This is a genomic window from Deinococcus fonticola, from assembly GCF_004634215.1.
GTDB classification, from domain to species: Bacteria; Deinococcota; Deinococci; order Deinococcales; family Deinococcaceae; genus Deinococcus; species Deinococcus fonticola.
Genome location: NZ_SMMH01000005.1, coordinates 54,263 through 111,112, shown reverse-complemented (window position 1 = coordinate 111,112; position 56,850 = coordinate 54,263). Strand labels below are relative to the sequence as shown.

Genomic DNA, 56,850 nt, shown 5'->3' with positions numbered 1-56,850 from the left:
AGCAGCCTCGGGAAAGGCGTGGCAAGCGCGTCCCTGGGCGCCCTGCTGCGGGCGCGGGGCTACCGCGTGACTGCCGTAAAAATTGACCCCTACATCAACATCGACGCGGGCACCATGCGCCCCTACGAGCACGGCGAGTGTTTCGTCACGGCGTCCGGCGCGGAAACTGACCTGGACATCGGGAATTACGAGCGCTTCCTTGACCTGGACGTTCCGGCGGGCAGCAACATTACCACCGGGCAGGTGTACCAGGAGGTGATCCGCAAGGAACGCGCCGGGGATTACCTCTCGCAGACGGTGCAGGTCATTCCGCACGTGACCGACGAGATCAAACGCCGCATTCGCGCTGCCGGCGAGAAGGCGGGCGCCGAAATCGTGCTGATCGAGGTGGGGGGCACGGTGGGTGACATCGAGTCGCTGCCGTTCCTGGAAGCGATCCGGCAGTTCAGGTTCGACGAGGGCGACGAGAACGTGCTGTTCCTGCACCTGACGCTGGTGCCGTACCTGGGCACCAGCCATGAGTTCAAGACCAAACCCACCCAGCACAGCGTGGCGGCGCTGCGCTCTTACGGCATCAGCCCGGACATCGTGATGGTGCGCAGCAAGGAAAAGCTGCCGCCCGAAATCACGCGCAAGATCGCGCAGTTCACGAGTGTGCGCGAAAACCGCGTGTTCTCCAGTTACGACGTGTCGCACGTGTACGAGGTTCCCCTGGCACTGGAGGAACAGGGCCTGGGCAAGGCCGTGGAAGACCTGCTGGGCCTGGAGCGCACCATGCCCAATCTGGGCGTATGGACGCACGCCGTGAAAACCATGAAGCAACCGGCCAACGAGGTCACCATCGCCATTGCCGGGAAGTACACCGCCATGCCCGACGCCTACCTGTCCATGATGGAGTCGCTCACGCACGCCGGCATCGCCAACGACGCGAAAGTCAACATCAAGTGGATCAACGCCGAGGAACTGGCCGAGGCGGGCGCAGGTGAACTGGAAAAGCAACTCGGAGACGCCGACGGCATTCTGGTGCCGGGGGGCTTCGGGATTCGCGGCATCGAGGGGAAAATCAAGGCCGCCGAGTACGCCCGCACGCACGACGTGCCTTACCTGGGCATCTGCCTGGGCATGCAGGTGGCCGTGATCGAGTACGCCCGCAACGTCGCCGGACTGCCCGAGGCGAACAGCGCCGAATTCGACCAGTACGCGCCCGACAAGGTCATCGACCTGATGCCTGAACAGCTGGAAGTCGAGGGCATGGGCGGCACCATGCGCCTGGGCGACTGGCCCATGCAGCTCAACGCCGGCACGAAAATTGCCGAGCTGTACGGCGTTCCGCAGGGCGGCACGGTCACAGAGCGCCACCGCCACCGTTACGAGGTCAATCCCGCGTACACCGACCGGCTCAAGACCGCGGGGCTGACCATCAGCGGCGTGACGCCCGGCGTGCAGGGACGCGGCGCGGGCCTGGTCGAGAGTATCGAGATTGCCAACCACCCGTACTTCGTGGCCCTGCAAGCCCACCCCGAATTCAAGAGCCGCCCGATGCGCCCCAGCCCCCCCTTCGCCGGCTTCGTGAAGGCCGCACTGAAAGGCCAGCGGGTTTAAGTGGTGAGCAGGAGGCCAGGCCAGGGCGCTGGGCGGAAACAAGGCGCTTTGAACAAGATGGTCTCTTATGCTCCCGCTGAAGCTTACTGGGCGCTGGCGGCTGCCCAACACTTCCCCCGCAACCTTTCCCTGTGAGGTCGGTTTATGAATCATTCTCTCTTCAAACGTTCCTCGCTGCTGTGCCTTGTCGTCCTGTTTTCCGCGTGTCGGCAGAGTCCTGAACCCAGCATAGAAGGCCCCTGGTCTGGCACGTTGACCAAGGACAACCAGACGATTGAGACACTGAAGGGCAATATGGAATACGTGTCTGACAGCGGCCTCGCCTTTGGACACCTGACTGGTCTTGGAGAGGTGTTCAGTGTAGTTGCCTCAACATCGAATGGGCCTGCCAACACGGGCAACCTCACCGCAACGACCCAAACCAGGAGCCTGAACTGCACCAGTGATCTGAGTATGAGTAGCTCGTCGTACACGGGCACTTGCACCCTGACCAAGAATGGCCAGACCACCAGTGGCTATACGCTCGCCCTGAGGCGTATCTACTGAACTCGCCTTTTAAGGCTGGAAGCAGTAGCCCCTCGGTGAGGGGACGGGCCTCTCCCTGACTTGAGCCGTGGTCAAAGGCGAGTATTAAATTTCGTCTCCAGAAGCAAATATTTTATCGAAAACAGCATTCACCTGGTTTTTCAGGTTCTCCAGGTCACCGTCATTCTCCAGCGTGATGGTGGCCTTCTTGCGTTTCTCGTGGGCGGGCATCTGGCGGGCGTCGCGGGCCAGGATTTCCTCGCGTGAAAGGCCACTGCGCTGCATGACGCGCTGAAGGCGGGTGTCCAGCGGGGCATCTACCAGCAGCACCGCGTCGAAGTTTTTCTCCTGGCCCGTCTCGAACAGCAGGGGAATATCCTGCACGATCCATGCCGCGCCCTGGGCCACCGCCTGGGCTTCCAAGGCCGCCATTCTTGCCCGCACGCGCGGGTGGGTGATCGCGTTCAGGATTCGCGTGCGCTCCGGATCACTGAACGCCGCGGCCGCCAGGGCCGCCCTGTTCAGCACGCCGCCCTGCACCGTGCCGGGAAAGGCCGCCCCGATCTGCTCAAGCGTCTGCGGTTCCTGCGTGACCAGCCGCGCCTGTTCGTCGGCGTCCAGCACGGTCAGGCCGCGCTCCCGCAGCAGCGCCGTCACCGTGCTTTTGCCCGCACCGATGCTGCCGGTCAGGCCCAGACGTTTGATGTGTTTATCCCCTGAAGCGGCCATGATTCCGTATGAAAGCACACCGCCAGGCTCTGACAGGGCTTGACATCTTTGGCCTGGTGAGTTAAGATCACCGTTCTGGCTTTCAGGAGCCGTGCCGTGCAATCCACGATGTACAACAAGCACTTGAGGGAGACATCCACCTCTGGGAGTTAAAAAACGGATGTGCGAGCAGTGACGCCGCCTAAAGCGGCCTGACTGAACCATGCGAGGAAGCCTGACACTGGGCTTCCTCTTTTATATAGGTTTTTTACAGGCTCGCCGCCACTTTCCGGAACAGTTCTGGCACAGGCGGGTGGGCCTGACCGTTGACCCAGCCGAAACGCAGGTCGCGCACGGTTCCCGTGTCGCCGACGCCCATGCCATCGGGGAAAAGTGGCGTAAGGTTCTGAATGTCCTTCACGTCCAGAGCGCCGGGCAGCACCTTGAGGGCCTCGGTGACCCCCTGTTCGTGGCCGAAATGAAGGAGGTTCACCACGCCGTCCACCTCCCAGGCGAACCGGGCAGAGGTCGGGGGCAAGTCCCGCAGTGAGCCGGGTGCGGATACGTGACGGACGCTCAGGCCGGGGCGCAGGCGCAGCGTGACCTCCAGCGCTTCACCCAGCACGCCGAAACTTCCCACGAAAGGCCGCGTCAGGTCGTAGCCCTGCACGTTTTTGACCGTGCGCCCGCCCGCCTTCACGATCCGGCCTGATGGGGCGCGGAACGTCACGCCCAGCACTTCCGCCCCGAAAAAGAAATTCTGCCCGAAGCCTCCACGCGCCACGAGGCCACCCACCCCACCCGGCAACGCCAATGGCGGAAAAGGCGGAAACAACCCCGCCGGCAAAGCCTGGTACACCTCCAGCAGCGACGTGTCCCCAGAAACGAGAATGGTCTGGTCACCCGGCGACAGGTCAAGGATGGGCATGCGGGCCTCCTGGCTGCTCCGGCAGAATTTTTCCCGGATTCAGGCGTCCGGCGGGGTCGAGGGCCTTTTTCACGTTCCACAGGGCCTGGAGGGTCACCGGATCGACAGCGTCGGTCATGAAGTCGCGTTTCATGGTGCCGATGCCGTGTTCGCCGCTCAGGACGCCGCCGTGCCGGATGGCGACGAGGGCTATTTTGTGCGCGAGGTCGTGAACGGCCCCTTCGTCCTCGATGCGCGGGTCGAACATGATGTTCGGGTGCAGGTTCCCGTCGCCGATGTGTCCGAACTGCACCAGGTGAAGGCCGCTGGCGTCTCCCAGCGCGCGAATTTCCCGCACGACCTGCGGCAGGGCGCTGCGCGGCACCACAATGTCCTCGTTCATGCGTTGCGGGCGAATGCGCCCCAGGGCGGGGGAAATGCTGCGCCGCGCCTGCCACAGCGCGTCGGCCTCGGCGGGGTCGGCGGCCAGTTTCACCACGCCCCCAGCACCCTGGCAGGCCTGCGCCACCAGTTCCAGTTCGGCGTCCACGGTCCTCAGGTCGTTCCCGTCGGTGTCCACCAGCACCACCGCTTCGGCTTCGCGGGGCAGGCCGAGGTGCAGGTAATCCTCGATGGCGTTCGTGCAGGCCCGGTCCATGAATTCCAGTTTGGCCGGCACCGCCCCGGCGGCAATGGCAGCGCTCACGGCCTCGGCCGCCTGCCCGACCTCAGCGAAGTGCGCCATCAGGGTGCGCGTGAATTTCGGCGGGGGAATCAGGCGCAGCGTCGCCTCTGTCATCAGGCCCAGTGTGCCTTCCGAACCGATCAGGAGTCCGGCCAGATCGAAGGCCTCGCGGGTCACGCGGTGAACGTCCCCGCCCTCGTCCACGAATTCCAGCGCCTTCACGTAATCGCCGGTCACGCCGTACTTGAAGCACATGGGGCCGCCCGCGTTCTCGCCCAGGTTGCCGCCGATGGTGCTGGTGCGGAAACTGGCCGGATCCGGCGGGTAAAAGAGGCCGTGCGGTCGGGCCGCCTCCGTGACCTTCAACGTCACCACGCCCGGTTGCGCCACTGCCTCGCGCCGCTCCGGGAACACCTCCAGGCGCGTCATGCGCGTAAACGAGATCACCAGGGATTCCTGCAAGGGCGTGACCCCGCCACTCAGGCCGCTCGCCGCGCCGCGCCCGACGATCGGGATACCAGCCGCCCGCGCCACTTTCACCGCCGCCACCACGTCCGCCGTACTTTCCGGCAACACCACGCACAGCGGCGTTACGCCGAACTGAATAGCGTCGTAGCGGTAATTCAGGCGCTCGGAGAGCTGATGAAGCACCTTCTTTGACCCCAGCTGCCGGGTCAGCTCGGCGGCCAGGGGGTTATCCGGCGTGCCTTCCGAACGCGGCTTGCGGGCGCGGGAATTCGTGGTCAAGCCCTGTTTCTCGACGGCTGTTTTCTCGCTTGCCATTTTCTCGGGGGTCATCTTCTTACCTGCCATTACAGTTCCCCCCGGTACGCCAGATCCAGCACCTCGATGGTGTGCATCACCGGCACCTGGCTGCCCTGGCGCCGCACGTGGCTCTGAATCTGCGTGTGGCAGCCGATGTTGCCGCTGGCGATCAGGTCGGGCTGCGTGCCCAGGATGTTGCCGGCCTTGCGCTGCCCCAGTTGCGCGGCCAGTTCGGGTTGTTCCAGGTTGTAGGTGCCGGCCGATCCGCAGCACAGGTCACCTTCAGGAATCTCGACGAGTCGCACGCCGGGAATGGCTTTCAGCAGGGCGCGCGGGGCCGCCTTGACCTTTTGCGCGTGCGCGAGGTGGCAGGCGTCGTGGTACGCGACGTTCAGGGGCTTTCGGGCCGGCATGAAGGGCTGAAGTTCGCCGCCCAGCAGCAGTTCGTTCAGGTACTCGCTGATATCGCGCACTTTCGCGGCAAATTTTTTCGCCTGTTCCTCGTCGGGGAGGCCGTGCAGCACCACCGGGTATTCCTTGAGGCCCGCGCCGCAGCCGGCCGCGTTGCTGATAATCGCGTCGTACTCGTCGGGGTCGAAGGCCTGCAGGTTGGCCCGCACCAGCTTCAGGGCTTCGTCCCGCGCGCCGGTGTGCAGGGCGGCGGCCCCGCAACAGCCCTGACCCTCGGGCAGGACGACCTCGATCCCGTTGCGACTCAGGACGCGCAGGGTAGCGGCGTTGAAGTTCGGCGCGAGGGCCTGCTGGGCGCACCCGGCCAGAAAAGCGACCCGACCTCTGCGCTGGCCTCTGGCGGGCGTCACGGGCGGGCTGGGCTGCATGGCGGGAACATGCTCGGGCAGCAGGTCGAGCGGGGCTTTTAAAGCGGCGGGCAGGGCGGGCGCCAGCGGCTTGGCGTACTGGCCGACTCGCGCGGCCACGCTGAACAGTTTCGGGGCGGGCAGGGCCCGGAGAATGGCGTAGCGTTTGGCCCTGTCGAGGGGACTGCGCCGCCGCTGCGGTTCGCTCCAGCCCCGGAAAGCGGTGATGAGTTCGCCGTACGGAACGCCGCTGGGGCAGGCACTCACGCAGCCCTGGCAACCCAGGCAGCGGTCCAGGTGCGGCGCGGCGTCTTGCAGGTCAAGCTGGCCCTCCAGCACTTCCTTCATCAGCACGATGCGCCCGCGTGGGCTGTCCATCTCGTCGCCCAGCAGCGCATAGGTGGGGCAGGCCGGCAGGCAGAAGCCGCAGTGAACACAGGCGTCCACGGCGTGCGCCATCACCTCCCCCTGAGGCCCCAGGGCCAGAACGGGAATGTCGTTGTTCATGGCAGACAGCATAGGCCGCTGAAGCGTCTGGCCGGCGGAAAAGAGTAGAGGGCTGCCGGGCGCCAACTGCCGTTCTCTTAAGGTTTCCTCAGGATTGCGCCCGGCCAGGGGCTTCGTTATGCTGCCGATATTCGTAAAGTTTCTTAACTTATCTAACGGCAAGAGAAAGAAGCGCCATCCACCGGGGTGAAGGTATGGGTCAACCGCAGGTGTTGCGGAGACAAAATCGGCAGCAGGTCACCGAGGAACTGTTCCGGCAGCCCAGCCTGACGCGCCCGCAACTCGCGGAGCGCACCGGCCTGTCCAAGGTCACGGTCAACGCCATCGTGCAGGAATTGCAGCGCTGCGGGGTGGTCACCCTGCAAGGCGGCGAGCCGCAGGGCTGCGGGCGCGTGCCGCAGCAGGTGGCCCTTCACCCGCGCCTGGGCCTGGTCATTGGCCTGGACGTGCAGCGCGGCCGGGTACTGCACGAGTGCCGGACGCTGGCCGGCGAGGGCATCAGCCAGGGAGAGGTGCCGGTGGGCGGGGAGCTGAACGAAACGGTAATCGCCCTGATCCGGCGGGTGTGCGCCGACCTGCCGCTCTGGAGTGTGGTGATCGGCATTCCCGCCCCGCTGGGTGACGCCGGCCTTCCCGCCGAGCCCAACGCCCTGCCGGAACTCGACCCGGCGCGGCTGCGTCAGGAACTGGGGCCGGCCCTGCACTTCGAGAACGACGCGAACCTGGCCGCGCTGGCCGCCGCCGCCGAGCTGCCGGAATTCGCCCACCTGGCGGTGCTGCTTGAACGCCGCAGCGGCACCGGGCTGGGGCTGCTGCTGAACGGCGAGGTGTACCGGGGGGCCACCGGACGCGCCGGCGAACTGGGGCGCACGCCCTGGCCCACGCCGCGGGGGCACGAGGCCATCGAGCAACTGCCGGAAGCGCAGCGTTCCGAGGCCACTGCCTACGCCCTGGCGGGCCTGAGCTACACCCTGGACTTGCAACATGTACTGATCGGTTCGGGGGCCGCCGACAGTTCGGAACTGCTGCGCCGCACCGCCGCGCTGCTGCCGGCCGGCGTAACGTGCAGCGCCCGCACCTCCTGCGCCGAACTGGTGTGCGCGGGCGCGAGCCTGCTGGCCCTGAGCCTGGGGCGCCACCGGCTGCAAGAACGCCTGAACACTTTGTCCCCACTTTTACCCGGAGAGACGCATGTGGCATGACACCTACCTGAAAGCGGTGCTGCAACCCGATTACACCTACGCCAGCGAGCACCTGCTGCCGCACCTGTTCGACTCGCTGACCGCCCACGCCCTGATGCTCGATTCGGTGGGCGTGGCGCACGCCGCCGAGGCCGCCCGGCTGCTGCAGGCCATGCGGCGCGAACCCTTCCCGCCTTACGACCCGCTGGTCGAGGACGTGTTCTTCACCGTGGATCGTGGGCTGGCATCGCTGAACCCGCCGGCGGCCGGGGCGCTGCGCACGGCCCTCTCGCGCAATGACCTGGACATGACCATCTACCGCCTGGCGGCCCGGCTGCGCCTGATGCGGGCGCTCTTCCGGGTGCTGAACCTCAGGCGCACCCTGCTGGCCTTCGCAGACCGTGAGATAGACACCATCATCGTCGCCTACACCCACCACCAGCCCGCGCAGCCCACCACCCTGGCGCACTACCTGACCGCCGTGGAAAACAACCTGGCGCGCGACACCCAGCGCATGTTCGAGGCCCTCGCGCGCGTGAACCTCTCGCCCATGGGGGCGGTGGCGCTGGGCGGCACCAGTTTTCCCATCGACCGCTTCAGAACCGCCGAACTGCTGGGCTTCGAGCGCCCCATCGAGAACACCTACGACGCCGTCAGCGCCAGCGACTGGCAGGTGGAGGTCGCCAGCGTCATCACGGTCACGTCCACCACCCTCTCGCGCGTGCTGCACGACCTGCTGTTCTGGGCCTCGCGCGGCCTGCTGGCGCTGGAAGACGGCCTGGTGCAGGGCAGCAGCGTCATGCCGCAGAAACGCAACCCGGTGGCGCTGGAACACGCCCGCACCAAATTCAGCAAGGCCATCGGCATGACCCAGAGCGTCATCCTGAGCAGCCACAACGTCCCCTTCGGGGACATCAACGACCCCGGCCCGGACATGCAGCCGCCCCTGAGCAGCATGTGGCAGGAATTCCGCGAGGGCGTGGAACTGATGACCGCCTCCTTGCAAAACCCTGTCATCAACCGCGAAAAATGGCTGCACGAGGCCCGGCGCGGCGAATCGCCCATCACCGAACTCGCCGACGCGATTACCCGCAAGACCGGCTGCGGCTTTCGCGTCGCGCACGGGCGCGTGAAAACCCTGCTGAACCAGCTGCACGACGAGGAACGCACCATCGACACCCTGACCCTGGGCGACCTGCAAGGCATCGGCGTGGACATCAGCAGCGCCGAACTGCAAAGCGCCCTGAACCCGGCCGAGTTCATCGCCCGCCGCACCACCCTGGGTGGCCCCGCCCCCAGCGTCATGCGCGGCGAACTCGATGATGCCCATGAGCGCCTGCAAGCGGATTTTGCCCGGCACGAGGGCTTGACGGGCCGCTTCATGGCCTCCAGAGCACAACTCGAAGGCGCCGGGGGCGAAAGGCCGCCCGGAGGCTGAAAGAAACCTGTCCGCCCACCACTCTGGCTCATTATCCTTCGCGCCCCTTCACCGTGGTTCACGATCTCAAAGGAGTTCCGCATGTACAGGAAAAGTCTGGCTGTTTCGCTTCTGAGTGCTTTTCTGGGGTTCGCTGCCGCTCAAACCGCCCCGGCTCCTGTGATGCCGGCCCCTGTCCCGGCCACCGCGCCGACTGGGCCGGGCAGCTACGGCGGGACGGTCAGCGGGCTGGACCTGATGGACGTGGATTTCATGTTCATCGGTGCCCACCCGGACGACGACGGGGGCGTGTCGGCCACCTTTGCGCGCTACGCGCTGGACGGCGGCTACAAGGGCACGGTGATTACCCTGACCGGCGGCGAGGGCGGCGGCAATGCCACCGGGCGCGAGACGGGCCGGGCTATTGGTCTGATCCGCGAGGAGGAGGAGCGCCGCTCGCTGGCCATGCTGGGCATCGACAGCCCGCACTTCCTGGGCCTGACCGACTTTTACTTCACGCTGTCGGCCGAGGAAACCGAGAAAAAATGGGGTGGTCAGGCGTTCGTGTGCGACGTGATCCGCCTGGTCCGGCTCCGCCGCCCGGAGGTGCTGATCACCATGTGGCCTGGCCCCGGCACGCACGGGCAGCACCAGATGGCCGCCCGCGCCGCCACGCTCGCCTACAACTACGCCGGCGACAGCAAGTACTGTCCTCAGCTGGAAAAAGAAGGCCTGGCCCCGTTTACGCCGCTGAAGTTGTACTACTACCCGCCGAACGCCGAGTCCGCGACCGTCAGCATTCCCACCGACGACCTCTCGCGCACCGCCCGCGTGCGCTACGCCGACCTGCGCAACATGGCGACCTACAACTACCGCACCCAGGGCTGGGACGCCTCCAACAGCCTGCCGGCCAAGACCGCCAATCCCGAGACGTTCATGCTGGTGGCCTCGCGCGTGCCCACCCCCGAAAAGGAAACCTCGCTGCTGGACGGGGTGTTCGTGGCAGCGACCAACTCGCCCACGACCGTGCGGATGGAGGCCCGCCCGAAGAGTTTTGACATCGGCACCGGGCAGGCGTCCGACGTGACCCTGACCTTCACCAATACCGGCAAAGAGGCGCTGGACGCCGCGCAGTTCACCCTGAGTGCCCCGGACGGCTGGCAGGTCAGCGCCCGCCCCGCCGCGCGCCGTGTGGCGCCCGGCGAGACTTTCACGCATACCTTCAAGGTCACCGCCCCCAGCGGGGCCAAAGCGGAACGCGCGCCCCTCACGCTGAGCTACACGGCCCGGCTGGGCACGCAAGCCGTCAGCGGACGCACCCTGACCTACGTGCGCCCGGTGCCGGCGGTGGTCGCCAGTTTTGCGCCGACCTTCGACATCGCCGGGTATCAGGCGTTCGCGCGCGAAACGAACACCGACTGGGTGATGGGCGCTCAGGCCACGCGCCTGCCGCTGCTGCTGGGCCAGACCACCCCCGTGAAAGTGACCGTCACCAACCGCAGCAGCGCCCCTGCCAGCGGAAAACTGGAATTGACGCTGCCCGCCGGACTGAGCGTGAAGGACATGCCCAGCTACTCGCTGAAAGCCGGCGAGTCGCAGGAACTGACCGTGAACGTGGAGGCCAGCGCCGCCGCGCTGCCAGCCGGGCGGCAAAGCGCCCTGTTGCCCGTGACGCTCAGCACCGGGGAATTCAAGGACACGGCCAGCGCTTACGTGCTGCCCAGCCTGACCATCCCCAGGCTGAGCAGCGCCCCGAAGATCGACGGTGACCTGGGCGACCTGACCGGCCAGGGCGGCAATATCGGCCCGGCAGACCTGTGGTGGCGCACCAAGCCCGACAACGACGCTGACGCCAGCGCTGGCTTCAAGCTCGCCTACGACGATCAGTTCCTGTACGTGGGCCTCAGCGTCAAGGACGAACTGGTGGCGTGCAACATCGCCCCGGACGACGTGAAGGCGCAGCTCCGCTCGGACGCCATCGGCGTGACTGTCGACCCCAGCGGCCAGAGCCGCGACACCTCCACCACCCTGATGGCCGCCGCTTTCCCCTGCACCACCGCCGGGTTCCAGGCGCGGGGATTCCGCGACGCCGACGCCAACCAGGGCGTGATGGAGGAGACCGCGCCCGGCATGCAGGTTGCCTCGCGCAAGACGGACGGCGGCTACGACATCGAATTCCGCCTTCCCTGGGCCGCCATGCCCGCTTTATCCGGTGGGGGGCAGCCCAAACCGGGCGACACCATCGGTCTGAACCTGGTGATGTACGACGGCGACACCAAGGACGCCCGCGTGGGCGCGAACATCAGCCAGAGCGGCCTGGCCTGGGCGGCCTTCTCGTGGGGTGGCAAACAGGCCCTGCCTTACTTATGGCCCCGCGTGACTCTGGGACAATAGAGCAGTCCTCCGCATTCCGCCCTCTGTAGAAGGGCCACCCAGAGCGCTCCATTCTCTGCTTCGCAGCTTTGCAAGTCCATCCTGCTCGTCTGAATTCACTCACTCTGCTCGGCCAAAAAACACCGCGTTCTTTTGGCAAATGCTCTAATCACATCAGCCACTCACACCCAAGGAGAACCCCATGAAGAAACTGCTTGCCCTGGCCGCCGCTTTCACCGCCACCACCCTGCTGCACAGCGCTTCCGCGGCCCCCGTGACCCTGACCTACTGGCAGTACGACTTTGCCAGCAAGGTCAGCACCATGAACGACCTGATCAAGAAGTTCGAGGCCGCCAACCCCGACATCAAGATCAAACAGGAAACCTTCCCCTACGACGCCTACAACCAGAAAGTCGCCTCCAGCGTGCCCGCCGGGCAGGGGCCGGACGTGGTGAACCTGTTCTACGGCTGGCTGCCGCAGTACGTGGACGGCGGCTTCCTGCAACCTCTGCCGGAAAAGGATTTCCCGACGGCCCGCATCGAGAGCACCTTCGTGCCCATGATCAAGACCAGCAAGATTAACGGGAAGTACTACGCGCTGCCCACCAGCGTGCGCACCCTGGCCCTCTTCTACAACAAGGACCTGATGAAGCAGTCCGGCGTGTTGACCGTGCCGCGCACCTGGGAAGACTTCATCGTGGCCGCGCAGAAGATGACCAAGGGCAACGCGCCGCGCTACAGCCAGATCGGTTTCGGGATTTCCCCGAACGGGCAGGACTGGCAGATGCTGCGCGAAGTACTGGTGCGGCAATACGGTGGCTCGCCCTACACCGACGGCGGCAAGACCGTGAACTACAACACCGACGCGGGCGTCAAGGCCATGCAGTTCTACACCGATCTGGTCAGCAAGAACAAGGTGGGCGTGACCGATTACTTCCCCGGCAACAACGGCTACCGCGACGCCTTTATCGCCGGGAAGGCCGGCATGATCGTGGACGGTTCCTTTGCCATTGCCAGCATCAAGAGCGGAGCGAAATTCAACTGGGGCGTGGTGCCGCTGCCCACCTTCAAAAGCAACAACGTCCGCAGCAACTTCGGCTCCTACTGGGTCAACGGCATCACCAAGAACGCCAAGGGCGACAAACTGGCCGCGTCGGTGAAGTTCCTGAAATTCCTGACCAACGAGGAGACCATGAACACCTGGCTGCGCTCGGTGGGTGAGATTCCCGCCAGCAAGAAACTGGCCGGCAACGCTGCCCTGCGCACGGACCCGGTGTACGGCGCGTTCGTGCAGGCCCTGCCGTTCGCGCACTCCACCCTGTTTATCGACGAGGCCGGGCAGCGCCAGGCGTGGCTGGACGGCATCAACATGGTGCTGAAACAGGGGGCGAAACCCGCCGATGCCATGAAGAAAATTGCCGCCGACGAGCAGAAGATTCTGAACGGCTACTACAAGTAAACGTGACGGGGCGGAGCGGTGAGGGGGTACGGTCACCGCTCCGCCTGCTGTCCATGGAAAGTAGGGGGTGGGCGCTGGTGTTTAACGTCCCACCCCCTTGAAAGAGGGGAGAGGTTGAAAGGACAAATTGAAATGAATCTTCCTCAGGTCATACGGCTTCCGTCTGTTTCGTCTACAAATCGGAACAGAACCGATTTGCCAACTCCACGCCCGGAACCCGTTTTTCTCCTTCTCGCTCCGCTCGGATTGAACCGTTTTGTCAACGATGAGGTAGGAGTTGGTCTCAAAAGCAATCCTGCAAAGGGCAAGTTCTGCCGGCTGTTTTCCCGGTGGGGGGCGTGATGACGCCGCCTGCTTCGCGCCCACCCGCGCCGGGCAGTTTGAAGCGGCATCAGACGCGCACGGCGTATCTGTTCCTGGCCCTGCCGCTGGTGTTTTTCCTGATCGTGCGCTTCCTGCCGACCTTCCTGGCGCTGCGCATGAGCCTGTTCGACTGGAACATCCTGAAAGAGCAGCAGCCGTTCGTGGGCCTGGAGAATTACCGCGAGTTGCTGCAAGACGCCAAATTTGGGCAGGCGCTGAGAAACACGGCGCTCTACACCGTGATCGGCGTGCCCATTCAGATCGCGCTGGGGCTGGGCATCGCGCTGCTGCTGTCGCGCATCACCGCCCTGCGCGGCCTCTTCCGTGCCATTTACTTCGCGCCTTACGTCACGCCCATCGTGGCGGCGGCCTGGGTGTGGCAGTGGCTGTTCAGCCCGCAGTTCGGCCCCATCAACACCATTCTGGACGCCGTGGGCCTGCCCCCGCAGGAATTCCTGACCTCCACCAGACAGGCGCTGCCGACCACTACCGCGCTGGTGGTGTGGCAGAACCTGGGCTTTCAGGTGGTGCTGTTCCTGGCGGGCCTGGCCGCTATTCCGCGCACGTACTACGAGGCGGCCGAGATCGACGGCGCCAGCGGCTGGCAGGCTTTCCGGGGCATCACCTGGCCGCTTCTCAATCCCACCATCGTCTTTTCGGTGGTGACCGGAACCATCGCCTACCTGCAACTGTTCACGCAGGTGGTCAACCTGAACTTCACGGATCAGGGCGGCCCGCTCGGCAGCACCCTCACGGTGGCGCTGTACATCTACCAGATGGCCTTCGGACGCTTTTCCATGGGGTACGCCTCGGCCATCACGGTGGTGCTGTTCGGCATCATCCTGCTCATTACAGTCATTCAACTGAAATTCCTGACCCGGCGGTACGACGCATGACCGACTTCTCTCCCGATTCGCTTCAACCCGTTCAGACCATGCCCGAGACGCCGCGCCGGAAGCTGGACGTCAAGACCCTGCTGGCGTACCTGGTGCTGACGCTGGGCGTGGTCGTGACCATGTTCCCGTTTGCCTGGATGATCCTGACCAGCCTCAAGGGCGTGCAGGAGATCTTCCAGCTCAATTTCATTCCGCAGGAACCCACCCTGGGGAATTACTCGGAAGTGCTGACGAAAACGAAATTCCTGGTGTGGTTCGGCAACAGCCTGCTGGTGGCGGGGATCACCACGGTCAGCGTGCTGTTCTTCGATTCGCTGGTGGGGTATACGCTGGCCAAATTCGATTTTCCTGGCAAGAACCTGATTTTTCTGCTGATCCTGTCCACGCTGATGATTCCTACCGAGATGCTGATCATCCCGTGGTTCGTGGGCATCACCGACCTGAAGCTGACCGCCACCACGCCGGGCGCGTACTTCGCCATCATGTTCCCCGGCCTGATCAGCGCGTTCGGGGTGTTCCTGATGCGGCAGTTCTTCGAGTCGCTGCCCACCGACCTGCTGGAAGCCGCCCGCATCGACGGCATGGGCGAGTTCGGCATTTTCACGAAGATTGCCCTGCCGCTGGTTCAACCGGCGCTGGCGAGCCTGGCGATTTTCACCTTTCTGGGCAACTGGAACGCTTTTCTGTGGCCGCTGATCGCCATTCAGAAACCGGAGCTGCGCACACTGCCGGTCGGCATTGCGCTGTTCAACGGCGAGGCCGGCACCAACTGGGGCCTGATCATGGCGGCCAGCAGCCTCGCGGTTATTCCGGTGCTGATCGTGTTCGCCATTTTCCAGAAGCAGATCATCGACGGCATTGTCCTGACCGGCATGAAAGGCTGAGCCGTGAAGCCTGTCGACCTGCTGATCCTGGGGAACGTGAATGTCGACCTGATCCTGGGGCCGCTGGCGCAGTGGCCCGCTGAGGGCACCGAGACGCTGGTGCCGGACATGATGTGGCGCGTGGGTGGCAACGCCGGGAACGCCGCGCTGGCCTGCGCGGGCCTGGGCACGAACGCGCTGACGGTCAGCACCGTCGGGGATGACCTGCCGGGGCAATGGCTGCGCGGGCAGTTGCCGCCTGAGCAGACGCGCTGGCTTTCCAGCCCCGAACCCACGTCCACCACAGCGGCGTTCACCCACCCCAGCGGGGAACGCACCTTCATCACGCACCTGGGTCACCTGCGCACGCTGAACTGGACGCAGGCGCGGCCCCACCTACCCCCGGCCCGCCTGGTGCTGCTCGCCGGGGCGTTCCTGACGCCCACCCTGCGGGCCGCGTACCCGGCCATGCTCCAGCACTTCCGGCAGCAGGGCACGGAAGTGGCGGTGGACTTCGGCTGGCCCGATGGGGGGTTCACGCCGGAACTGCGCGAGGAAGTGCGCGGGTGGCTGCCCTTCGTTCACCACCTTCTGATCAACGAACTGGAAGCCCAGCACCTGGCTGAAAGGCCGGACAGTTCAGCGGCGGCCCAATCCTTGGCGCCTTTGCTTCCCCCGGACGGAACCGTGGTGATCAAACAGGGCGCACGCGGCGTCACGGCCCAGCGTGGGGGCCAGATCTACACCCAACCTGCCCCGCAAGTCACCCTGATCGATACGGTCGGGGCGGGCGACACCTGGAATGCCGCTTATCTGCACGCCCTGCTTCAGGGCAAGTCCCTGCCGGACGCTCTGGCTGACGCGGTCCGGGTCGCCAGTACCGCCATTTCCACGCACCCCAGGCGCTTTGTATTGCTGTAAGCCACGGCTGCCGGGGGCTGGGCCGGTATAGAAAAAGGGGTGCGACAGGGCACCCCATTTTCATTTTTGTTGCTGTGCCTTATCCGCGTTTGCGGCGGCGCAGGCGATCCATGGCGGCTTCCAGGCTCAGGCGCATGCGTTCCAGGGCCTGCGAGAGGTCGCCCAGTTCGTCGTTCGAGGTGGCCTTCACCGGGCGGGTCAGGTCACCCAGCGAGATGGCGTCGGCCACCTTCACCAGGTCGCTGATGGGCTGCACGATGCGCTGCGCGGCCTGACGGGCCAGCAGGCTGGCGATGCCCAGGCCAATCAGGGTGGCCAGGATGGAAAGCAGCAGGATGTTCCAGAGAATGCGCTGGCTCTGGCTATCGATGATCCCCACGCTGACCCGCCGGACCAGGGTTGCATTTGCCGGGATGGCGCCCTGAACCGGGGTGATTCGGCCGTCCTGGTTCACGAACGTGACTCGGCTGGTGACGTAGGTGCCGCTGTCGAGGTTGACTTTGTGGCCGTTGGGGTTGCTCTGGCTCCAGGCAGCCAGCTGCTTGTTCACCGCGTCGTTCTTGAGGGGATCTTTGGTGCGGGTGTAGGACGTGCCGTTGGCACTTTCGACGCGCACGAACCCGACTTCGGGGTTGGTGACGATGGCGTCGAGTTGTTCGTCGGTCAGGGCCTGGAAACTGTCGTTCAGGGTGGTGCCGATGGCGGTGGCCAGGTTTTGGGCACTGTTGATGCTGGTGCGGTTTTGCTGCCCCGGCAGACTCAGGGCCAGCAGGCTCAGACTCAGCAGGCTCGACAGGCCCACGGGCAGCAGGGTCGCCAGCGTGATCTGGCGGGCCAGGCTGGTGCGCGGCAGGGTTTTGGCCGGCGCATCCTCGGTCACGGCGGTCAGGAATTCGGTCGTGGCGCGCGGGGCGGTGACCGGGGCGCTGTTCTCGGGGAGGTTCAGGCCGCCCGCGAAGTCGGCCCAGTCGTCCGTGAGGGGCCCTTTGGGTGAGCCGGCACGGCTGCCACCATCGGCCGTACTGGCACCACCGGCGGCAGTAGTGCTAATGGCAGCACTGTTGCCATTAACAGCACTGTGCAATTCACGGGCAATCGCGGCCTCGCTGGGCGTGGCGGTACTGGACAGGCTGGGGCCGGGCAGTCCACCCACCAGATTCACACCAGGGTCGTGGCCAGGCAGCAGGTTGGGGTCGTGGGTCGCCCAGTCCGGGAGCGGCGGCGCTTCAAGCAGGGCGGTGGGGCTGGCACCGCCGACAGGGGCAAAGGTCGCGGCGAAAGGGTCGTCACTGGCCGTGAAGCCGGCGCCGGCCGGGCTGAACACGTCGCCGCCCACCGAGCTGCCGCCCACCGGCAGGCTGAATTCGCTGAGTGAAATGTCGTTGGGCAGCGGGGGAGCCAGCACCGCCTCGTCCACCGGGGCGGGCGCAGCGCGGAAGGCCTGGCTGGGCGCGTCGCCGTCTTCCGGAATTTCCTCCAGCAGCACCTGCGCGCCCACCGAAAGGTAGACGCGCAGCAGCAGGTCGGCGCGGGCCTGCGTGGTGGGTTTCAGCAGGCGCCCGGCGCGGCGGCCCGCAAGCCGCTCGGCCTGCTGCTCGTTCAGGCCGAAGCGTTCCACCAGTTCCTTTTCCAGGGTGGGGCGAACTTCGTCGGGGACAGGCTGGCGGATGACGACGGTGTACTTCATGCGGGGAACCTCAGAGCAAGGGAGGAGGAAGCCGGGCAGTGCGGGTTTGGGTTTGGGCGCAGCTCAGGCATCAGGCCAGCCCTTTGGTGCGCAGTTGCCGGACGAACGCATGCAGGTGCTGCTCGTCGAGCTGGGCGGCGATGCTGGACAGCACCTGGGCCAGCGTGGGTTTCTCGCCCACTTCGTACAGGGCGTCGTCCACGATCAGTTCGGCCATAGGGCCCATGACGCTCACCAGGCACTGCGACACGGTTTGCAGGGTGCCGTCGGTCACGACCTGCTCACGCTGCACCGAGCGGCCAATCCAGGTATGCGCCTGCTCCAGCGCGGCCGAGACTTGCTCAGTGCTGATGTTCAGCGCGGCAGCGATGCCCTGCACGCTGCGCACGCCGTCGACCAGGTGCAGCACCTGCCAGACGCCGAAGGGCAGGGGCGTGTCGTCTTTCAGGGCGGCGGGGCGCTGCGGGATCACGGTTGCTGCGGTCATTGTTCCTCCAGGCCGGCGGCCCGCCAGTGTTCATCGCGCCGCAGCTCGCCCGCCGGCACGTCGTTCAGGCGCAGGCCCAGGCGGCGCAGGGTGGTCAGGTAGGCGGCCAGCAGGGCGGGTTTCAGTTCCTTGGGGTTGGCGTCCTTATCGACCTGCAACTGCCCGTTGAGCACCCGCACTTCATTGGCGAACGGGTCGAGGACAGGGTGTTTGCCAGACAACTGCATGCTCACCTGGCGCCACGCTTCACTGAAGGCCGGGTTGGCGCGGTGCGTGACCAGCACCAGTTTCTGCCAGAACGGCACCAGGTTGACATTCCCCTGCGCCGGGCCGTTCGAGACGGTCACGCAGGGCATCCCCGACTGCGGCAGGGCGCCGGTCACCACCCGCCCGGAATCCCAGAAGGAGCAGTGCGGGCCGGAGATCAGCGCGCCGTGAAAGCGTTCATTGACCAGCTGGTCGTAGGCGGCGGGCCAGGGGGTCTGCATTGGCCGGGCGGCGCTGGCCCGGCACGTCCACACGATCTCCGCCACCAGCGGATCGACCAGGGCCAGGCTCACCTGCGCCCGCGGCAGGGAACGCATGGTCACGTCCAGCGGCACGTCGCGCCCGCCCGCGCCCACGCCGCCCCGGGCTGCGCCGCGCACCCACACGAAGCGGGCCCAGCGGCCCTGATCCTGCACGTCCAGAATGGCGCTGAAAGTGGGGTCGAGGCGGCGTTCGAGGTCGCTGAGCACTTCCGTCCAGGGGTAAAAGTCGGTGGGGAGGCGCTGGTAGACCAGGCGTTCCTGGGGGACGGGCAGACGGGTGGGGGGGAGGGGCGGCGGACTGGCGGGGTTGGTCATGTCAGGTCTCTTGCAGGGGTGAAAAGCGACTGGGCGGGCACCGGGAGGGCATGGGGAAGGGGAACACGCCAGCAGTCGCCACGGGGTTCCACGTCATGAAACCCTTTTGCCTCTTACTGAGCGCTTACACCCGCCATGTAAGCGCAAAGGGCCAGGCGGAGGCAAGGGTAAGACAAGGGAAAATCGGCGGCGCGTCCACCCCCGCTGGCCTGTGGGGCCACAGCGTAAAAATTTGGAAGGCAACAGATCGGCGGAACGGTGGGGTTCGGGTGGGCCTTGAACCACCGACATGAAAAACCTCCCGTGCCGCTTGGACGGGAGGCCTGTGAAGGGCGCTGCTCAACCCAGACGGGGCTCAACCCAGACGGGGCTCAGCCCAGTTCTTGCAGCAGCTCCTGCACGCGGGCTTGCAGGTCGCCGCGCCCCTGCGGTGCGCCGAGCTGGTGCAGCCCGCCGTGGTAGGCGTCCGGGTCACCGAACAGGCGCGAGAGCAGGTCGAATTCGCGCTGTGAGCGCAGGCTGGCGTCGTCGCGGAACAGGGTCACGTACTGATCCTGAAAGGCCCAGTCGCTGAGTTGCCCGTCGAGGTACGCCTGCATCAGGCGGCGGTAGGGTTCCAGGCCCCCCGACGTCTCCCCCTGAGCGTTCAGCTGGGCATTCAGTTGGGCAGTGCCGGTACGGGCCGGGACATGCCCCTCAAACACCGGGGTCAGCGCCTCGGGGGTAATATCCCAGTTGTTCACCTCGAACTGCGGTTGACCGTCCTTGAACAGGATGAACTGCGGGCTGTGGTGGGTCAGGCCGGTCAGCTGGGCCACGTGGTTGCTGGCGGGGCGCCAGTCCACCACCCGGATGAAGCCCACCGGCAGATCGTGCTTTTGCAGGAAGGTTTCCACCACGCCGAAGCCCTGCATGGTCTTGTGGCAGGTGCCGGCCTTGAAAATGGCGGCCAGCGGGTACTCTTTCAGAAAGTCGTCCACTTCCTGAGGGGTCGTCAGGGGAAGGAGCACCTGGGTTTCAGCAGTTTGCGTCATGCCTTACAGCATAACTGCTGCTTTACAAAATGAAGTGAGCGGGGCTGCTTTTCCTGCGCGGCGCCCCGCTGTTTCCGCTTTTCATGACGCCACTCTGCTTAGAATGCGTACTGTGACTGAACTTCATGATTCTCGCCCGTCCGGGACAGCGGCACGGATTGCCCTGACGGCCTGCGGTGTGGCCCTGGCCGCCCTGCTGCTGACGCCCCTGGCCGCGCTGGGACGCTCTTTTGACGGTTCAGCGGCCCTCTTGCACGTCACCGGGCAGGTGCTGAACACTGGAGATCCCAACCTGAAGCTGCCCGCCAGTGGCCTGACCCTGACCCTGGCCTGGGCCACGCTGGCCCTGCTGGTCGTGACCCTGGCTGGTGCCTGGCAACGCGCCCGCTGGTTCTGGATCACGGGGCTGCTGGCCTTTGTGACCTCGCTGGCTGCCGTGCTGCTGCTCGACAGGACGCTGGCTGACTCAGCCGCCCAGGTCGCCAGCTCCACCCTGCGCCCCGGCGCGAAACGCGCCCTGCGCAACTTCTACGAGGGCGGCGGCATGAACCTGGGCCTGTTCGTGCCCATGCTGGCCGGGCTGGTGGCGGCCGGTGCGGGGCTGAGCGCCCAGCCGGCGTGGTGGCAGCGGCTAAACCGCCTGCGCGCCCTGCTGGTGCCGGCGGCCGCCATTGCACTGGCGGTGCTGGTAGGGGCCGGCATCGTACTGGTGGTGCAGCCGCCGGTCAACGCCACCGGACAGGCGCTGGGGGCGTGGGGCGGGTGGCTGTCGCGCACGGACCTGGTTTACTTCGTGTACTCCACGCTGTTCGCACCCATCACGCGCCTGCAGCCGTTCCTGGACAGCCTGAAACTGGCCACACCGCTGATCTTCACGGGCCTCTCGGTGGCGTTCGCGTTCCGCACCGGCCTCTTTAACATCGGCGGCCCCGGTCAGCTCACCATGGGGGCCATTGCCGCCATGCTGGTCGGCGTGTACGGCCCCGAGGGCCTGGGCTGGTTTCTGGCCCCCCTCGCGGTCATCGCGGCGGGCCTGGGCGGCGCCCTGTGGGGCGCCATTCCCGGCTTTCTGAAAGCCCGCTTCGGCTCCAGTGAAGTGATCAACACCATCATGCTGAACTACATCGCGTCCGGCATCTTCATTTTCCTGATCGGGTCGAACACCTTCCCGTTCTTCGGGCGGCAGATGAACCTGCCCATCAAGGCCCCCGGCGACGAGGCGCAGAGCTACGAACTGCACCAGGGCGCGCGCCTGCCTACCCTGATCCAGGTGCTGAACGTCGGCACGCCCGAGCAGATGAAACTCAGCCTCGGGTGGTTGTTCGCGCTCGTGACCTACCTGCTGGCGAACGTCTTCCTGAAAAGCCAGCGCCAGCGCACCCTGCTGGCCGCCGGCCTGGCCCTGCTGGTCGGCGCGCTCACCTGGCGCGTCGGCGTGCCGGTACAGCTCGACGGCTCGCAACTGAACGCCTCTTTCCTGATCGCGCTGGCCTGCGTGGGCATTTTCGGCGTGCTGATGTGGCGCACCGCCACCGGCTACGCCCTGCGGGCCGTGGGCCTCTCGCCCAAAGCCGCCGAGTATGGTGGGATCAGTGTCGCCCGGAACACCATCCTGGCCATGACCATCGCCGGGATGTTCGCGGGCCTGGCCGGAACACACTACGTGATGGGCGGGGCGCTGGACTCCTACCGCCTGAAAGGCAACATGCCGGTGGGCGTCGGCTTCGACGGCATCGCCGTGGCCCTGATGGGCCAGAACACCCCGGTGGGCGTGGTGGCTTCCGCGCTGCTGTTCGGCACGCTGGACACCGGGGGCGTGGACGCCGACCTGAAACTCGACGCCATCAACCGCGACATCGTGACCGTCCTTAAGGCCCTGGTGGTGCTGTTTATCGCCGCCGGGGGGTTCCTCAGCAAACGCATCACCAACCCGCCACCACCGCAACTGGCGCAGGCCAGCGGGCCCGCTCAGCGTGGCACGGCCGAAACGCCCGCCGGGACGCCCGCTCAACTCGCCTCGCCGGCCCCCGGCGGGCAACCCAACGTGGGCCGCGCCAGTGCCGAGATTGCCCGTGAAGAGAACATCCGCGAGGGGGGGCAGTAAATGGACGTCCTTACCCAGATTTTCAGCCTGACCTTTCTGATCACCTTCATTCGCAGTTTCGTGCCCCTGCTGCTGACCGGCATGGGCGGCCTGTTCAGCGAACGCTCGGGCGTGGTGAACATCGCGCTGGACGGCCTGATTATTTTCGGCGCGCTGGCCGGGGCAGTCACCACCCTGCTTATTGAACCCAGCGTCGGCGCCCTGGCTCCCTGGATCGGCTGGCTCGCCGGGGCCGTTACAGGCGGCCTGATCGCCTGGATTCACGCCGTCCTGAGCATCAAGTACCGCGCCGATCAGGTCATCAGCGGCACCGCCATCAACCTGCTGGCCGCTGGCGTGCCCTCGGTGATCCTGTCGGCGCTGTTCAACACCAGCACCGAAAGCCCCAAGGTCGAGCACCCGCTGCCGCTGTGGGGCATCGGCGACTTCCGCTTCTCGCCCCCCGTGTACTTCGCCGCCCTGCTGGTGGCGGTCGTCTGGTACGTCCTGTACCGCACCCCGTACGGCCTGCGCCTGCGCGCCACCGGCGAGAAACCCAGCGCCGCCGCCAGCATGGGTGTCAACGTGTACCGCATGCGCTACAGCGCCGTGATCCTGTCGGGCCTCCTCGCCGGTACTGCCGGGGTGTTCATGAGCATCGGCAACCTCACGGCCTATACCCGCAACATGAGCGCCGGGATGGGCTTCATCGCCCTGGCGGCCCTGATCTTCGGGCAGTGGAAACCGCTGGGGGTGCTGGGCGCCACCATGCTGTTCGGCTTTTTGCAGGCGCTGAGCCTCACGCTGGACGGCCAGGGCATCCTGCCCTCCAGCCTGGTGACCGCCCTGCCGTACCTGGTGACCATCCTGGCCCTGGTGTTCACGGGCCGCAGCGCCGCCCCCAAAGCCATCGGGCAACCCTACGGGGACTGAAGTTTAATCAGTCGTGGGGCAGTCCAGCGTGGCTGCCCTTTTCTTATTCGCCCTGCTTATTCACCGGGCACCACCACACTGTCCACCTGCACGCCGTAGCGCAGCAGAATGGTCTTCAGGCGCTGCATGGCCGCCACGGCCTGCGACCGCGCTTCCGGGTGAAACACCAGCGTCAAGGCCCCCGCCTGCCCGGCCCGTGGCTCACGCGCCTGCACCTGCAAGGGTTTTTTGAACGCCTGGTCGTGCATCAGGTCATTGAGAATGCGCGTGAACGTCAATTCGTCCACGCCGTCCAGCGTGAAGGCAATCCCATTTCGGCCAGCGGTCATGGCCCGCAGCATACCCAGCCACGCCCAGCCGGAATGCGCCCCCGGCCCCCGTTGACAAGACCCGGACTCGCTGATAACCTAGCTGAGCTTCCGAGGGAAGCACCCGCGAAAACGGGGCTGTGGCGCAGTTGGGAGCGCGTCTGAATGGCATTCAGAAGGTCAGGGGTTCGAATCCCCTCAGCTCCACCAGTAAAAGAGACGTTGCGAGAGCAGCGTCTTTTTTCTTTTGTGTCGTAGATCTGTGCGGGCGACAGCGGCTACACTTCCGGCTGTGGACATCATGAAACTCCGGGTGGTGTGGGGCAACCGTCCCATTCTGGGCGTGGCGGCGGGTGCCCTCATTCAGGACGAACAGGGGCGCGTGCTGCTGCAACGCCGGGGCGATGACGGCCGGTGGGGCGAACCGGGCGGCGGCGTCAACCCCGGCGAGGATTTTCTGAGCGGGGTGCGGCGGGAACTGCTGGAGGAAACCGGGCTGGACTGCCCCAACCTGACCTGGCTGGGCCTTGAGGACGGCGTGCAGAGCGGTGAGCGCATGTTCCTGCGTTACCCGAACGGCCATGAGATGTGCATCGTGGACATCCTGTTTCACGGGACGTTGCCCGCCGCCGCCCTGGAGCACGCGCAACCGGACGACAGCGGCGAAACCCTGGAGTTGCGGTGGTTCCCGCTGGACGACCTGCCGGAACTGAGCAGCAACATCAACCGCAACAACCTGAATATCCTGCGCCGCCGCGCCGGGATGCCGGAGTTGCCGCTGGGGCTGGTGCCCCCCCTCGACCTGAGCGGCAGCGGCACCTTCTGGGCCGATTTCCGCCGGCTGGTCGGCCCGCAGCAACCCCTGTTCCTTCCCGGCGCCAGCGTCCTGCTGACTGACGAACAGGGGAGACTGCTTCTGCTGAAGCACGCCAACTCCGGCGACTGGGTGCTGCCGGGCGGAAAACTCGTTCCCGGCGAATCGCTGGAAGACTGCGCCCGCCGCGAGACGTTCGAGGAAACAGGCCTGAGCGTCACCAACCTGAAGCGCGTGCAACTGCTGGCTGGCCCGGAGTTCCGCTTCACCGATCATCAGGGCATGTGGGACAGCGTCGGCATGATCTACGAGGCGCAGGGGATGACTGGTGACCTGCGGCTGCCAGCTGGTGAAATTGAGGACGCCTGCTGGTTTACCCCCGGGGAACTGCGCCGTGTCCGTTTGCTTGGTCTTTACACCGAAAAAGCCGTCGAGCACTGGGTCGAGGTACGCCGCGTGGAGGGATAGCAGGTGGTGCCTCTGCTGTTGTTCTGTTGCGTTGGCGAGTGAAAGAAACGGCTGTTCTGGACGCCGCGAAGGGAAGAGGGGTGCGCTCACCTGTGCAAAACAGGATCAGCCGCCCGGTTTGAACGGCCGCTGCAAAGCCGACGCGGGCACGTCCAGGCGGCCCCCTTGCTGCCGGTCGCCCACCTGAATGGTCAAGGGGTACGTCAGGTCTTTTTGCTGGCAGAGCTTTTCTTGCCGGTTGCACGTGAACAGTTGCAGGGCCAGCTGCGCGTTGTGGGGGCCGGGCGGGGTGCGCGCCGGAACCTTGAAGCTCAGGATCACGGGGTGCACCTGCCCAAAGTAACCGCTGAACTCCGCCCCGCCATTCACGAAGGGCCGCCCGCTGGGGGACTTCTTCCACTGTCCCCACGGCGTTTTCAAGATCAGGGAATTGGGCGCTCCCCGGTTGAGCAGCACACCTGAATCCGGTGCGGGCAAGCGCACGGTAAGGGTCACCGTCTGACCCGCCTGCGCGGACAGCGTGACGGGTGTAGGCGCAGGAGCCATCAGCAGAAACAACACGAAGGTAAGCTAGAGCATTGGGCAAAAGAACGCAGTGATTTTATCCGAGCAGAGCGCGTCATTCGGAGAACTGCTCGGGCACCACTTCCCGAAAAGAATGTCTCCACAAAAGAAAAGTGCCGGAAGAGGCTGGACTTCCGGTCAGTGCTGAATGGTTGTGTTATCCGGACTATGGGCCTTGCACCCGCTGATCGCCTGCCCCGGTGGGGCTGCTGAAGTCCGTTCGCACGTCCGTTTTCACTGCTGCTTGACTGCATGCGGTAGGAGGTGGACGCCACCCTCCCGGCCTCAACCCGACTTCTGTCGCGGATTGACCAGCTCGGCCAGTTCCAAGTATGCGCAGGCCACGTCAGGAATGCGTGAGCCAAACGTTGCAGTGACCTTAAGCCAAAAAGCGGAGGCAAGAACAACCATCGGCGCCTATCTGCAAGACAGGTCAACCTCCCCCTTGCTTTATTAAACTAAACTCCCTTATCCTACTTAAGTCATGAAATTGACCCCTCGTGAACTGGAACTGTTGAACCTGATCCGCGAGGCTCCGGCCAGTGCGCCCGAGGAGCTGGCGCGGCGGCTGGGCACGAGCCGCGCGGCCGTGAATGTCCACGTGAGCAGTCTGATTCGCAAGGGCGCGCTGCTGGGGCGCGGTTACCTGCTGCCCACGAAGTCCCGGCGGCACGTGACGGTGGTGGGCGGCGCCAACGTGGATTTCAAGTCCCGGACGCTGGCCCCCGCCCTGCCCGCCACCAGCAACCCCGGCACGACCCGGCAGGCGGTTGGCGGCGTGGGCCGCAACGTCACGGAGAACCTGGCCCGGCTGGGCGTTGCCGTGAACCTCATCAGCGCCGTGGGGCGTGACGCCCTGGGCGACTTCCTCCTGAGTGAAACCGAGAAAACAGGCGTGGACGTACGCGGTGTCCTGCGCAGTGTCACCCACCCCACCGGGACTTACACCGCCATTCTGGACGCCACGGGCGAGTTGCTGGTCGCGGTGGCCGCCATGCAGGTCATGGACGAACTGACGCCCGCGGCCCTTCAGGAACGCCGCGCCGCCCTCAGCGGGGCACAGTGGGTGATCACGGACGGGAACCTGACCCCGGCCACCCTCACTCACGTCCTGAAGCTCGCGGCCCAGGTAAACGTCAAAACCGTGTTCGAACCCGTGAGCGTTCCCAAAGTCGCGCATCTGTTCTCTGCCCTGGACGCAGGCTTCGCGCCTGATGTCATCACCCCCAACCTCGCCGAACTCTCTGCCCTGACGGGAAGAGATGTGCCGGACACGGAACAGGGCATCCGCTCCGCCGCCCTTACCCTGCACGCCAGAGGCATCCCCCTCGTCTGGGTGCGGCGCGGCGCCAGAGGCAGCGCCCTCTCTGGCCCCGACACCCTCCACACGTTCCCCGCGCTGCCCGCCCAGGTCGTCGACGTCACCGGAGCCGGAGACGCCATGCTCGCCACCTTCGTCGCCGCCCTGATGGAGGAGCAACTCCCGGAGCAGGCCGCGCGACTTGCCCACGCCGCCGCTGCCCTCACCATCGAAAGCGAACACACGGTCCGGCCAGACCTCACCCTGCAAAGCATCTCGGAGAGGCTGACAGCTGGTGGCGAATAGCTGAAAGATGTCCTGCTCACCGGAAAAACCGTAGCTCACCGCTGTTTTTTCACTCTTTCCACCTTCTCCCACAACCCCTGCAAGGAGTTCCCATGAACATTTCCCCTGATCTCGCTGCCCTGATGGACATTCAACCCGAAGTTTTCGCCGCGCTGGACGCCGGGCAGCCCGTGGTGGCGCTGGAGAGCACCATCATCAGCCACGGCATGCCTTTCCCGCAGAACGTGCAGATGGCGCGGGAGGTCGAGGCGATCGTGAGGGAGAACGGCGCGGTGCCGGCGACCATCGCGGTGCTGGGCGGGCGCCTGAAAGTGGGCCTGAGCGCCGACGAGCTGCACCTGCTGGCGACCGACCAGACCGTGGAGAAAATCAGCACGCGCGACCTGCCCGTGACCGTGGCCCTGGGGAAAAACGGGGCGACCACGGTGGCCTCCACCATGCGCATCGCTTCCCTGGCGGGCATCCGCGTGTTCGCCACGGGCGGCACGGGCGGTGTTCACCGGGGCGCGGAAAGCAGTATGGACATCAGCGCCGATCTGCTGGAGCTCGCGCACACCGATGTCTGCGTGGTCAGTGCAGGCGTGAAAAGCATTCTGGATATCGGCCTGACGCTGGAAGTGCTGGAAACGCAGGGGGTTCCGGCCATCACCCTGGGTAGTGAGGAGTTTCCTGCGTTCTACTCCCGCCAGAGCGGGTTCAAGTCCCCCCTGACGGTTCAGACGGAAGCCGAGGCCGCCCGCGTCCTGCATGCCAAATGGGTCATGGGCCTGCACGGCGGCGTGCTGCTCGCCAACCCCATCCCCGCCGAGTCCGAAATTCCTGCGGCGGACATGAACCCGCACATCGGGCAGGCCCTGAAAGACATGGACGCCCTGGGGCTCACCGGCAAGGACACCACGCCGTACCTGCTGGGCCGCATCGTGGAAATCACTGGCGGCAAAAGCCTGGAGACAAACATCGCCCTGGTGAAGAACAACGCCAGGGTGGCGGCCAGAGTCGCAGCGGAGTACGCGAAACTGAGGGCATGAACCCAACTCATCAGGTGGTGTGCGGCATTGTCCTGAGTGAACAGCGCGTTCTTCTGGGCCACCGTAGCGCCAGGAAACAGTGGTATCCGAATGTCTGGGATTTTCCTGGTGGTCATGTGGAGATGGGCGAAACACCCCTGGCCGCCCTGCAACGTGAAATGAGAGAGGAACTGGGCATTGGTGTCTTGCACGCCAGGCCAGTGAGGGAGGTGGCTCTGGCCGAGGTTCACCTCACCTTCTGGCTGGTGAACCGTTGGGAAGGAAAACCCACCAACCTGGCCCCCGACGAGCACGATGATCTGCGCTGGTTTGCGCTGGATGACCTTCGGGGGCTGGCTCTGGCCGACGATTTCTACCCTGACCTGATTGCGGAAGCGCTTAAGCTGACTCTTTGAGGTTCCTGTTCCCGCCGCAGGCACCTTCCGGCATCCGGGCTGGTGGTAGGCTTCTTGCGGTATGGACTTATTTGATGTCGTGGTGATTGGGGGCGGCCCGGGCGGGTACGTGGCGGCCATTCGTGCAGCGCAGCTGGGCCTGAAGACGGCCTGTGTGGATGCCTTCGAGCGGAACGGCAAGGCCAGCCTGGGCGGCACCTGCCTGAACGTGGGCTGCATTCCCAGCAAGGCGCTGCTGGATACCAGCGAGAAGGTGGAAGTGGCCAAGCACGACTTCGCGGAGCACGGCATCAGCGTGGGCGAAGTGAACGTGGACGTGCCCCGGATGCTGGCCCGCAAGGACAGCGTGGTCGACAAGCTCACGGGCGGCATCGCCTACCTGTTCAAGAAGAACAAGGTCACCTCCTTCTTCGGGCTGGGCAAGTTCGTGCGTCAGGACACGGACGGCTGGGTCATCGACTGCGCCGGAACGGAAGTCAAGGCGAAGCACGTGATCGTGGCGACCGGCAGCAACCCCCGCGCCCTGCCCCTGGCGCCGTTCGGTGGGCACATCGTGGAGAACAGCGGTGCCCTGGCGTTTGGTCAGGTGCCCGATAAACTGGGCGTGATTGGCGCCGGCGTGATCGGCCTGGAGCTGGGGAGCGTGTGGCGCAGGCTGGGCGCTCAGGTCACGGTGCTGGAGGCCCTGCCGGGGTTCCTGATGGCCGCCGACGACGCCGTGGCCAGAGAGGCCCTGAAGCAGTTCCAGAAGCAGGGCCTGGATTTCCACTTCGGCGTGAATATCACCAGAGTCGAGCAGAACGACGCGGGCGTCACGGTGACCTACACCGAGAAGGAGCAGGAAGTCACCGCGCAGTTCGACAAACTCATCGTGTCCATTGGCCGCGTGCCGAACACGGGCGGCCTGAACGCCGAGGGCGTGGGCCTCACGCTGGACGAACGCGGATTCGTGAAGGTGGACAGCCACTACCGCACCAACCTGCCGAACGTGTACGCCATCGGTGACGTGATCGGCGGGGCCATGCTGGCCCACAAGGCCGAGGAAGAAGGCGTGGCGCTGGCCGAGATGCTGGCCGGCCAGGCCGGGCACGTGAATTACGACGTGATTCCCTGGGTCATTTACACCAGCCCCGAAATCGCCTGGGCGGGCCTGACCGAGAAGCAGGCCAAGGAAAAAGGCCTGAGCGTGAAAACCGGTCAGTTCCCCTTCAGCGCGAACGGCCGCGCCCTGGGGCACGGTGACCCGCGCGGCTTCGTGAAGGTTGTCGCGGACGCGGGCACCGACAAGATTCTGGGCGTTCACCTGGTCGGCCCGAACGTGTCCGAACTCATCGGGGAAGTGGTCGCCATCATGGAATTCGGCGGCAGCAGCGAAGACCTGGGCCGCACCATCCACGCCCACCCCACCCTCAGTGAAGCGGTGAAGGAAGCCGCGCTGGCCGTGGAGAAACGCGCCATTCACATGTAAGCGGGGCGGAAACCCAGGGAGAGGTCGCTGCGGCGGCCTCTTTTTCCTTTTGCGACCAGCAGGGGGCTGAACGTAATTCACTTCCAGCCACGGCGCAAGGCTGACCGCTAACATCTTCTTGTGCCTGCCCACCTTTCTCGTGAACCGGAAGTGCTGACGGTCGGGCGCGTGGAGGTGGCCTTGAAGCGCAGTGCTTCGCGGCGCACGCTGGGGTTACAGGTGCGCGGCGGGGTGGCGTCGGCCCACGCGCCCCCACAGATGTCGCGGGAACTGATCGTGAGGTTTCTGGAGTCGAAACGCGACTGGCTGGAGAAGCATGTGCGGCAACAGCAGGCCCAGCAGCCCCGCGTGCGGGAGTGGCAGGATGGCGACCTCGTCCCCTTTCTGGGTGAAACTTTGACGCTCAGGCTGGTTGCCGGCACGCGGGTGGAACAGCGCGGTAATGAACTTTTTGTTCCCGTGACGGACACGGCCTTACAGCTCAAGAAATGGACACGTAAAGCCGCGCTCCAGCCCTTCACGGAACTGGTGCAGAAGTATGCGTCGGGCCTGGGCGCGTCGGATCGGCTGGGGCGTGTGGCCGTCAGTGACACCCGCACGCGCTGGGGCAGTTGCACCGCGCACGGGGACATTCGCCTGCACTGGGCCCTGAGCCGCGCGCCGCTGGAGGTGCTGCACTATGTGGCCCTGCACGAGGCCGCGCACCTGCTGGAACTGAACCATTCCCCGCGTTACTGGGCGCACGTGAAACGCCTCATGCCCGGTCACGCCGCGCAGCGCCGCTGGCTGAAAGAAAACGGGCACACACTTCTGGGGTAAGGGGACGCGAACTGTGGGCCATAAGTGTTCTCGCCCACTGCGCGTGGTTCACGGCTGGTAAGTCTTGAACAGTCCGCCGTACCCGGCGTTGGGGCGCGTGCGGTAGAACACCAGGCTGACCGGCAGGTTGCTGCCGCTGGCAGGGATAAAATCAATGTTCAGGCGGTCGGACAGCGAGCGCCACAGCAGCACCGGCTGGTTGGGTTGCAGGGCGTTGCCGGTGCGCGGCAGCTTGATGGCCTGGGTCAGGGGACCGTCCTCGATGTTCATGGCGCCCCGGTACAGGCCGCCCCGGGGACTCAGGGCCACGGCGGTATTCAGGGCCCCATTCACTTCCAGGTCGTACAGCACGCCGTAATTGCCGGCCAGGCGCTGCGGCTGCCCGGTCAGGCGGTCGAGGCCTACAGCGGCCGGATCCACGGCTCCGTCTCCTATGACGATGCGGGCAGGCAGGCTCGCCAGGTTCACGCGCAGTTTACGTACGGCGTTCGGGAATGTGCCGCGCTGGTGGCGTCCGTCGGGGGCCAGGTAGGGCAGTTGCTGCACGACCTGCTGGGTGGGGGGCAGGTTGTCTTCCAGCATCATGAAGGTCAGTTCCACGCGGCCACTGGCGCTCAGGTCTTGCAGGACGTTCACGCCGCTGCCCTGGCTCAGGGTGGGGCTGGCATAGGCGGCGGCGCTTTGACCGGGGGCCAGCGTCAGGGTCTGGTTGCCACTGCTGGCGAAGTACTCCAGCAGCGTCACCTGCCCCAGCTGACCTTCGATGCGGGTAGGCGCGGTTTCGCCCAGGCGTTCGGTGCGCACCTCCACCGGGCGGGCCTCCAGGTTGCGGGCCATGACGTACAGGCGCGCGGGGCGGCCCAGGTTGTTCAGGTGATAGGCCAGCAGGCGGGCGCGGCCCACCACAGTGTCCTGGTACAGCACGCCGCTGCGGTCCGGCGCTTCGGGGCTGTCGCTGAACAGCAGCGGGAAACTCTCGCCGTACACGGTCTGGGCGGTCACGGCGGGGTAGCCCAACACCTGCGGATCATCGAAACTGTCGCCCGGTTCGCTGTACTTCAGGGCGTAGGTCAGCGGGGTGTCGATGGGCGTGCCCTGCACCGTGATGGTGCGCGTGAACGGTGGACTTTTCGTTCCGCGGGCGTTCGTGACCTGCATGCCGATGGTGTACGTGCCCGGCTGAAAGAACACGTCCTGCCGGTTCGTCCAGCGGCGGGCGGTGATGTCCGCGCCGTCGGGGTCGAAGGGGTATTCGGTGTACACGACGCGTTCACCGGGGGCGTACACCAGTTTGTCGGTGGAAAAGCGCGCCTGTGGCAGCAGCGGGTTGCCGCCACTGCGCAGGGTGGTGATGGTCAAGACGCGGCCCGCCGGGTCGGTGCTGAGGTTGCCGTTCAGGGCGTCCACCAGCAGGCGCACACTGACGTACAGCGTGCCGGCCACCGTGGCGACATTGCCGTCCGGCTGCGGCTGGCCGTTCAGGGTGGCGCTGCCGCGACTGGCGTCGATTCTCAGCCGCCCGATCTGGGTCACGCCGTCGGCGGTGGTGAGGGCTTGCCCCATCAGGGCGGCCACTTCGCGCAGCGGCACCATGATGCGCCCCTGAATATTGCGCGGCGCGGCCTGCAAGGTGACGTTCTGGCCATTCAGAAAAGCCGTTTGCTGGTCGCTGGAGAGGGTCAGCTGCACCGAGCCGACCGAGGCCACCACGGCGTGGGCGACGCCCCCCAGCGAGGCGCAAGAAAAAGCGCTGAGCACCAGGGACACCGTGGTCAGCGCAGCGCGTTGCCAGCGCGGCGGACTTCGGTGGCCCCGGGAGGCACGGGATAACTTGGGAAAAACGGCAAAACTCACGGCCCAGAGTATGACCCGTGAAGCTGACTGAAATCTGCCAAGATGTCCTGACTATTAAGAACCTGAAAGCGGGTGGACGTCAAGAGGGGCCGTATTCGTGCCCACCCAGACGGCAGAATCAGGAAGCCTTGGCGTTCTCATGGAATTCCAGGCGTTCGGCCTGCCCATTTTCATGGGTGTTCGCCGACTCCCCGAATTCCAGTTCGATGTGCAGCGACGCCGGCGGGGCAAGAGGCAGCGCCAGCCGCGAACCGACAAAGGCCCCCAGCAGATCGAACAACCAGTCGACCACCCCCGCTTCACGCGGCGGCACGAACGCCTGATGCACCTCGTCCAGCGCCCCGAACCACGCCGCCAGCACCCAGGCCAGTTGCCGCTGCCCGGTGGCTTTGCCCAGGCAGAAGCCCAGCGCCAGGTAACCCAGGCCGTGGGCGGCCCAGTCCAGCGGGTGCGGCAGCGCTGGCCCCGGCGTCCTGGCCCCCGAACTCAGCAGCCAGATCACGCCCATGAGCAGCAGGGTGGGCAGCCACCAGGCCGGTTTAGCAGCGCGGGCCTGACTCAATGTCCGTGCCCACCCGCGACCTGGGCCTCCTGTGGATGCTGGCACAACTCGATCAGGGTGCCTGCGCCCCATTTTGGATGTAGAAACACCACCGTGGTGCCGTGCAGGCCCGGCCCCGGCTGCTCGGACAGGAAGGTGGCCCCCTGACCCCTCAGCCGCGCCATTTCCGCGTGGATGTCTTCCACCCGGTAGGCCGTGTGATGCAGCCCCGGACGGTTCTTCTCCAGGAACCTGGCAATGGCACTCTCGGGCCGCAGCGGCGCAAGCAGTTCCACCACCGCGTCCCCCACCCGGAACACGCGCACGCGCACGCCCTGCGCCTCCACCACTTCATCCTCACCTTCTGGCGTGAACCCCAGCGCCAGGTAGGGCTCACTGCCCATGTCCAGATCAGGCGTCGCAATCCCAATATGATCCAGCTTCATGCCCCCAGCGTACCCCGTTCAGTACACCAGTGTCCCTGCCTGAGCCAGAAAAGGCAGTGGGGGCAGGCGTTGAAGCCGCTGAGCAGACCTCGCCTCATGTCACCACCTGCCACTGAGCGCTCCAACCTTTAGAATTCGTTTCGTGTCCGTGACCGCTGTTCTTGCCGTGCTCCTCTCCTACGTTCTGGGGGCCGTTCCTGCCGCCGCCTGGGTCGCCCGTTCGCGCGGCGTGGACATTCGCCAGGTCGGCAGCGGCAACAGCGGAGCCACCAACGTGCTGCGGTCGCTGGGCAAAGGCCCGGCCTTCGTGGTGGCCGCGTTCGACATCCTGAAAGGCGCCCTGGCGGTGCTGCTGGGCCGCCTCCTGGGGCTGCCCGAGCCCTGGGCGGCCCTGTGCGGTGTGGCCGCCGTGCTGGGGCACAATTTCAGCCCCTTTCTGGGTTTTCGTGGTGGCAAGGGTGTGGCCACCAGTTTCGGTGTGGTCGGTATGATTCACCCTGTGGTGGGAATCAGCGCCTTTATTCTCGCCATCTTCATGATGTGGATGACCCGCTTTGTCAGCGCCGGCAGCATCCTGGGCGCCGCCGCGGCCATCGTGATGATCGTCATGGTGCAGGCCCCGCTGTGGATGATGGGCGCCGTCATTTTCCTGGCCGGACTGCTGATCTGGCAGCACCGGGGCAACATCCAGAAGCTCCAGGCCGGCACGGAAAGAAGGCTGGGAGAGAAAACCTGAGCCCAACTCGGTCAGGCCAGTTTCACTCCCTCGTCCGCGCCGTCATAGAGCAGGACGACCTGAAGTGCCTCGCCTCCGCCAAACTGCACCTTGAATTCCTGTAGGCCAAGCCGGAAGACTTCGCCCGCCTGAGCCTGTTGCCCATATCACTCAGGGAATTTCTAGCCCGGCAGCGGCAATTCCGGGCCTGATACGTTCAAATACGTAAAAACCCCCGCCACGACGGACGGGGGCTTTTTCTGTTTCAGGCGGACGACTTACAGAAAAGGGTCTGGGTGGAATGCCCCGGTTTTCAAACCGGGGATGCAGAACCCAGCCGCCCCACAAGGGGCGAGGTGCTGATGCTTATGTCTGAGGCGAAAGCGCCGCCGTGTGATATGCTGCAACAGCAATGCCCCCGCGCACTCCTACATGCCGGGGACGTGGCAATCACCTTAAAGGGAGGTGACGCAAATCCACACTACCACGCACTTAAAGACGTTTCGCTACCGGCTGCGCCCTACCAAAGCGCAGGAAGCGACGTTGACCGAACAACTCCGGCTCTGCCGAGGGTTGTACAACGCCGCCTTGCAGGAACGTCGGGACGCCTACCGCAAGGCTAAGAAGACGGTCACAGGGTACGACCAGATGAAGCGCCTGACGGAAATCAAGGCCGACTTGCCGGAGTACAAGGGGGTATACAGCCAAGTCCTTCAAGACGTTCTCAAGCGGCTGGACAAGGCATTCAAGGCGTTCTTCCGGCGCATCAAGGAAGGCAGTAAGCCCGGCTACCCACGCTTCAAAGGCGCGGGTTGGTACGATTCCATCTGCTACCCACAGTCTGGGTTCAGCGTCTCCGAGAAGACCGCGTTCTTCTCCAAAATCGGCAACATCCGAATCCGGCTGCACCGCCCGCTAGAGGGCAAGCTGAAAACGGCAACCATCACGCGGGACTGCGGCGAGTGGTACGTGTCCTACGTTTGCGAAGTGGAATCCCAGCCGCTTCCCGAAACGGGCAGTCAGGTGGGCGTGGACGTGGGTACGGCATACTTCTGCATTACCTCCGATGGGGAGTTTGTCGAGAACCCGCGCCACTTCCAGCGCAGCATGAAGGCACTGCGGGTCAAACAACGTTCACTGAGCCGCAAGAAACGTGGTTCCAACAGGCGGAAGAAAACCAAAGCCGCCGTCGCCAAGTTGCACCGCAAAGTGGCGCGGCAACGGCTGGACTTTCATCACAAGACCGCCACCAAGCTCATCCGGGAGAACGACTTGGTGGCACACGAAGACCTGAACGTGTCAGGGATGGGCAGGGGCAACTTGGCCCGGTCAATCCACGATGTCGGGTGGGGTCAGTTCTTTTCTCTCCTTGCTGTCAAGGCTGTGAGTGCTGGACGGCAAGTTATCCGCGTAGACCCGAAATACACCAGTCAGGCGTGCAACAAATGCGGGCATACCTGCCGGGAAAATCGGGTCAGTCAATCGCGGTTTGTGTGTCAGGGTTGCGGTCATACGGCAAATGCCGACTGGAACGCCGCTCTGAACATTCTGGCAAGGGCCTTGCCATCAGTCCAGAACGTAGAAGTTATGCGTGGACTGAGAAGCCCCGGAATTCATTCCGGGGAGTAGGTCACAGCGAGATCAAAAACGGATCTTCCAGGCTTTCGCACACGGAGCGCAGGAAGCGGGCGGCGTCGGCGCCGTCGATCAGGCGGTGGTCGTAGGTCAGCGAGAGCGGCAGCATGTTGCGCGGCTCGAACTCGCCCTTCTCCTTGTTCCACACAGGTTCCAGGCCGCCGCGCGAGACGCCCAGGATGGCGACCTCGGGGCTGTTCACGATGGGCGTAAAGGCGTGACCGCCGATGCCGCCCAGGTTGGAGATGGTGAAGGTCGCGCCCTGCATCTCGTCGGGCTTCAGTTTGCGTTCCCGGGCGCGTCCGGCCAGTTCGGAAAGTTCCAGCACCAGCTCGGTGATGGTCTTCTTGTCGGCGTTCTTCACCACGGGCACCAGCAAGCCCACCGGCGTATCGACGGCCACGCCGATGTTCACGTAGTCCTTGAACACGATCTGCTCGGCGGCCACGTCCAGCGAGGCACCAAACTTGGGGAACCTGTGCAGGGCGCCTGCGATGACCTTCATGATGATGTGCGTCATCGTCAGCTTGCCGCCGGCCTTCTCCACGCGCGCGCTGAAGCGCTTGCGGGTTTCTTCCATCACCGTGATGTCGGCCTTGTCGAACTGCGTGACCATGGGAATGGTCGTCCAGGCCTGCGTCATGCTGCGCACGGTGGCCTTGCGGATGCCGCTCATGTCCTCACGGGTCACCTGGCCCCACTTGCTGAAGTCGGGCAGCGGCGCCGCTTGTGGCGCGGGGCTGGCGGCCTGCGGAACGCCTGCGGCCGCTGGGGCAGCCTGAGGAGCGGCAGCCTGGGCGGCGGGAGCCACGCTGGGAGTGCCGGCGGTGCGGCGCACATCCTCCTCGCTGATACGTCCGGCGATGCCGGTGCCGTGCACGGCGTGGATGTCCACCTGCATCTCGCGGGCCAGGCGGCGCACGCTGGGCGCGGCGGGAACGATGGTGCGCCCGTCGAAGGTCTGCGGGTTCTGCGTGCCGGCCTGCCTGGGGGCGGCCGCCTGTGCCTGCGGCGTGCCGGGGGCCTGCCCGGCGGGCGCGGCCTGTTCAGCCTTCGTCTGCTCCTGCTGCGCGGCCTGCTGGACCTGGGCCACGCGGTTGGCGGTGCCTGAGTTGGCCTTCTCTGGGGCAGGGGAGACGGGCGTGCTCTCCACATTCGCTGCCTGGTTCCCGCCACCCTGGGCCGGTGCGGCCGCTTCGGCGCCGGGGGCAACGCCGCCCGCGCTGCCTGTCAGGGTCAGCAGGGGGGCGCCGATCTTCACGCTGTCACCCACCTGCACGTTCACGCTGTCCACCGTGCCGCTGGCGCTGGACGGCACTTCCACCACGGCCTTGTCCGTTTCCAGCTCGATGATGGGCTGGCCCTCCGAAACGGTGTCGCCCCGGTCTACCAGAATGGCGACCACAGTGCCTTTCTCGATGTTGTCGCCCACATCGGGCAGGTTCACGGTCTGAGAGCCGCTGGAGGCCGCAGCGGGGGCGGCCGGGGTAGCCTGGGCCTGTTCGGTCTGCCCCGCCTGCTGGGCCTGGCTGGCCACCTGGGACGCCGCCACCTGATTCGCCTGCGCGGCGTTGGTGGACTGCGGGGTATTTTCCACGTTGGCTGCCTGATCGCCACCGCCACCGGAAGGGCTGTCACTAGATGGGGAAGCGGCCTGCGCCGCAGCATTGGCCGGAGCCGCACCCTCGCCGCCCAGCGTGGCGATCACGCCTCCGATGGGCAGGCTGTCGCCCACCTGCACGTTCACGCTCTGCACGGTGCCGCTGGCCGTCGCCGGCACCTCCACCACGGCCTTGTCCGTTTCCAGCTCGATGATGGGCTGGCCCTCCGAAACGGTGTCGCCCACGTCGATCAGCACGGCCACCACCGTCCCCTTCTCAATATTGTCGCCCACGTCGGGCAGTTTCAGTTCAGTCGCCATAAATCTCCTTCGGACTCGTCAAGCTGCTTCGCACAGAAGTCTAAGAGGCTGAGGGCCACAGGGCTAAGGGGGTTTTCTTGACGCTTAAATCCTTTTAGACCCTGTGACCGTGCCTCAGCGCAACACGGGGGCTTCGCGTTCGGGGTCGATGCCCAGGTCGGCAATGGCTTTGGCCACGATGTCACCCTTGATCTTGCCGTCGCGTTGCAGGGCGTACAGGGTGGCGACCACGACGTGCTTGGCATCCACCTCGAAGAAGTCGCGCAGTTCCTCGCGGGCCTCGCTGCGCCCGAAGCCGTCGGTGCCGAGCGTCCAGAGTTTGCGGTCAAGGTGGCCGTTCAGGCCGTCCGCGCCCAGTTTCACGTAGTCGCTCACGGAAATGAGGACGCCGGGGGCGTTTTCCTTGCTGAGCTGCTGCGCGACGTAAGGCACGCGGGGCGCTTCGGTGGGGTGCAGCATGTTCCAGCGCTGGGCGCTGAGGGCGTCCTGGTGCAGCTCCTTGTAGCTGGTCACGCTCCACAGGTCGGCGGCCACGCCGTACTCCTCGAGCATCTTCACGGCTTCCTGCGCCGCACCCATGGCCGGGCCGCTGGCCAGCAGCTGCGCTCTGAGTTTGGCCTTGGTGTTGCTGCTCTTCTGGAAGCGGTACAGCCCCTTCATGATGCCGTCGATGACTTCCTCTTTGGGCCGGTCGGTGGGCATGGGGGGCTGAATCTCGTTCTCGTTGTCGATGGTGACGTAGTAGAACTCGGCGATGTCGTCCACGTACATGCGCTTGATGCCCATCTCGAAAATCGCGGCGATCTCGAAGGCGAAGGCCGGGTCGTAGGTTTTCATGTTCGGCACCACGTAGGCTTGCAACTGGCTGTTGCCGTCCTGGTGCTGCAGGCCCTCGCCGGCCAGCGTGGTGCGCCCGGCGGTGGCGCCCAGCAGGAACCCGCGCGCCAGTTCGTCACCGGCGGCCCAAACCAGGTCACCGACGCGCTGCATGCCGAACATCGAGTAGTACACGTAGAACGGAATCATCGGGATGCCGTGCACGGCGTAACTGGTGGCGGCGGCAATCCAGGAGGCCATGGCCCCCGCCTCGGTGATGCCCTCTTCAAGCATCTGGCCGTCCTTGGCTTCCTTGTAGTACATCAGGGTGCCGCTGTCCACCGGCTTGTAGTTCTGGCCGCGTGGGCTGTAGATCCCGATGCGGGGCACCAGCGCGTCCATGCCGAAGGTGCGGGCCTCGTCGGGCACGATGGGCACGATGTATTTGCCGATGTCCTTGTCGCGCAGCAGTTTCGACAGCATGCTCACGGTGGCCATGGTGGTGCTCACGGCGCGCTCGCCACTGCCCCCCGCGAACTCGTCGTAGAACGCGCCGTCCGGCAGCGGCAGGTGCGGATACTCGACCTGGCGGGCCGGCACGGGGCCGCCTAACTTCTGGCGGTGCTCCAGAACGTACTTCGCTTCCGGGCTGTCTGCGCCGGGGTGGTAGAACTCCATGTGCTCGACCTGCTCGTCGGTGAGGGGCAGCTTCAGGATGTCGCGCAGCTGCATCAGGGCCTTGTAGTCCAGTTTCTTGACCTGGTGCGCCACGTTACGCGCCTGCGCCGTCTCGCCCAGGCCGAAGCCCTTGACGGTGCGGGCAATGATCACGGTGGGGCTGCCCTTGTGTTCGCTGGCGGCCTTGTAGGCGGCGTACACCTTGCGCACGTCGTGCCCGCCCCGGTTCAGCAGTTCCAGGTCGGCGTCCGACCAGTCGGCGATCAGTTCCTTCAGCTCGGGCGTGTTGAAGAAGTTCTCGCGCAGTTCCTTGCCCCCGAAGGCCGCGTAGCGCTGCGACTCGCCGTCCACCATCAGCTCGAAACGCTTGACGATGTGGCCGTTGTAGTCCTTTTGCAGCAGTTCGTCCCACTTGCTGTCCCAGATTACCTTGATGACGTTCCAGCCCACGCCGCGGAACAGCGCCTCGAACTCCTGAATGACCTTGCTGTTGGCGCGCACCGGGCCGTCCAGCCGCTGAAGGTTGGCGTTCAGCACGAAGATCAGGTTGTCCAGGTTCTCGTAGGCCGCCACACGAATCGCGCCGATGCTTTCCGGCTCATCCATCTCGCCGTCGCCCAGGAAGGCCCACACCTTCGCGTCACTGGGTTTTTTCAGGCCGCGGTTCTCCAGGTACTTCAGAAAACGCGCCTGGTAGATGGCCTGAATCGGCCCCAGGCCCATGCTGACCGTGCTGAACTCCCAGTAGTCCGGCATCAGGTACGCGTGCGGGTAGCTGCTCAGGCCCGGCGTGCTCTGCAGCTCGCGGCGGTAGTTGTTCATGCGCTCCTCGCTGAAGCGCCCTTCCAGGAAACTGCGCGCGTACACGCCGGGGCTGGCGTGCCCCTGGAAAAAGATCAGGTCGCGGTCCGGCGAGTCGTAGCCCCGGAAAAAGTGGTTGAAGCCCACCTCCAGCAGCTCCGCCGCCGAGGCGTAGGTCGCCAGGTGCCCGCCGATGCCGTCACTTTTCTTGTTGGCCTTGATCACCATGACCGCCGAGTTCCAGCGCATGATGTTGCGAATCCTGAGTTCCATGTCCAGGTCGCCGGGGTACTCCGGCTGATCCTCGGGGGGAATGGTGTTGATGTACGGCGTGGTCTGCTTGAACTCGATGGGCGTGCCGTAAAAGTAGGCGTAATGCTCCAGATCCAGCAGCAGTTCGGCGGCGCGTTTCACCCCGCCGTCAGTCATGACGTAAGCCAGCGAGTCCAGCCACTCCTGCGTCTCCAACTGGTTCAGTTTCTCCCGCTCGGTGGCGGGTAATCCCGCACGCGGCGGGGTTTTCAAAGGCGCGTTAGTCATACCCATACAGTGTAGGCGTTTGCCCATCAACGCTTCCAACAGGGCATTGTCAAAGGATTCACCAATCCAGCTGGTGAATTCGTCAAGGCCGGGTCATGCGCGGCTTATAGTTCGGGAGTGAGGGAACGGGCATGATCGAGCTGCGGCACCTGCGGCATTTCGTGGCGCTGGCCGAGGAGGAGCACTTCGGGCGGGCCGCCGAGCGCGTGTTCGTGGTACAGCAGGCGCTGAGCAACAGCATCCGCAACCTGGAAGAGGAGGTGGGGGTGCCACTGGTGCTGCGAACCACCCGCCGCGTGCAACTGACGCCCTCGGGGCAGGAATTCCTGATCGGGGCGCGCGAAACGCTGGCGCTGGCCGGGCAGACGGTGGAACGGGCGCGCCAGGCCGCCAGAGGCGAGGTGGGGCGCTTGCGGGTGGGCTTCGTGAGCGGCCTGGCTTTTGGTGGCCTGCCGGAGATCGTGCGCACATTTCGCGCACTGTACCCGAACGTCAGTGTGGATCTGCGCGAACTGACCGCGCAGGAGCAGGAAACGGCCCTGCGGAGCGAGCAGATCGACGTGGGCCTGATGCTTTTGCCGGTGCGCGATCCCGGCCTGGCGGCCCGCGCCCTGTGGCGGCAACCGCTGGTGGCTGCGCTGCCGGCCCAGCATCCGCTTTCGCGCAAACGCAAGCTGAAGATCAGTGACCTGGCCGCCGAGGACTTCGTGTTTTTCCCGCGTCACCTGAGGGCCACCTACTTCGATCAGGTGATGCGCTGGTGCGACGAGGCCGGGTTTACGCCGCATGTCGTGCAGGAGGCCATCGAGGTGCCCACCCTGCTGAGCCTGGTGGCGGCGGGGGTGGGGGTGTTCCTGCCCATTCAGTTTTTCAGCCGCCTGTCCCTGCCTGGCGTGGTGTATCGCCCCATCGAGGACGCGCCCGTGATCGACATCGTGGCGGTGTGGACACGCAAGCAGGGTGCAGGCCACCCCATCGTGAAGGCCTGGCTGGGGGTGGCGCAGGACGTGATCGCCGGACAGGAAACCGCCACAATCTTGTGAAGAACGACTGGCCGAGAAGGGTCATCTGCTTTCTTTAAACTCCGTTAAACCATTCAATAACCCTTTTTTAATGAACAGATTTTAAGTGTGCTGAGCAGCATTTTGTTTGGGAGATGGGAAAGCGGACGTTCGGGATCTGGTTTCTTTCGGACTCACGAAAGCTTGAACGTAGAAAAAGCTACGACGTTGTAACACTTTTGTGATGCATTTCCCCTTTTACTGAGTCCAGAAAGCGCACGGCCGGGCCGGCTGGCGTCGATCATCTCCACCATCTTCACCAGGAAGAACTCCAGCCCCCGCTGGAAAGGACGAACCATGACCGGAATCCAGAGCAAAACTGAACGCCTCGGCAACATTCTCACCACCCTGCGCAGCAGCATGCCCGAACTGCGGGGCGCGCTGATCGCCACCTCCGACGGCCTGCCCATCGCCCAGAGCTTCTCGGACAGCACCGACGCCAACCGGGTGGCGGCCATGGCCGCCACCGCCCTGGGGCTGGGCAAACGCATCAACGACACGCTGGGGGCCGGCAGCCTGAGTGAGATGAGCGTCTCGGGCCTCAACGGTCAGGTGTTCATCTACAGCGTGGGCGCCAAAGGCGCCCTGGCGGTGGTGACCCCGGCCGGGGTAAACCTGGGCCTGCTGCACATGGAAGCCCGCGACGCTGCCCAGGCCGTCGCCAGCGTGCTGTAAACCTCCTCGAACTCATTCCAAAGGAACTTTTCATGACCAACCTGCGTCCCACCCTCGGCGATTTCAACTCGGTCGTCTGCTTCAAAGCGGTCATCACCGGGGTCGAAGACACCCTCGGCCCCGACGGCGCGGCCGTGGTCTTTACCCGTGCTGGCCGCGTGCGCGGCCACGAACTGGCCCGTGAACTGGGCGTCAGCAACAGCAGTGTCAGCCCCGAAGAAATCGCTGAACTGCTCGACGGTGCCATCGGGAAGCGCGGCACCTGCCTGACCGGCGTCAAAAGCGTTGCCAAAGACGGCGACAACTACATCGTGGAGTGTTTCGATACCGTGTGCAGTGCCGGCGAACCCCAGGGCAGCGACCGCAAATGCACCTTCACGCTCGGCGCGGTGCAGGGTGCCCTGGAAGAAATCACCGGCCAGACCTTCTACGGTGAGCAGACCGACAGTGTCCTGCGCGGCGGCCAGTACGACCGCTTCCTCTTCAGCCCCCTGTAAGCAGAGGTGTAAGGAAAATAGTCGCACTGGCAAGAACAGGAGAGGTCAGGGTTCGCCCCTGATCTCTTTTTCCAGTTCCACCATCCAGTGGTGTGCTTGCTGAACAGCATTTCTCAGGTCATCCGGGCCGACGAGAGAATGGAGTTCCTGAAACCTCGCCATCACATCCGGCGGCAGCAGGGAGGGGTTAGCCGCCGTGAACAGCACTTCCGTACCTTCGCTTCGGTGTTTGACATCCAGCCACAGGTCAATATCCGAGAATTCGTCGGCCAGCGCGTTTGCATCCGCACCTCCCAGCCACGCAGCATGAAGAAAGCCAGGGGCTTCAACCGCCGACCGAAGACGGTGCAGCAACTCACGCCGGGAGTTCAGGTGCTTTTCTGCGCCGCGACCAGCAGGAACACAGGGCGTTCGCGTTCTACTGCCAGTTCTGGGCGCTCCAGCACCTGCTGGTCGGTTGGCCCCCACTCTTCCACGTGCTGTAAAACGAACCCCGTCCGAATCAGACTGTTCAGGTAGGGGCCGATGGTGCGGTGTTGCTTGACCACGTCCTGCGAGAGCCCTGATCGGGTGCGAGGCCCTTCCCACCGGTAACTGTCCACGGGCCAGGTCACTCCACCCTGCCTGTCCGGCAATCAGTCCGTGTGTCTTGCCGCCGTAAATATTGGGTGTTCAACCGAGAACAGGAACCACCCACCGGGGCTCAGGGCCGCGTGAACCTGCCGGAGCAACCCGGTCAGCGCGGCCACATAGTGCAGGGCCAGCGAACTGTAAACCACTTCTAAACCACTTCAAATGACTCCAAGGGAAGATGTAGATCCTCCAGATCCGCCTGCAGGTAAGTAATTCCCGCGTCACTCGTGCTGGTTCGTGCGCGCTCCAGCATGTTCACGGAAATATCGATGCCCGTAACCGCCCGCGCGCCCTGCTCACGCGACCACCGGCAGAACCAACCGAACCCGCGCCCTAGATCAAGTACGCGCAGACCTGTGAGGTCAGGCAGCAGGGCCCGCATGGCCAGCCACTCGGGCGCCCCACTGAGCCCCTGCACACTCCGGCGCATTCGGCTGTACTCCTCGAAGAATGCCGGCTGGTCGTAAATGTTCTGAGGGATACCAGAGTATTTACGGTCGTGGCGTGCCCGGGAAATCGGCCAACTGGCCTAAGGCAGGCACTTCCCCTTGAAAGGCAGCAAAAAAACGCCACCCTGAGTAGCACCGGGGTGGCGTTCTTCTGCTGAAAACGCTGGCGGGCGGGTGTGTCGCTGCTGATGCTTACTTGCGGTAGACCTTGGTTGCGCCGTTGACGGTGCGGATGGTGCCGCCCTCGAAGTCGGCAGCCCAGGCGCCGCTGAGCTGGTACTGGTCGCGGGTGGGGAAGCCGAGGAAGCTGCCCGATCCGCCCAGGCCCTGGTAGGTCTTGAGAACCGCGCCCTGAAGCCAGAAAGTGCCGTACTTCTCAGTGCTGTACAGGGCGCCGCTCTGGAAGAAGCCGTACAGGCCGTTGGTGCCGAAGCTGTTGCCGGGAATGATCTTCTCGTCGCCGGCCGCCCAGCCCAGGCGGGCCGGGGGGCGCGTCCCGTTGCTCTCGGCGTTCGCCAGGGCCAGGTAGCGTTTCAGGATGGCACCGTGCACCGCATAGCTGCGGCTGCTGCCGTTGGCGTGCAGCAGTACACCGTCACCGTAGGCGGCCACGCCGTTAAACTTCTGCCACCAGCCGTCGGCCCAGGGAACAGCGTACGTGGTGGCGTTCCCCAGCGACTCGCCACCCTTCAGGCGGGCATAGGCGTCGGCCATGGCCTGATCGAGGCTGCCGTCCTGCTTCTGGCCGGGTTGAATGGCAGTGTTCGGCGCGGGCTGGGTCGGTGCAGGTTGCGTGGGGGCAGGAGTGTTGGGCGTGTTGGTCACAGTTCCAGTGGCGCCGCCCTGGGCACGGCCCACGCGGAACTGGGCCACGTCCGTAACCCAGCCGTCGGCAGGCAGCGGATTCACGATGATGCTCAGGGCTTTGGCGAGATTCTCCTGACCCTTGACCTTCACCTGCGCGAAGCCCTGCTGCCCGGCAAAGGTGGCGATGTCGTCCAGCGTGAGCTGCTTGGTGCTGGCCAGCGCCAGAACTTTGTCCTGACCGTTCGGGCCGCCCACCGTGAAGGTGTACTTCTGCCCGTCACCGGGAAATACGCGCGTCACGCCCGCCTTCACGAAGTTGCTTTCCTCATAGTTGTTCGGGAAAAACAGATCGATCTCGCCGTTGGCGTTCACGTTAAACAGGTAGACGTAGGCGTCCTGATTGGTCTTTATGCCGACGCTCACGTTCTCGCCTTTGGCGTAAACGGGGTTCTGTTTGCCGCTGGCATCCTTGTTCACCCACACGTCCACGTTCAGCTTGGTTTCCACGGGGTTCACGATGATGCTCTGGGCCGTGATCTTGGCGGGGCTGGCCAGGGCGGCGCCGGTCAGGGTCAGCAGGGCGGTCAGGCTCAGGAGTTTGTTCATGGCGCCACCCTTAAACGCCGAATCTGACCGACGACTGAAAAGAAGTGTGCTGCACGCTTAAATCAAGGTCACCTGAAGGAAAAGGCCGGCAAATGCACGCCGGATGAGCCGGCCTTTATGGGCCGGAGAGAAATCAGGGCAAAGTTGCCCTGTTTCACAATGGCTGAAAAGCGTAAAAACTCCTGTGCATCACTGCCTCAGAGCTTGTCCGCTCCCCACAACAGCAGCGGGGCGAGGAGCAGGGCTGGCATCATGCTGCCGACGCGCACGCGCCGATCCTCGAAGTTCAGGCCGCCCAGCATCAGGTTCCAGCTGATCCCGGCGATCATCAGGCCGCCCACGCCGGTAATCAGCAGGACGTAGGGATTGGTCTTGAGGATGCTGGGGTCGGCCCCGCCGAGCAGCCCGGCGGCAAACGTGCCGGCCAGCAGGCTGATCCCGCCCTGAATGAGCAGCACCGAGAGCGTGCTGAATCCCACACCGATGCCGTAAGCGCCGGCCAGGGCCAGGGCCGCGATGCCGTCCAGCGTGCTTTTCAGGACGTAGGTGCTGGAATCGCCGGTCAGGCCGTTCTGAAGCCCGCCGATCACGGTCATGGGCCCGACGCAGAACAGCAGGCTGGCCGCCACGAACCCCTCCGTGAACCGACCCCCGCCCTTGAAGCGCCGGCGCAGGGTCTCGCCCAGACGTTCCAGAGCCTCCTCTATGCCCAGCGCCTCGCCCAGGATCACGCCGAAGGCCAGGCTCAGCAGGGCCAGCAACACGCCGGGAATATTGCCGCCCTGCACCTTGCCCAGGCTGGCGGCCATATCCAGCGCAATAAACAGCGTGACCAGGCTGAGGGACTGCAGCAGGGTGCGCTGCGTTTTCTGCGGCAGGCGCCCGCCCACGGTGAGGCCCAGAACCGTCCCGATCAGCACAGCCACCACATTCACGAACGTCCCGGACAGTTGCGCAAAAACACTCATTACGAGCGAATGTAAAGCATTCCTGAAGGGCCGCCGGGCGGCCTGTCTGCTCTCGGGCCAGGATTAAAAAAAACCTGACGTTCTCCTGAAAAGGGCTATGGTAAAGTGCCGGCAAGTTGAAACGTGTGACCCGCCACCTTGTTCTGACGCCCCCACCGGGGGGCGCTGCACCGGGCTCACGTGCAACAAACGCCAATCCTGAAAACCTGTGTGGGGCTGCCTTGTGGCGGCCCCATGCGCTTTTTGGAGGTCAGACGTGACGTTAAACGATCAGTTCCGCAGCATGCCCGTTCTGCTCAAGGTCAGCGAAGTGGCGACCTTCACCAGCACCCACGAAAGAACAGTGCGCCGCTGGATCAGGGATGGCCGCCTCCCGGCCGTGGAGCACCCCAGCGGCCTGCGGGTGCCCCGGCGCGCCCTGTGGCGCTTCCTGGGCCTGGACTTCGCGCTGAGCGCCTGACCCTGAATAACGCTGAGCAATGCAATAACGCCGCATTGACCTCGCCCGGTATGCTGCCGCTGTGCAGGATGACCGGCTGACTCTTGAAACTTCACTTCTCCGAGGGGTGGCAGACCTCTTCTTTGCTGCCCTGAACGCCGAGGAAAGGCTGGCCCAGGCGGCACAGGCCCTGGCCCTGGGTTACCCGGATGTGGCAGCCCGCTGGAGTGCAGACCCCCTGGTGCAGGCGGCGGCTTACCTGCGTCTGGGCCAGCCGCTTCAGGCGCTGGCGGTGCTGCCGGAAACCCAGGAAGCCCGCGCGGCGGTGCTGGAGGCGCGGGCGGCCTGGCAACTTCAGCGAAACGATGCCGAACCTGTGGCTGAGAACGCCCGCCGTCTAGCCCGGCAAGTGGGCGATGCCGGAGCCATCACGGCCAGTGCGGCCCTGCTGGGGGAAATGCATCTGCCCGAACCGAGGCAGGCCCTGCGAACGCTGGCCGAGGGACTGAAAGTCGCAGAGATCATTGGCGAGCCGGCAGACGCTTACCTGCTCGCCGTGCTGGCCCACGCCCAGGCCCGCAGCGGCGGCCTGGCGAAAGCCCGGCAAACGGCGCAGAAAGCCTATTCACGCAGCCCGGAGCGCAGTCCAGCCCGCGCGGTCGCCCTGCTGGCCCTGCGCCGCCCCAGGGACGCCGACGAGGTCGCTGCTGCCGGGAAACTGGGCGCGGTGTGGTTCAGGCCCTTTGTCGGCGGAGAGTCTCAGTAATCCGGTGCCTCAGTAACCGGGCGACTCAGTAACACAGTGACTCAGCAACCCGGCGCCACGTCCATCTTGACGGCCCCCACGCCTTCCAGACAGCCAGCCAGTGCCACCAGACGCTCGTCTTGCAGGGCCGGGGCGATGAACTGCACGCCCACCGGCAGGCGCACGCCGTCCACCGTTTCAAAACCAGCCGGGACGCTCAGGGCCGGCAGCCCGGCCAGGTTGATGGCCACGGTGTCCACGTCGGCGGCGTACATGGCGAGCGGGTCGCTGGTCTTCTCTCCACGCCGGAAAGCCGGGAAGGGACTGGTAGGGGTAAGCAGCACGTCGTACTGGCCGAAAGCCGCGCCGAACTCGTCGGCGATCAGGCGGCGCACTTTCATGGCCTTGCTGTAATAGGCGTCGTAGTAGCCGCTCGAAAGAGCGTAGGTGCCGATCATGATGCGGCGCTGCACCTCGCGCCCGAAGCCCTGCTCGCGCGTCAGGGTCATGCTTTCCAGCAGGTCGCTGCCGGCCACGCGCTGCCCGTACACCATGCCGTCATACCGCGCCAGGTTGCTGCTGGCTTCCGGCATGGCGATCAGGTAGTAAGCGGCAATGGCGTACTTCAGTTCAGGGATGCTGACCTCGCCCACCGTCGCCCCGGCGTCTTTCAGGGCCGTTATGGTGCCCTGCAAGGCCTGCTCGACGCCAGGGGTGTTGCCTGCCAGACTCTCGCGGATGACACCTACCCGCAACCCCCGCAGATCTTCCGGTGTGCCCGCCCGGAACTGCGGCGGGGCCGACAAGCTGGTGGCGTCCAGCGGGTCATGCCCGGCCATGACGTTCATCAGCAGAGCCAGGTCTTCGGCCGTGCGGGCAAACGGCCCGATCTGATCCAGGCTGCTGGCGTAGGCCACTAACCCGTAGCGGCTCACGCGGCCATAGGTGGGCTTCAGGCCGTACACGCCCGTCAGGGCCGCCGGCTGGCGCACGCTGCCGCCCGTGTCGCTGCCCAGCGCCACGCTGGTGATGTTGGCCGCCACCGCCACCGCGCTGCCGCCACTGCTGCCGCCCGGCACCCGCGCCCGGTCCCAGGGGTTCAGAGTCGGGCCAAATGCGCTGCTCTCGGTGCTCGACCCCATGGCGAACTCGTCCATGTTGGCCTTGCCGATCACCACTGCTCCGGCGTCCAGCAGTTTCTGCGCTGCCGTGGCGGTGTATGGGCTGACGTAATTCTCCAGAATGCGACTCCCGCAGGTGGTGCGCGTGCCCGCCAGGTTGATGTTGTCCTTGATGACCAGTGGTACCCCGGCCAGCGGCAGCGGCTCACCCGCCTCCACCCGTTTTTGCACGTTGGCGGCCTGATCCAGGGCGTGGTCATTCAGGCTGACCAGGGCGTTCAGGTCACTGGCGCTGGCCCGCTCCAGGGCTTCATGGACGAGTTGAGCCGTGGTGACGTCACGCGCGAGCACGGCACGGACGGTGGAAGCAGCAGAAGCGGGTCTGGACAAAGAGGCGGACATACCGCTCCAGTGTACCGGCAGACGCGAACCCGGCCGAGGATTCAGTTGCGAAGGGAATGCTCAAATTGGGTATCCCAGAACTCTGGCGTCAGAGGCAAAAATAGAAGCTATGAGCGCCGCCAGCGGAAACCTCGTTTCCATCATCGACTGAAAGTGGACGGGTGCTTCTCCTGGGGCTTTGAAAAGAAAATGGGGATAAATCCTGTTCAAAGCTACCTGAAAGAAAAGACGGTACTGGGCAGCGCGGAGTGGATGTGGGTGCTGTTCCCGCCTTCACGCGGGAGGGTGCGATACAGGATCAGACGGGTTTGACCAGCACGCTGTCGCCGGCCCGCAGGCGGGTCTGCATGATCAGGTCCGGCGGCAGCACCAGCTGGGTGCCCAGGTTCGGCCCGCTGCGCAGTGGAAACTGGTAGATGTGGCCCGCCTCGTCGCGCAGCGCCAGCACCTGCGGGTGACGCACCAGGTCTTCTTTCCAGCGCCGGAAGATCAGGTCGTCAATCAGGGCCACGCCGCGCACCTCATGCGTGACCGCCACCACCAGGCGGGCCACGCGCGAGCGCCTTTCCTTGAGCAGGCCCAGCCGCAGGAGCCGCGAAATCAGGCCCCGCGCCAGCGGCTGACTCCACAGGTCACTGACCGGCACCTGCTGCTCGATCTGCCGCAGGACGTGGCGTTCCTCATCCGTCCAGTCCATGGCGTCCAGCCGCTCGGCGTCGGTCATGCGGGCCGGCCCGGCAAAAGGCATGTCCTGCTCGGGCAGGCTGGCCATGGCCTCCAGCGCCAGGCTGTCCACCGTCTGCTTCAGCGCCGGGCTGGGATGGGTGCGCCCCTCGTCAAAATGAAAACGGCCCTGGGGGTCGTTCAGCAGGGCCGCCAGCGCCAGCACCCCCTGCAGACGGCCCAGCTGAAGATGACGTACCAGGCCCTGTTCCAGCCACGCCTCGAAGTCTCCCTGGGGACGGTAGATCGTCAGCAGGCCGGTTTTGCGGTTATCGGCCAGCATGCGCAGAAGCTGCAGGAAATCGAAGTGTTCAAGGCTGGTGGTGTGCGGCATACTGTCTCGCCAGTGTGCGCGTCATCATGTGACACGGTTCTCGCACCAATCGAATATTTTGTATAAAATCTCACAAAAAGCCGACTCTTCCTGCTGCGTGCCGATTCCTTTCTCTCACTCAGCTTCGCAGCAGATGCGAGAAATCCTCGTTCTGAAGGGGTGGCAAGTCCGCGAGCGTCTTTAAGCCGAACTCCAGCAGGAATTTCTCGGTCGTGCCATACAGCAGCGGGTGGCCCAGCGCGTCGCTGCGGCCCACCACCTTGACCAGCTCACGCTCCTGCAGGGTCAGCACCGTGCTGGCACTCGCGCCGCGCATCGCCTCTATCTCTGCTCGCGTGACCGGCTGCCGGTAAGCAATGATCGCCAGCACCTCCAGCGCTGCCTGACTCAGCGGTGGCAGCGGCGGCGGAGCCAGCACCGGGGCCAGGTGCGGCGCGATCTCCGGCGGCACCACCAGACGGTAGCCGCCTGCCACTGCCTCCAGCGTGAAGCCCAGCCCCGCGCCCGCCAGGTGCGTGCCGAACGCCTGCACCGCCCGCAAGGTGGCGTCCTCCCCCAGCCCCAGCAGGCCCGCCAGTTCACCGAGACGCACCGGCCGCCCCGCCGCCAGCAGCGTGGCCCCTATCAACTCGTGTGTGCCGGCCGGGCGCTCTCCCGGCGTCACGTGGTCAACCTCACGCCGCACGCCTCCAGCACCGCCCGCAACCGCGAGACCGGAAATGCCCCCACGCGCAGAATTTGCGCAGCCTCACCTGCGCCGGACGGCAACTGCACCACTGTACTGGCCAGCCCCCCGGCCTCGTCCTGTGCCGACCCCACCAGCACGTCCGCCAGCCCGTAAGCCTGCGCCTGCGCGAACGTGCTGGCCGCCGACTCGCCCGCGCGGTTCAAACTGCTGGTTAGCAGCGGCCCGGTCTCGTGGAGCAGGGCCTGTGCCAGCGCATGATCGGGCACACGTACGCCCACCAGGCCTTCCGGCGCCACCTCCGGCGGGCACCCCTCGCGGGCCGGCGTCACGATGGTCAGCGGCCCCGGCAGCAAATCCAGCAGCGCCAGCAGCGCGGGGCTGGCCTGACAGAACGACAGTGCACTGCTCCGGTTCGCGCAAGACACTTGCAGCGGCTTCCCAGCTTCGCGGCCCTTGCGCCTTACCAGCACCTCCGCGAACGGCGGCAGCACCCCCAGTCCCCATACCGTCTCCGAGGGGTAACCCACCAGCCCCCCCGCCCTGACCACCTGCGCCGCGCGCTGCACCCCGCTTTTGTCCATGCCCATGCTGTTCCCTGACCTTTCAAGCGCACTTGTAAGTTAAGCGCAAGACCAGCGAACTATACTGACTGATATGCCGGTCTACGAATATCGAGTCCGGGACCGCAGTGGCAAGGTCCTGAAATCGCAGATGGAAGCCGAAACGCGCGAGCAGGTTCGGGACGCCCTGCGGGCCAAGAATTTCATGATCGTCGAGATCAAGCCGCCCAGAAGCGGCCTCAACGCCGACATCAAAATTCCGGGGCTGACCGATCGCCCCCCCAAACTCAAAGAAGTCGCCATTTTCAGCAAGCAGCTCGCCACCCTCATCAACGCCGGCGTGCCGCTGGTGCAGTCGCTGTCCATCCTGAACAAACAGATCGAGAACAAAAGTTTCCAGGGCATCCTTCAGAAGATCCGCGTTGAAGTCGAAACAGGTGTGCCCCTCAGCGAGGGCCTGGCGCAGTACCCCAAGACCTTTGATCGCCTCTTTATCAACCTGGTTCGGGCCGGCGAGACGAGTGGGACGCTGGACTCCGTGCTGGCGCGCATCGCCGACTTTCAGGAAAAGCAACTGGCCCTGAATGGCAAGATCAAAAAGGCGCTCACGTACCCCACCATTGTGCTGGTGTTCGCGGTTCTGATCACCTACGGCCTGATCGCCTTCGTGGTGCCGCAGTTCGCGGGGATGCTCAACCAGCAGGGGGCACAACTGCCGCTTATCACACGCGTGGTGATGGCCCTATCGGACTTCCTGCGCGCCTCGCTGCTGTACGTTCTAGTCGGTCTCGTGGGAATCGTGTTCGCTTACCGCTGGTATTACGCCACCAAGGCCGGACGCCACGCCATCGACGACCTCAAGCTGCGCCTGCCGATCTTCGGCAACCTGATTCGCAAGACCGCCGTGGCTTCCTTCGCCCGCACTTTTGGCCTGCTGATGAACAGCGGGGTCAACATCATCGAGTCGCTGGAGATCACCAAGGGCACCGCCAACAACGCCATCGTCGAGGAAACCATCGACACCGCCAAGAGTTTCGTGATGGTGGGCGACCCGATGAGCCAGAGCCTGGCCTCCAGCAAGGTGTTTCCGCCCATGGTGGTCAGCATGATCGCCATCGGTGAAGAGACCGGCTCGCTGGACAGCATGCTCGCCAAGGTCGCCGACTTCTACGACCGCGAGGTGGACGAGGCCGTGGAAAGCATGACGGCGGCGATTGAACCCATCATGATCGTGTTCCTGGGCGGAATCGTGCTGGTCATCATCCTGGCCATGTTCCTGCCGATGATCTCCTTGATGAACAGCCTCATGTAATCGACTCACTCCTATCCAGCTTCCGACTCCCTGCTATGACGCGGGGAGTTTTTTCTTTTCCAAACTTTGAGCCGGCCCAGCAGTGTCAGCCGTGCCTCGGCCTGACGAGGGTCTGACACGGCGTTTCTAATTTAAGCGTGATGAAAAAGATGAAGCTGCCGTTGATGTTCCTGAGCCTGGGCCTGACGCTGGGCGTGACCTCCTGCGCTCCCACCATGAGGGCCGAGGTGAAAGCGGTGAAAAGCGTGGAGTTCAGCTCCATGCCTGTGCCGCAGACCGAAGCCGAGATGCTGGACACCTACAGCACCTCAGTGGCGAAGGTGACCTACGCGGACGGCACCACGAAGGACTTCCCGCTGTCGTACAACGTGCTGTTCAGGAACACCGACCAGACCAACACTGTGAATGGGCAGAAATATGCCGCCGGACAACTGTTCGATTACAAGATGAACCCCATCAAGGATCGTCAGGGCGATAACGTCGTGGCCGAAACGGCGGACGGCACCAGCCTGCTCAACGTGGGCGGTAAGCCTTACCTGGTCAACCACTGGGAGTACGACTGGATTCTGGAAAACGGCGTGGACGCTTACAAGGCCGAGAACTGGTACAGTCGCATGCCCATGACCATGAACGTCACGGCACTGGGCCAGGGCGCGGACGGCAAGCTCAGCGTGGGCAGCCAGACCAGCGTGGATTTTGCCAGCGTGGGTGGCGGCTGGATTTTCTGCTTCGGCGGCCCGACGCCCTGGGGCACGCACCTGGGCGGCGAGGAAGATTACGACCTGTACTTCGTGCCTGGCGAGAAGTCGTACACCACCACACAGGCGGGCCTGAAGGCCATGAGTGAGGTGTACTTCAAGGGTGAAAAGAAGGCCAACCCCTACGATTACGGTTACCCCGTGGAAGTGGCCGTGAAACCCGGCGGCGGCTACCAAGTCACCAAGCACTACGAGATGGGGCGCGGCACCTGGGAAATCGCGCGGTTCGCCGCTGACGGGCGCACCGCCATTTACGGCGACGATGGCGCTTACTCGGGTCTCTTCATGTTCGTGGGCGACAAGGCCAACGATCCCGCAGCGGGCGGCACCATCTACGCCGCGAAATGGAACCAGACCAGCGACCAGAATGGTGGCGCGGCCAACATCTCCTGGATCAGGCTGGGGCACGCCACGCACGCTGAAATCAAGGCCTTGAAGGACAAGGTCAACATCGGCGACATCTTCGAGACCAGCCTGGAAGCCAAGGAAGGATTCAAGCCCACCCGCGCGGGCAGCGCCCAGACCGTGTGGCTGAAACTGAAACCCGGCATGGAGCAGGCCGCTGCGTTCTTCGAGACCCGCCGGTACGCCGCGTACCTGGGGGCCACCACCGAGTTCACGAAGGGCGAGGGCGTGACCTTCAACGAGGCCGACAAGAAGATGTACTACGCCATGAGCCGCATCGAAACCAGCATGAAAGCCGAAGAAGGCGTTCCCGTGGACGATGTGAAACTCCCGGAGAACAAGGCCGGAGCCACGTACACCTTCGAGTTGAAAGCCGGACAGAAAGACACCGAAGGTAACGCCATCAACAGCAATTACGTCGCCACCCGCACCTACGTGGAAGCCGCCCTGCTCGGCAAACCCATCCCAGCCGACGCGAACGGCAACACCGCCGACGTGAATGCCATCGCCAACACCGACAACGTGCATTACAGCGAAGCCATGCGCACCCTGTTCATCGGTGAGGACAGCGGCATGCACGTCAATAATTACGTGTGGGCGTACAACGTGGACACCAGGAAACTGAGCCGCATCCTGTCGGTGGCCGCTGGGGCCGAAGCGACCGGGCTGGGCGTCGTCGAGAACATGAACGGGCACGCCTACATCACCAGCAACAACCAGCACCAGGGCGACTGGATCAGCAGCCAGAACAAGGAACTGACTGCCAAGCTGGAAGCCGCCGCCAAGGCCAAGTGGGGTGCGAACAAGTACGGCGTCCTCAACTACAAGTTGCAGAACAGCGTCGGTTACCTGCACGGTCTGCCCGCCGTGAAGTAAGGGCCGGCACCCGCGTTCAGCAGTCGCAGTCGGTCGGAGTCCGGGGGGGCGGTGGGGGCAACCCTGCTGCCCCTTTCCCACTTTTTGAGGTTATTTGATGCACACGAAGTTCATTGTTTTCGCGGCGCTGGTTTCGGTGGCCGTCCCGCTGGCGGCGCACGCCCAGCTCACCGCCACGTCCACGGTCAAAATGCCGCTGCGGGGGGAACATATTCACCGCGGCACCTTCCCGAATCCTCACGCACATATTCCGGCGCAGTGTTACGTGGAGACCAGTTTCGGCACGCAGAACGCCTGTCAGTACTGCCACACCGACGGGGTGGCGGAAAAAGGCCTGGGGAACAACAACCCACAGGCGGGCGGAAACCCTAACGTCGGGAACCTGCAGGCCGAGTATGCCTTCGGGGTCTTCGATTACCCGCACGTCATCGATTCCAGCGTGAATCCCTGGGAGAACACCCTGCGGCCCGAAGTGCTGGCGCGCGTGGCTGCCTCGCTGGGGGTGAAAGCGCAGGAGTGGGACATGCAGGCTTACGTGCGCCAGGACAACTGGCAGGCCGCCTTCGATAAGCGGGCCAGAACCACCGACTGGGACACCGGCGTGGACTCCCCCATGCGGCTCTTCCCAGCCCTGGCCCCGGCGGATCTGCCGGCCCAGGCGGACGGCTTCGTGCGTTCGGCCTCGCAGGAACGCGGCCTGTTCAACGACGGCCAGGGCTGGGTGACCGGCTGGCGCGCGCTGAACTTCATGCCGTACGGAATTTTCACGCCCCTGGCGGGCAGCGTGTCAGGCGTGTACGTGCGCCTGCCCGCGAAGTTCATGCAGTCCACCGCTGGAAAATTTGACCTGAGCACCTACGAGAAGAACCTCGATCTGGTGCAGCGCAACGCGCAGGACAGGCTGAGCGGCGAGAAAACGTATGTTGGCGCGGCGTCCGGTATTGAAATCGTGCGCGGGCAGTACCCGCTGGGCACCGAGTTCGCGCACCCGCTGCATTACGTGGACGTGCAGGCCGACGGCACCGACCGGAGCATCAGCCGCTTTCCTGGCACCCGCGCCAACCGTGTCAAGGAAATCCGCTGGATGTACAAGCAGCGCGAATGGCACCCCGACGAGTTCGGCCTGGCCCTCAAGGAAGAAAGTGCGCCCGTGTACGCCAACCGCACCCAGGGCTGGATCGAGAACGGCGCAGGCTGGTTGCTCGGCGGCTGGATCGAGGACAAGGGCGGTGCCCTGCGCGCCCAGACGCCCAGTGAACTCACGCAGTGTGTCGCCTGCCACAGCGGAAATGTTCGCCAGAGCGATGTGGGGCAGAACAGCGTCTTTACTTCCGGTACCGGGAACACCGTCGACAGCACCTGGGCCATGGCGCGGCAGTTCACGGGGAAACTCGGCTGGCAGGAAATGAACTACCTGGGCTACAAGGCCAGCGCGTCTGCCGGGGCGGGGGAGACGCCGGGGCACCTGACCACCCCCGAACCCCTGAACCGGGGCAAGAACGTGGGCGAGTACCGTTACTTCCTGGATCACGTGGTGGGCGCGTCTCTGTTCGGCGACATGCCCGCCAGCGTCGAGACCTACCTGAACCGCCAGATTAGCAGGGCCAACGGGTACAGCGCCGACTGGCCCGACCTGCGCACGGAAGTGAGCAAAAACAACCCGCAGGGCGTCAAGGCCGCCCAGGAACTGCGCCAGAGACTGATGCGCGAGTTCACGGCAAAAGGCGAGTACCTGCAAGGCAAGACCATTCGCCCCGAACTGTTCCTGCCGACCCGCCAGGCCGCACTGGAAGGCGCACGCCGTTACCGTCAGGTGGTCGCCACGCAGCGCTACGACTTCGGCAAGGACGTGTTTCCCGAGACGCCCTTCACCCTGCGTTACTTCCGCACGCCCGAAACGGCTTACCCGCACCAGAACGGCACGCCCTACCAAATTGGCGAGGTCATCACCGACCGCCCGGTGGACACCCACGCCCCCAACTTCACCTACGGCATCGGCACCACGCCCACCCTCATCGACGAGGAGAAAACCGAGGCCCAGGGCGGGAATTTCGTGCCCGATTACGTGCCGCTGCTGAAGTGAGTGGGAAGGAGTCGTTGGGGAAAAAAGCTGGGGCATGACGCCCGGAAATCAATCCACCTGCTCGACGAAGAATTGAGCGTCGAGCAGGTGGTTTTTCAGGGCTTGCGGTAGCCACGGCAGGGCGTCTGCGGGAATGTTCTCCGGGTCGAACCAGCCCAGCTCCGAGGTGTTCTCCAGTGGCTGCGGCTCACCGTCCCATTCTCGCACCAGGAAGAAGAAATTCACCCCCTCG

General features: G+C 64.9%; 52 protein-coding genes and 1 tRNA gene (2 of these 53 only partly in view). 28 read left to right on the top strand and 25 right to left on the bottom strand.

Translation table 11 applies throughout. The features are described 5' to 3' along the window. Positions 1–1,602 carry the 3' portion of a CTP synthase gene (locus E5Z01_RS04760; protein ID WP_135228316.1) on the top strand. 33 nt of this gene lie to the left of the window's left edge, so the window shows 1,602 of its 1,635 coding nt (coding positions 34–1,635); the start codon falls outside the window, past its left edge; its stop codon occupies positions 1,600–1,602. A 144-nt stretch (positions 1,603–1,746) separates the two neighbouring features. Further along, complete coding sequence (locus E5Z01_RS04755; RefSeq protein ID WP_135228315.1) at positions 1,747–2,148, top strand: hypothetical protein; 402 nt, start codon at positions 1,747–1,749, stop codon at positions 2,146–2,148. An 84-nt stretch (positions 2,149–2,232) separates the two neighbouring features. Here E5Z01_RS04755 and coaE read toward each other — a convergent pair whose 3' ends face one another. From coaE to glcF, 4 genes are all read right to left on the bottom strand, one after another. Next, positions 2,233–2,856 (bottom strand): dephospho-CoA kinase, encoded by a 624-nt coding sequence (coaE, locus tag E5Z01_RS04750; protein ID WP_135228314.1) that lies wholly within the window; start codon positions 2,854–2,856, stop codon positions 2,233–2,235. A gap of 247 nt (positions 2,857–3,103) precedes the next feature. Continuing rightward, entirely contained in the window at positions 3,104–3,763 is a 660-nt protein-coding gene (locus E5Z01_RS04745; RefSeq protein ID WP_135228313.1) for a DUF5639 domain-containing protein, read from the bottom strand. Continuing rightward, positions 3,750–5,240, bottom strand: a complete 1,491-nt coding sequence (locus tag E5Z01_RS04740; protein ID WP_240738188.1) for an FAD-binding oxidoreductase — start codon at positions 5,238–5,240, stop codon at positions 3,750–3,752. The genes E5Z01_RS04745 and E5Z01_RS04740 overlap by 14 nt, the downstream gene beginning before the upstream one ends. Next, positions 5,240–6,517: a glycolate oxidase subunit GlcF gene (gene glcF / locus E5Z01_RS04735; RefSeq protein WP_135228312.1), complete on the bottom strand. Its 1,278-nt coding sequence runs from the start codon at positions 6,515–6,517 to the stop codon at positions 5,240–5,242. Before glcF ends, E5Z01_RS04740 begins: the two co-directional genes overlap by 1 nt. A gap of 194 nt (positions 6,518–6,711) precedes the next feature. Here glcF and E5Z01_RS04730 point away from each other — a divergent pair, with 194 nt between their 5' ends. The 7 genes from E5Z01_RS04730 (at position 6,712) to E5Z01_RS04700 (ending at position 15,990) form a co-directional block, all read left to right on the top strand. After that, positions 6,712–7,719: an ROK family transcriptional regulator gene (locus E5Z01_RS04730; protein ID WP_135228311.1), complete on the top strand. Its 1,008-nt coding sequence runs from the start codon at positions 6,712–6,714 to the stop codon at positions 7,717–7,719. After that, positions 7,709–9,136, top strand: a complete 1,428-nt coding sequence (locus tag E5Z01_RS04725) for an argininosuccinate lyase (protein ID WP_135228310.1) — start codon at positions 7,709–7,711, stop codon at positions 9,134–9,136. Before E5Z01_RS04730 ends, E5Z01_RS04725 begins: the two co-directional genes overlap by 11 nt. Positions 9,137–9,298: 162 nt before the next feature. Beyond that, entirely contained in the window at positions 9,299–11,509 is a 2,211-nt protein-coding gene (locus E5Z01_RS04720; RefSeq protein ID WP_167757769.1) for an NEW3 domain-containing protein, read from the top strand. 181 nt (positions 11,510–11,690) lie between these two features. Beyond that, positions 11,691–12,947, top strand: coding sequence for an extracellular solute-binding protein (locus tag E5Z01_RS04715; protein ID WP_119763369.1), 1,257 nt, complete (start codon positions 11,691–11,693; stop codon positions 12,945–12,947). A gap of 341 nt (positions 12,948–13,288) precedes the next feature. Next, entirely contained in the window at positions 13,289–14,206 is a 918-nt protein-coding gene (locus E5Z01_RS04710; protein WP_135228308.1) for a carbohydrate ABC transporter permease, read from the top strand. After that, positions 14,203–15,090: a carbohydrate ABC transporter permease gene (locus E5Z01_RS04705; RefSeq protein ID WP_233554534.1), complete on the top strand. Its 888-nt coding sequence runs from the start codon at positions 14,203–14,205 to the stop codon at positions 15,088–15,090. The genes E5Z01_RS04710 and E5Z01_RS04705 overlap by 4 nt, the downstream gene beginning before the upstream one ends. A gap of 3 nt (positions 15,091–15,093) precedes the next feature. Further along, the gene (locus tag E5Z01_RS04700; RefSeq protein WP_135228307.1) at positions 15,094–15,990 is read left to right on the top strand and encodes a carbohydrate kinase family protein; all 897 of its coding nucleotides are present in this window, start codon (positions 15,094–15,096) and stop codon (positions 15,988–15,990) included. Between the two features lie 79 nt (positions 15,991–16,069). Here E5Z01_RS04700 and E5Z01_RS04695 read toward each other — a convergent pair whose 3' ends face one another. The 4 genes from E5Z01_RS04695 to abxC form a co-directional block, all read right to left on the bottom strand. Continuing rightward, complete coding sequence (locus E5Z01_RS04695) at positions 16,070–17,677, bottom strand: HAMP domain-containing protein (RefSeq protein WP_135228306.1); 1,608 nt, start codon at positions 17,675–17,677, stop codon at positions 16,070–16,072. Between the two features lie 70 nt (positions 17,678–17,747). After that, a complete protein-coding gene (locus E5Z01_RS04690; protein WP_119763363.1) occupies positions 17,748–18,164 on the bottom strand; it encodes a DUF8082 domain-containing protein in 417 nt (138 codons plus the stop codon). Further along, positions 18,161–19,009 carry a hypothetical protein gene (locus E5Z01_RS04685; RefSeq protein ID WP_135228305.1) on the bottom strand — a complete coding sequence of 283 codons (849 nt, stop codon included), beginning with the start codon at positions 19,007–19,009 and terminating at the stop codon, positions 18,161–18,163. Before E5Z01_RS04685 ends, E5Z01_RS04690 begins: the two co-directional genes overlap by 4 nt. 371 nt (positions 19,010–19,380) lie before the next feature. Continuing rightward, on the bottom strand, positions 19,381–20,043 hold the full coding sequence (abxC, locus tag E5Z01_RS04680; RefSeq protein ID WP_119763359.1) for a monothiol bacilliredoxin AbxC: 663 nt from the start codon (positions 20,041–20,043) through the stop codon (positions 19,381–19,383). 112 nt (positions 20,044–20,155) lie between these two features. Here abxC and E5Z01_RS04675 point away from each other — a divergent pair, with 112 nt between their 5' ends. Together E5Z01_RS04675 and E5Z01_RS04670 are read left to right on the top strand one after the other, a co-directional pair. Continuing rightward, on the top strand, positions 20,156–22,147 hold the full coding sequence (locus E5Z01_RS04675) for an ABC transporter permease (protein WP_420810829.1): 1,992 nt from the start codon (positions 20,156–20,158) through the stop codon (positions 22,145–22,147). Next, on the top strand, positions 22,148–23,059 hold the full coding sequence (locus E5Z01_RS04670; protein ID WP_135228303.1) for an ABC transporter permease: 912 nt from the start codon (positions 22,148–22,150) through the stop codon (positions 23,057–23,059). A gap of 56 nt (positions 23,060–23,115) precedes the next feature. Here E5Z01_RS04670 and E5Z01_RS04665 read toward each other — a convergent pair whose 3' ends face one another. After that, on the bottom strand, positions 23,116–23,388 hold the full coding sequence (locus E5Z01_RS04665) for a hypothetical protein (protein WP_233554533.1): 273 nt from the start codon (positions 23,386–23,388) through the stop codon (positions 23,116–23,118). 113 nt (positions 23,389–23,501) lie between these two features. Between E5Z01_RS04665 and E5Z01_RS04660 the strand changes: the two genes are divergently transcribed. Continuing rightward, a tRNA-Ala gene (locus tag E5Z01_RS04660) sits at positions 23,502–23,577 on the top strand. 91 nt (positions 23,578–23,668) lie between these two features. Continuing rightward, positions 23,669–24,649, top strand: a complete 981-nt coding sequence (locus E5Z01_RS04655) for an NUDIX domain-containing protein (RefSeq protein ID WP_135228376.1) — start codon at positions 23,669–23,671, stop codon at positions 24,647–24,649. A 105-nt stretch (positions 24,650–24,754) separates the two neighbouring features. On the opposite strand, the gene E5Z01_RS04650 is transcribed toward E5Z01_RS04655, so the two are convergent. Next, a complete protein-coding gene (locus tag E5Z01_RS04650; RefSeq protein WP_135228302.1) occupies positions 24,755–25,210 on the bottom strand; it encodes a hypothetical protein in 456 nt (151 codons plus the stop codon). Between the two features lie 487 nt (positions 25,211–25,697). On the opposite strand from E5Z01_RS04650, the gene E5Z01_RS04645 reads away from it, so the two are divergent. The 5 genes from E5Z01_RS04645 (at position 25,698) to E5Z01_RS04625 (ending at position 30,529) form a co-directional block, all read left to right on the top strand. Continuing rightward, complete coding sequence (locus E5Z01_RS04645) at positions 25,698–26,819, top strand: carbohydrate kinase (protein WP_135228301.1); 1,122 nt, start codon at positions 25,698–25,700, stop codon at positions 26,817–26,819. Between the two features lie 92 nt (positions 26,820–26,911). Then, positions 26,912–27,847 (top strand): pseudouridine-5'-phosphate glycosidase, encoded by a 936-nt coding sequence (locus E5Z01_RS04640; protein ID WP_135228300.1) that lies wholly within the window; start codon positions 26,912–26,914, stop codon positions 27,845–27,847. After that, entirely contained in the window at positions 27,844–28,242 is a 399-nt protein-coding gene (locus E5Z01_RS04635; RefSeq protein ID WP_135228299.1) for an NUDIX domain-containing protein, read from the top strand. The genes E5Z01_RS04640 and E5Z01_RS04635 overlap by 4 nt, the downstream gene beginning before the upstream one ends. 61 nt (positions 28,243–28,303) lie before the next feature. Next, complete coding sequence (lpdA, locus tag E5Z01_RS04630; RefSeq protein WP_135228298.1) at positions 28,304–29,710, top strand: dihydrolipoyl dehydrogenase; 1,407 nt, start codon at positions 28,304–28,306, stop codon at positions 29,708–29,710. A gap of 120 nt (positions 29,711–29,830) precedes the next feature. Then, positions 29,831–30,529, top strand: coding sequence for a M48 family metallopeptidase (locus E5Z01_RS04625; RefSeq protein WP_240738187.1), 699 nt, complete (start codon positions 29,831–29,833; stop codon positions 30,527–30,529). Between the two features lie 48 nt (positions 30,530–30,577). Here the strand turns inward: E5Z01_RS04625 and E5Z01_RS04620 are convergent, their stop codons facing one another. From E5Z01_RS04620 to mce, 3 genes are all read right to left on the bottom strand, one after another. Further along, positions 30,578–32,236 (bottom strand): stalk domain-containing protein, encoded by a 1,659-nt coding sequence (locus tag E5Z01_RS04620; protein ID WP_135228374.1) that lies wholly within the window; start codon positions 32,234–32,236, stop codon positions 30,578–30,580. A gap of 265 nt (positions 32,237–32,501) precedes the next feature. Then, on the bottom strand, positions 32,502–32,945 hold the full coding sequence (locus tag E5Z01_RS04615) for a VanZ family protein (protein WP_338069131.1): 444 nt from the start codon (positions 32,943–32,945) through the stop codon (positions 32,502–32,504). Next, entirely contained in the window at positions 32,942–33,370 is a 429-nt protein-coding gene (gene mce, locus E5Z01_RS04610) for a methylmalonyl-CoA epimerase (RefSeq protein ID WP_135228296.1), read from the bottom strand. The genes E5Z01_RS04615 and mce overlap by 4 nt, the downstream gene beginning before the upstream one ends. Positions 33,371–33,512: 142 nt before the next feature. Here mce and plsY point away from each other — a divergent pair, with 142 nt between their 5' ends. Both plsY and E5Z01_RS04600 read left to right on the top strand, forming a co-directional pair. Further along, a complete protein-coding gene (gene plsY, locus E5Z01_RS04605; RefSeq protein ID WP_135228295.1) occupies positions 33,513–34,106 on the top strand; it encodes a glycerol-3-phosphate 1-O-acyltransferase PlsY in 594 nt (197 codons plus the stop codon). 522 nt (positions 34,107–34,628) lie between these two features. Beyond that, positions 34,629–35,714: an RNA-guided endonuclease InsQ/TnpB family protein gene (locus tag E5Z01_RS04600; protein WP_240738186.1), complete on the top strand. Its 1,086-nt coding sequence runs from the start codon at positions 34,629–34,631 to the stop codon at positions 35,712–35,714. A 1-nt stretch (position 35,715) separates the two neighbouring features. Here the strand turns inward: E5Z01_RS04600 and E5Z01_RS04595 are convergent, their stop codons facing one another. Further along, positions 35,716–37,641 (bottom strand): 2-oxo acid dehydrogenase subunit E2, encoded by a 1,926-nt coding sequence (locus E5Z01_RS04595; RefSeq protein WP_135228294.1) that lies wholly within the window; start codon positions 37,639–37,641, stop codon positions 35,716–35,718. Between the two features lie 114 nt (positions 37,642–37,755). Then, on the bottom strand, positions 37,756–40,476 hold the full coding sequence (gene aceE, locus E5Z01_RS04590; protein ID WP_167757768.1) for a pyruvate dehydrogenase (acetyl-transferring), homodimeric type: 2,721 nt from the start codon (positions 40,474–40,476) through the stop codon (positions 37,756–37,758). Positions 40,477–40,610: 134 nt separating this feature from the next. On the opposite strand from aceE, the gene E5Z01_RS04585 reads away from it, so the two are divergent. The 3 genes from E5Z01_RS04585 to E5Z01_RS04575 all read left to right on the top strand — a co-directional run bounded on the left by E5Z01_RS04585 (position 40,611) and on the right by E5Z01_RS04575 (position 42,709). Continuing rightward, positions 40,611–41,519 (top strand): LysR family transcriptional regulator, encoded by a 909-nt coding sequence (locus E5Z01_RS04585; RefSeq protein ID WP_135228372.1) that lies wholly within the window; start codon positions 40,611–40,613, stop codon positions 41,517–41,519. A 315-nt stretch (positions 41,520–41,834) separates the two neighbouring features. Continuing rightward, positions 41,835–42,212: a roadblock/LC7 domain-containing protein gene (locus E5Z01_RS04580; RefSeq protein WP_119763331.1), complete on the top strand. Its 378-nt coding sequence runs from the start codon at positions 41,835–41,837 to the stop codon at positions 42,210–42,212. 32 nt (positions 42,213–42,244) lie between these two features. Next, positions 42,245–42,709, top strand: a complete 465-nt coding sequence (locus E5Z01_RS04575; RefSeq protein ID WP_119763329.1) for a hypothetical protein — start codon at positions 42,245–42,247, stop codon at positions 42,707–42,709. 45 nt (positions 42,710–42,754) lie between these two features. Here the strand turns inward: E5Z01_RS04575 and E5Z01_RS04570 are convergent, their stop codons facing one another. From E5Z01_RS04570 to E5Z01_RS04555, 5 genes are all read right to left on the bottom strand, one after another. After that, positions 42,755–43,063: a hypothetical protein gene (locus E5Z01_RS04570; protein WP_135228292.1), complete on the bottom strand. Its 309-nt coding sequence runs from the start codon at positions 43,061–43,063 to the stop codon at positions 42,755–42,757. Positions 43,064–43,077: 14 nt separating this feature from the next. Then, the gene (locus tag E5Z01_RS19740) at positions 43,078–43,323 is read right to left on the bottom strand and encodes a hypothetical protein (RefSeq protein WP_205750464.1); all 246 of its coding nucleotides are present in this window, start codon (positions 43,321–43,323) and stop codon (positions 43,078–43,080) included. 167 nt (positions 43,324–43,490) lie between these two features. Next, on the bottom strand, positions 43,491–43,772 hold the full coding sequence (locus E5Z01_RS19735) for a class I SAM-dependent methyltransferase (protein WP_205750463.1): 282 nt from the start codon (positions 43,770–43,772) through the stop codon (positions 43,491–43,493). Between the two features lie 211 nt (positions 43,773–43,983). Continuing rightward, positions 43,984–45,204 (bottom strand): DUF4384 domain-containing protein, encoded by a 1,221-nt coding sequence (locus E5Z01_RS04560; protein WP_135228291.1) that lies wholly within the window; start codon positions 45,202–45,204, stop codon positions 43,984–43,986. Between the two features lie 197 nt (positions 45,205–45,401). Beyond that, entirely contained in the window at positions 45,402–46,172 is a 771-nt protein-coding gene (locus E5Z01_RS04555) for a DUF554 domain-containing protein (RefSeq protein WP_135228290.1), read from the bottom strand. Between the two features lie 256 nt (positions 46,173–46,428). Between E5Z01_RS04555 and E5Z01_RS04550 the strand changes: the two genes are divergently transcribed. Together E5Z01_RS04550 and E5Z01_RS04545 are read left to right on the top strand one after the other, a co-directional pair. Continuing rightward, the gene (locus E5Z01_RS04550) at positions 46,429–46,632 is read left to right on the top strand and encodes a helix-turn-helix domain-containing protein (RefSeq protein ID WP_167757767.1); all 204 of its coding nucleotides are present in this window, start codon (positions 46,429–46,431) and stop codon (positions 46,630–46,632) included. Between the two features lie 106 nt (positions 46,633–46,738). Next, positions 46,739–47,377, top strand: a complete 639-nt coding sequence (locus E5Z01_RS04545; RefSeq protein ID WP_135228289.1) for a hypothetical protein — start codon at positions 46,739–46,741, stop codon at positions 47,375–47,377. Between the two features lie 41 nt (positions 47,378–47,418). Here the strand turns inward: E5Z01_RS04545 and gatA are convergent, their stop codons facing one another. From gatA to E5Z01_RS04525, 4 genes are all read right to left on the bottom strand, one after another. After that, on the bottom strand, positions 47,419–48,879 hold the full coding sequence (gene gatA / locus E5Z01_RS04540) for an Asp-tRNA(Asn)/Glu-tRNA(Gln) amidotransferase subunit GatA (RefSeq protein ID WP_167757766.1): 1,461 nt from the start codon (positions 48,877–48,879) through the stop codon (positions 47,419–47,421). Positions 48,880–49,177: 298 nt separating this feature from the next. Further along, positions 49,178–49,936, bottom strand: a complete 759-nt coding sequence (locus tag E5Z01_RS04535) for a DUF4388 domain-containing protein (protein ID WP_135228288.1) — start codon at positions 49,934–49,936, stop codon at positions 49,178–49,180. 118 nt (positions 49,937–50,054) lie between these two features. After that, positions 50,055–50,621, bottom strand: a complete 567-nt coding sequence (gene scpB / locus E5Z01_RS04530) for an SMC-Scp complex subunit ScpB (RefSeq protein ID WP_240738185.1) — start codon at positions 50,619–50,621, stop codon at positions 50,055–50,057. Then, positions 50,597–51,211 carry an L-threonylcarbamoyladenylate synthase gene (locus E5Z01_RS04525; RefSeq protein WP_167757765.1) on the bottom strand — a complete coding sequence of 205 codons (615 nt, stop codon included), beginning with the start codon at positions 51,209–51,211 and terminating at the stop codon, positions 50,597–50,599. The genes scpB and E5Z01_RS04525 overlap by 25 nt, the downstream gene beginning before the upstream one ends. A gap of 67 nt (positions 51,212–51,278) precedes the next feature. On the opposite strand from E5Z01_RS04525, the gene E5Z01_RS04520 reads away from it, so the two are divergent. The 3 genes from E5Z01_RS04520 (at position 51,279) to E5Z01_RS04510 (ending at position 56,618) form a co-directional block, all read left to right on the top strand. Beyond that, complete coding sequence (locus E5Z01_RS04520) at positions 51,279–52,496, top strand: type II secretion system F family protein (RefSeq protein ID WP_135228287.1); 1,218 nt, start codon at positions 51,279–51,281, stop codon at positions 52,494–52,496. A 140-nt stretch (positions 52,497–52,636) separates the two neighbouring features. Next, positions 52,637–54,535, top strand: coding sequence for an alkaline phosphatase PhoX (locus tag E5Z01_RS04515; protein WP_135228286.1), 1,899 nt, complete (start codon positions 52,637–52,639; stop codon positions 54,533–54,535). Between the two features lie 97 nt (positions 54,536–54,632). Beyond that, on the top strand, positions 54,633–56,618 hold the full coding sequence (locus E5Z01_RS04510; RefSeq protein WP_135228285.1) for a hypothetical protein: 1,986 nt from the start codon (positions 54,633–54,635) through the stop codon (positions 56,616–56,618). 48 nt (positions 56,619–56,666) lie between these two features. Here the strand turns inward: E5Z01_RS04510 and E5Z01_RS04505 are convergent, their stop codons facing one another. Then, positions 56,667–56,850 carry the 3' portion of an NUDIX domain-containing protein gene (locus E5Z01_RS04505; protein WP_135228284.1) on the bottom strand. The gene runs 251 nt beyond the window's last position, so only the last 184 of its 435 coding nucleotides appear in the window; its start codon lies beyond the right edge, outside the window — the gene reads right to left on this strand; it ends in the stop codon at positions 56,667–56,669.

What these genes read in the sequence shown, in the direction of transcription:
- glcF (WP_135228312.1), bottom strand. Translation starts at nt 6,517, where the DNA reads ATGAACAACGACATTCCCGTTCTGGCCCTGGGGCCTCAGGGGGAGGTG.
- E5Z01_RS04510 (WP_135228285.1), top strand. Translation starts at nt 54,633, where the DNA reads ATGCACACGAAGTTCATTGTTTTCGCGGCGCTGGTTTCGGTGGCCGTC.
- E5Z01_RS04635 (WP_135228299.1), top strand. Translation starts at nt 27,844, where the DNA reads ATGAACCCAACTCATCAGGTGGTGTGCGGCATTGTCCTGAGTGAACAG.
- E5Z01_RS04715 (WP_119763369.1), top strand. Translation starts at nt 11,691, where the DNA reads ATGAAGAAACTGCTTGCCCTGGCCGCCGCTTTCACCGCCACCACCCTG.
- E5Z01_RS04520 (WP_135228287.1), top strand. Translation starts at nt 51,279, where the DNA reads ATGCCGGTCTACGAATATCGAGTCCGGGACCGCAGTGGCAAGGTCCTG.
- gatA (WP_167757766.1), bottom strand. Translation starts at nt 48,879, where the DNA reads ATGTCCGCCTCTTTGTCCAGACCCGCTTCTGCTGCTTCCACCGTCCGT.
- E5Z01_RS04535 (WP_135228288.1), bottom strand. Translation starts at nt 49,936, where the DNA reads ATGCCGCACACCACCAGCCTTGAACACTTCGATTTCCTGCAGCTTCTG.
- E5Z01_RS04710 (WP_135228308.1), top strand. Translation starts at nt 13,289, where the DNA reads ATGACGCCGCCTGCTTCGCGCCCACCCGCGCCGGGCAGTTTGAAGCGG.
- abxC (WP_119763359.1), bottom strand. Translation starts at nt 20,043, where the DNA reads ATGACGCAAACTGCTGAAACCCAGGTGCTCCTTCCCCTGACGACCCCT.
- E5Z01_RS04755 (WP_135228315.1), top strand. Translation starts at nt 1,747, where the DNA reads ATGAATCATTCTCTCTTCAAACGTTCCTCGCTGCTGTGCCTTGTCGTC.
- E5Z01_RS04730 (WP_135228311.1), top strand. Translation starts at nt 6,712, where the DNA reads ATGGGTCAACCGCAGGTGTTGCGGAGACAAAATCGGCAGCAGGTCACC.
- E5Z01_RS04695 (WP_135228306.1), bottom strand. Translation starts at nt 17,677, where the DNA reads ATGAAGTACACCGTCGTCATCCGCCAGCCTGTCCCCGACGAAGTTCGC.
- coaE (WP_135228314.1), bottom strand. Translation starts at nt 2,856, where the DNA reads ATGGCCGCTTCAGGGGATAAACACATCAAACGTCTGGGCCTGACCGGC.
- aceE (WP_167757768.1), bottom strand. Translation starts at nt 40,476, where the DNA reads ATGACTAACGCGCCTTTGAAAACCCCGCCGCGTGCGGGATTACCCGCC.
- E5Z01_RS04690 (WP_119763363.1), bottom strand. Translation starts at nt 18,164, where the DNA reads ATGACCGCAGCAACCGTGATCCCGCAGCGCCCCGCCGCCCTGAAAGAC.
- E5Z01_RS04740 (WP_240738188.1), bottom strand. Translation starts at nt 5,240, where the DNA reads ATGGCAGGTAAGAAGATGACCCCCGAGAAAATGGCAAGCGAGAAAACA.
- E5Z01_RS04575 (WP_119763329.1), top strand. Translation starts at nt 42,245, where the DNA reads ATGACCAACCTGCGTCCCACCCTCGGCGATTTCAACTCGGTCGTCTGC.
- E5Z01_RS04670 (WP_135228303.1), top strand. Translation starts at nt 22,148, where the DNA reads ATGGACGTCCTTACCCAGATTTTCAGCCTGACCTTTCTGATCACCTTC.
- E5Z01_RS04745 (WP_135228313.1), bottom strand. Translation starts at nt 3,763, where the DNA reads ATGCCCATCCTTGACCTGTCGCCGGGTGACCAGACCATTCTCGTTTCT.
- E5Z01_RS04725 (WP_135228310.1), top strand. Translation starts at nt 7,709, where the DNA reads ATGTGGCATGACACCTACCTGAAAGCGGTGCTGCAACCCGATTACACC.
- E5Z01_RS04560 (WP_135228291.1), bottom strand. Translation starts at nt 45,204, where the DNA reads ATGAACAAACTCCTGAGCCTGACCGCCCTGCTGACCCTGACCGGCGCC.
- E5Z01_RS04595 (WP_135228294.1), bottom strand. Translation starts at nt 37,641, where the DNA reads ATGGCGACTGAACTGAAACTGCCCGACGTGGGCGACAATATTGAGAAG.
- E5Z01_RS04685 (WP_135228305.1), bottom strand. Translation starts at nt 19,009, where the DNA reads ATGACCAACCCCGCCAGTCCGCCGCCCCTCCCCCCCACCCGTCTGCCC.
- E5Z01_RS04665 (WP_233554533.1), bottom strand. Translation starts at nt 23,388, where the DNA reads ATGACCGCTGGCCGAAATGGGATTGCCTTCACGCTGGACGGCGTGGAC.
- E5Z01_RS04580 (WP_119763331.1), top strand. Translation starts at nt 41,835, where the DNA reads ATGACCGGAATCCAGAGCAAAACTGAACGCCTCGGCAACATTCTCACC.
- E5Z01_RS04705 (WP_233554534.1), top strand. Translation starts at nt 14,203, where the DNA reads ATGACCGACTTCTCTCCCGATTCGCTTCAACCCGTTCAGACCATGCCC.
- E5Z01_RS04645 (WP_135228301.1), top strand. Translation starts at nt 25,698, where the DNA reads ATGAAATTGACCCCTCGTGAACTGGAACTGTTGAACCTGATCCGCGAG.
- E5Z01_RS04515 (WP_135228286.1), top strand. Translation starts at nt 52,637, where the DNA reads ATGAAAAAGATGAAGCTGCCGTTGATGTTCCTGAGCCTGGGCCTGACG.
- E5Z01_RS04640 (WP_135228300.1), top strand. Translation starts at nt 26,912, where the DNA reads ATGAACATTTCCCCTGATCTCGCTGCCCTGATGGACATTCAACCCGAA.
- E5Z01_RS04555 (WP_135228290.1), bottom strand. Translation starts at nt 46,172, where the DNA reads ATGAGTGTTTTTGCGCAACTGTCCGGGACGTTCGTGAATGTGGTGGCT.
- E5Z01_RS04525 (WP_167757765.1), bottom strand. Translation starts at nt 51,211, where the DNA reads ATGGGCATGGACAAAAGCGGGGTGCAGCGCGCGGCGCAGGTGGTCAGG.
- E5Z01_RS04655 (WP_135228376.1), top strand. Translation starts at nt 23,669, where the DNA reads ATGAAACTCCGGGTGGTGTGGGGCAACCGTCCCATTCTGGGCGTGGCG.
- lpdA (WP_135228298.1), top strand. Translation starts at nt 28,304, where the DNA reads ATGGACTTATTTGATGTCGTGGTGATTGGGGGCGGCCCGGGCGGGTAC.
- E5Z01_RS19735 (WP_205750463.1), bottom strand. Translation starts at nt 43,772, where the DNA reads ATGCGCCGGAGTGTGCAGGGGCTCAGTGGGGCGCCCGAGTGGCTGGCC.
- E5Z01_RS04720 (WP_167757769.1), top strand. Translation starts at nt 9,299, where the DNA reads ATGCCGGCCCCTGTCCCGGCCACCGCGCCGACTGGGCCGGGCAGCTAC.
- mce (WP_135228296.1), bottom strand. Translation starts at nt 33,370, where the DNA reads ATGAAGCTGGATCATATTGGGATTGCGACGCCTGATCTGGACATGGGC.